Annotated in this window: 53 protein-coding genes, 3 pseudogenes and 1 riboswitch (1 of these 57 only partly in view); of the genes and pseudogenes, 26 read left to right on the top strand and 30 right to left on the bottom strand. The window is 62.7% G+C overall.

Annotated features, from left to right (window positions below):
- Positions 1–96 precede the first annotated feature (96 nt).
- Entirely contained in the window at positions 97–1,425 is a 1,329-nt protein-coding gene (locus tag AC07XM_RS16185) for an MFS transporter (protein ID WP_060517828.1), read from the bottom strand.
- A gap of 163 nt (positions 1,426–1,588) precedes the next feature.
- On the opposite strand from AC07XM_RS16185, the gene AC07XM_RS16190 reads away from it, so the two are divergent.
- Both AC07XM_RS16190 and AC07XM_RS16195 read left to right on the top strand, forming a co-directional pair.
- Positions 1,589–2,686 (top strand): sugar diacid recognition domain-containing protein, encoded by a 1,098-nt coding sequence (locus AC07XM_RS16190; RefSeq protein ID WP_016487215.1) that lies wholly within the window; start codon positions 1,589–1,591, stop codon positions 2,684–2,686.
- 224 nt (positions 2,687–2,910) lie between these two features.
- Entirely contained in the window at positions 2,911–4,050 is a 1,140-nt protein-coding gene (locus AC07XM_RS16195; protein ID WP_102689421.1) for a glycerate kinase, read from the top strand.
- Positions 4,051–4,094: 44 nt separating this feature from the next.
- On the opposite strand, the pseudogene AC07XM_RS16200 reads toward AC07XM_RS16195, so the two are convergent.
- Positions 4,095–4,991: pseudogene (locus AC07XM_RS16200) on the bottom strand (LysR family transcriptional regulator); the annotation flags it as partial.
- A gap of 204 nt (positions 4,992–5,195) precedes the next feature.
- Between AC07XM_RS16200 and AC07XM_RS16205 the strand changes: the two are divergent.
- Both AC07XM_RS16205 and AC07XM_RS16210 read left to right on the top strand, forming a co-directional pair.
- Positions 5,196–5,687 (top strand): annotated as a pseudogene (locus AC07XM_RS16205) (SDR family NAD(P)-dependent oxidoreductase); the annotation flags it as partial.
- A gap of 45 nt (positions 5,688–5,732) precedes the next feature.
- Positions 5,733–6,842 (top strand): SMP-30/gluconolactonase/LRE family protein, encoded by a 1,110-nt coding sequence (locus tag AC07XM_RS16210; protein ID WP_224372564.1) that lies wholly within the window; start codon positions 5,733–5,735, stop codon positions 6,840–6,842.
- Here the strand turns inward: AC07XM_RS16210 and AC07XM_RS16215 are convergent.
- The 4 genes from AC07XM_RS16215 to AC07XM_RS16230 all read right to left on the bottom strand — a co-directional run bounded on the left by AC07XM_RS16215 (position 6,832) and on the right by AC07XM_RS16230 (position 14,783).
- Entirely contained in the window at positions 6,832–7,839 is a 1,008-nt protein-coding gene (locus tag AC07XM_RS16215) for a site-specific integrase (protein ID WP_102689420.1), read from the bottom strand. The two genes, AC07XM_RS16210 and AC07XM_RS16215, sit on opposite strands and share 11 nt — an antisense overlap.
- 97 nt (positions 7,840–7,936) lie before the next feature.
- Positions 7,937–10,261, bottom strand: coding sequence for a putative bifunctional diguanylate cyclase/phosphodiesterase (locus tag AC07XM_RS16220; RefSeq protein WP_102689419.1), 2,325 nt, complete (start codon positions 10,259–10,261; stop codon positions 7,937–7,939).
- A gap of 81 nt (positions 10,262–10,342) precedes the next feature.
- Positions 10,343–11,326, bottom strand: coding sequence for an SCO family protein (locus tag AC07XM_RS16225; RefSeq protein ID WP_102689418.1), 984 nt, complete (start codon positions 11,324–11,326; stop codon positions 10,343–10,345).
- Positions 11,327–11,381: 55 nt separating this feature from the next.
- On the bottom strand, positions 11,382–14,783 hold the full coding sequence (locus AC07XM_RS16230; RefSeq protein ID WP_102689417.1) for an Ig-like domain-containing protein: 3,402 nt from the start codon (positions 14,781–14,783) through the stop codon (positions 11,382–11,384).
- A gap of 250 nt (positions 14,784–15,033) precedes the next feature.
- Positions 15,034–15,148, top strand: a riboswitch (TPP riboswitch).
- A 78-nt stretch (positions 15,149–15,226) separates the two neighbouring features.
- On the opposite strand from AC07XM_RS16230, the gene AC07XM_RS16235 reads away from it, so the two are divergent.
- From AC07XM_RS16235 to codA, 5 genes are all read left to right on the top strand, one after another.
- Positions 15,227–15,874, top strand: coding sequence for a TenA family protein (locus AC07XM_RS16235; RefSeq protein ID WP_102689416.1), 648 nt, complete (start codon positions 15,227–15,229; stop codon positions 15,872–15,874).
- Positions 15,871–16,536, top strand: a complete 666-nt coding sequence (gene tenA, locus AC07XM_RS16240; RefSeq protein WP_095115368.1) for a thiaminase II — start codon at positions 15,871–15,873, stop codon at positions 16,534–16,536. Before AC07XM_RS16235 ends, tenA begins: the two co-directional genes overlap by 4 nt.
- A 359-nt stretch (positions 16,537–16,895) precedes the next feature.
- On the top strand, positions 16,896–18,161 hold the full coding sequence (gene codB, locus AC07XM_RS16245; protein ID WP_102689415.1) for a cytosine permease: 1,266 nt from the start codon (positions 16,896–16,898) through the stop codon (positions 18,159–18,161).
- On the top strand, positions 18,158–19,375 hold the full coding sequence (locus tag AC07XM_RS16250; RefSeq protein WP_016487204.1) for a PucR family transcriptional regulator: 1,218 nt from the start codon (positions 18,158–18,160) through the stop codon (positions 19,373–19,375). Before codB ends, AC07XM_RS16250 begins: the two co-directional genes overlap by 4 nt.
- A 4-nt stretch (positions 19,376–19,379) precedes the next feature.
- Complete coding sequence (codA, locus tag AC07XM_RS16255) at positions 19,380–20,621, top strand: cytosine deaminase (RefSeq protein ID WP_016487203.1); 1,242 nt, start codon at positions 19,380–19,382, stop codon at positions 20,619–20,621.
- A 13-nt stretch (positions 20,622–20,634) separates the two neighbouring features.
- Here codA and AC07XM_RS16260 read toward each other — a convergent pair whose 3' ends face one another.
- The 6 genes and pseudogenes from AC07XM_RS16260 to AC07XM_RS16285 form a co-directional block, all read right to left on the bottom strand.
- Positions 20,635–21,582 carry an ornithine cyclodeaminase family protein gene (locus AC07XM_RS16260; RefSeq protein WP_102689414.1) on the bottom strand — a complete coding sequence of 316 codons (948 nt, stop codon included), beginning with the start codon at positions 21,580–21,582 and terminating at the stop codon, positions 20,635–20,637.
- The gene (locus AC07XM_RS16265) at positions 21,579–22,580 is read right to left on the bottom strand and encodes a threonine/serine dehydratase (protein WP_060517808.1); all 1,002 of its coding nucleotides are present in this window, start codon (positions 22,578–22,580) and stop codon (positions 21,579–21,581) included. Before AC07XM_RS16265 ends, AC07XM_RS16260 begins: the two co-directional genes overlap by 4 nt.
- Before the next feature lie 104 nt (positions 22,581–22,684).
- Positions 22,685–23,290: a helix-turn-helix transcriptional regulator gene (locus AC07XM_RS16270; RefSeq protein ID WP_016487200.1), complete on the bottom strand. Its 606-nt coding sequence runs from the start codon at positions 23,288–23,290 to the stop codon at positions 22,685–22,687.
- Positions 23,291–23,739: 449 nt separating this feature from the next.
- Complete coding sequence (locus AC07XM_RS16275) at positions 23,740–24,897, bottom strand: alpha/beta hydrolase family protein (protein WP_102689413.1); 1,158 nt, start codon at positions 24,895–24,897, stop codon at positions 23,740–23,742.
- A gap of 60 nt (positions 24,898–24,957) precedes the next feature.
- Positions 24,958–25,386, bottom strand: a pseudogene (locus AC07XM_RS16280) (type 2 periplasmic-binding domain-containing protein); the annotation flags it as partial.
- Between the two features lie 247 nt (positions 25,387–25,633).
- Positions 25,634–25,867: a 2Fe-2S iron-sulfur cluster-binding protein gene (locus AC07XM_RS16285; RefSeq protein ID WP_371262306.1), complete on the bottom strand. Its 234-nt coding sequence runs from the start codon at positions 25,865–25,867 to the stop codon at positions 25,634–25,636.
- A gap of 284 nt (positions 25,868–26,151) precedes the next feature.
- Here AC07XM_RS16285 and AC07XM_RS16290 point away from each other — a divergent pair, with 284 nt between their 5' ends.
- Both AC07XM_RS16290 and AC07XM_RS16295 read left to right on the top strand, forming a co-directional pair.
- On the top strand, positions 26,152–27,138 hold the full coding sequence (locus AC07XM_RS16290; RefSeq protein WP_102689411.1) for a DNA-binding protein: 987 nt from the start codon (positions 26,152–26,154) through the stop codon (positions 27,136–27,138).
- 55 nt (positions 27,139–27,193) lie between these two features.
- The gene (locus AC07XM_RS16295; RefSeq protein ID WP_016487193.1) at positions 27,194–27,358 is read left to right on the top strand and encodes a DUF6021 family protein; all 165 of its coding nucleotides are present in this window, start codon (positions 27,194–27,196) and stop codon (positions 27,356–27,358) included.
- 95 nt (positions 27,359–27,453) lie between these two features.
- Here AC07XM_RS16295 and AC07XM_RS16300 read toward each other — a convergent pair whose 3' ends face one another.
- The 4 genes from AC07XM_RS16300 to AC07XM_RS16315 form a co-directional block, all read right to left on the bottom strand.
- On the bottom strand, positions 27,454–27,705 hold the full coding sequence (locus AC07XM_RS16300) for a hypothetical protein (RefSeq protein ID WP_023047394.1): 252 nt from the start codon (positions 27,703–27,705) through the stop codon (positions 27,454–27,456).
- Positions 27,706–27,713: 8 nt separating this feature from the next.
- Positions 27,714–28,214 carry a DUF4142 domain-containing protein gene (locus AC07XM_RS16305; RefSeq protein WP_023047393.1) on the bottom strand — a complete coding sequence of 167 codons (501 nt, stop codon included), beginning with the start codon at positions 28,212–28,214 and terminating at the stop codon, positions 27,714–27,716.
- Positions 28,215–28,377: 163 nt separating this feature from the next.
- The gene (locus AC07XM_RS16310) at positions 28,378–28,887 is read right to left on the bottom strand and encodes a GNAT family N-acetyltransferase (RefSeq protein WP_102689410.1); all 510 of its coding nucleotides are present in this window, start codon (positions 28,885–28,887) and stop codon (positions 28,378–28,380) included.
- A gap of 17 nt (positions 28,888–28,904) precedes the next feature.
- Positions 28,905–29,618: an MgtC/SapB family protein gene (locus tag AC07XM_RS16315; RefSeq protein ID WP_016487189.1), complete on the bottom strand. Its 714-nt coding sequence runs from the start codon at positions 29,616–29,618 to the stop codon at positions 28,905–28,907.
- Positions 29,619–30,013: 395 nt separating this feature from the next.
- Here AC07XM_RS16315 and AC07XM_RS16320 point away from each other — a divergent pair, with 395 nt between their 5' ends.
- Positions 30,014–30,481, top strand: a complete 468-nt coding sequence (locus AC07XM_RS16320) for a sterol desaturase family protein (protein ID WP_102689409.1) — start codon at positions 30,014–30,016, stop codon at positions 30,479–30,481.
- 117 nt (positions 30,482–30,598) lie between these two features.
- Here the strand turns inward: AC07XM_RS16320 and AC07XM_RS16325 are convergent, their stop codons facing one another.
- Positions 30,599–31,492 (bottom strand): bile acid:sodium symporter family protein, encoded by an 894-nt coding sequence (locus tag AC07XM_RS16325; protein WP_016487187.1) that lies wholly within the window; start codon positions 31,490–31,492, stop codon positions 30,599–30,601.
- 184 nt (positions 31,493–31,676) lie between these two features.
- Here AC07XM_RS16325 and AC07XM_RS16330 point away from each other — a divergent pair, with 184 nt between their 5' ends.
- The 9 genes from AC07XM_RS16330 (at position 31,677) to AC07XM_RS16370 (ending at position 39,478) form a co-directional block, all read left to right on the top strand.
- Complete coding sequence (locus AC07XM_RS16330) at positions 31,677–32,540, top strand: Dyp-type peroxidase (RefSeq protein ID WP_016487186.1); 864 nt, start codon at positions 31,677–31,679, stop codon at positions 32,538–32,540.
- Positions 32,541–32,628: 88 nt separating this feature from the next.
- Positions 32,629–33,540 carry an aldo/keto reductase gene (locus AC07XM_RS16335; protein WP_102689408.1) on the top strand — a complete coding sequence of 304 codons (912 nt, stop codon included), beginning with the start codon at positions 32,629–32,631 and terminating at the stop codon, positions 33,538–33,540.
- A 4-nt stretch (positions 33,541–33,544) separates the two neighbouring features.
- Positions 33,545–34,828, top strand: a complete 1,284-nt coding sequence (locus tag AC07XM_RS16340) for an NTP/NDP exchange transporter (protein ID WP_102689407.1) — start codon at positions 33,545–33,547, stop codon at positions 34,826–34,828.
- A 147-nt stretch (positions 34,829–34,975) separates the two neighbouring features.
- Positions 34,976–35,158 carry a con-10 family general stress protein gene (locus AC07XM_RS16345; RefSeq protein WP_016487183.1) on the top strand — a complete coding sequence of 61 codons (183 nt, stop codon included), beginning with the start codon at positions 34,976–34,978 and terminating at the stop codon, positions 35,156–35,158.
- Positions 35,159–35,218: 60 nt separating this feature from the next.
- The gene (locus AC07XM_RS16350) at positions 35,219–35,416 is read left to right on the top strand and encodes a hypothetical protein (RefSeq protein WP_016487182.1); all 198 of its coding nucleotides are present in this window, start codon (positions 35,219–35,221) and stop codon (positions 35,414–35,416) included.
- A 20-nt stretch (positions 35,417–35,436) separates the two neighbouring features.
- Complete coding sequence (locus AC07XM_RS16355; protein ID WP_102689406.1) at positions 35,437–36,768, top strand: iron-containing redox enzyme family protein; 1,332 nt, start codon at positions 35,437–35,439, stop codon at positions 36,766–36,768.
- Complete coding sequence (locus AC07XM_RS16360; RefSeq protein ID WP_060517798.1) at positions 36,768–37,721, top strand: methyltransferase; 954 nt, start codon at positions 36,768–36,770, stop codon at positions 37,719–37,721. Before AC07XM_RS16355 ends, AC07XM_RS16360 begins: the two co-directional genes overlap by 1 nt.
- 6 nt (positions 37,722–37,727) lie before the next feature.
- Positions 37,728–38,834 carry a carboxylate-amine ligase gene (locus tag AC07XM_RS16365; RefSeq protein WP_016487179.1) on the top strand — a complete coding sequence of 369 codons (1,107 nt, stop codon included), beginning with the start codon at positions 37,728–37,730 and terminating at the stop codon, positions 38,832–38,834.
- 56 nt (positions 38,835–38,890) lie between these two features.
- Positions 38,891–39,478, top strand: coding sequence for a phosphorylase family protein (locus AC07XM_RS16370; protein ID WP_016487178.1), 588 nt, complete (start codon positions 38,891–38,893; stop codon positions 39,476–39,478).
- 10 nt (positions 39,479–39,488) lie between these two features.
- Here AC07XM_RS16370 and AC07XM_RS16375 read toward each other — a convergent pair whose 3' ends face one another.
- The 5 genes from AC07XM_RS16375 to ligD are packed head-to-tail and all read right to left on the bottom strand — an operon-like array spanning position 39,489 to position 45,093.
- On the bottom strand, positions 39,489–40,148 hold the full coding sequence (locus AC07XM_RS16375; protein ID WP_060517794.1) for a glycosyltransferase family 2 protein: 660 nt from the start codon (positions 40,146–40,148) through the stop codon (positions 39,489–39,491).
- The gene (locus AC07XM_RS16380) at positions 40,145–40,744 is read right to left on the bottom strand and encodes a class I SAM-dependent methyltransferase (protein WP_016487176.1); all 600 of its coding nucleotides are present in this window, start codon (positions 40,742–40,744) and stop codon (positions 40,145–40,147) included. The genes AC07XM_RS16375 and AC07XM_RS16380 overlap by 4 nt, the downstream gene beginning before the upstream one ends.
- 11 nt (positions 40,745–40,755) lie before the next feature.
- The gene (locus AC07XM_RS16385; RefSeq protein WP_016487175.1) at positions 40,756–41,511 is read right to left on the bottom strand and encodes a PIG-L deacetylase family protein; all 756 of its coding nucleotides are present in this window, start codon (positions 41,509–41,511) and stop codon (positions 40,756–40,758) included.
- A complete protein-coding gene (locus AC07XM_RS16390) occupies positions 41,508–42,551 on the bottom strand; it encodes an acyl-CoA dehydrogenase family protein (protein WP_102689405.1) in 1,044 nt (347 codons plus the stop codon). Before AC07XM_RS16390 ends, AC07XM_RS16385 begins: the two co-directional genes overlap by 4 nt.
- Before the next feature lie 40 nt (positions 42,552–42,591).
- Positions 42,592–45,093: a DNA ligase D gene (gene ligD, locus AC07XM_RS16395; RefSeq protein WP_102689404.1), complete on the bottom strand. Its 2,502-nt coding sequence runs from the start codon at positions 45,091–45,093 to the stop codon at positions 42,592–42,594.
- 127 nt (positions 45,094–45,220) lie between these two features.
- Between ligD and AC07XM_RS16400 the strand changes: the two genes are divergently transcribed.
- Positions 45,221–45,685 carry a hypothetical protein gene (locus tag AC07XM_RS16400; protein WP_016487172.1) on the top strand — a complete coding sequence of 155 codons (465 nt, stop codon included), beginning with the start codon at positions 45,221–45,223 and terminating at the stop codon, positions 45,683–45,685.
- Positions 45,686–45,910: 225 nt separating this feature from the next.
- Here the strand turns inward: AC07XM_RS16400 and AC07XM_RS16405 are convergent, their stop codons facing one another.
- The 5 genes from AC07XM_RS16405 to AC07XM_RS16425 are packed head-to-tail and all read right to left on the bottom strand — an operon-like array spanning position 45,911 to position 50,207.
- Positions 45,911–46,327: a hypothetical protein gene (locus AC07XM_RS16405; RefSeq protein ID WP_023048029.1), complete on the bottom strand. Its 417-nt coding sequence runs from the start codon at positions 46,325–46,327 to the stop codon at positions 45,911–45,913.
- A 28-nt stretch (positions 46,328–46,355) separates the two neighbouring features.
- Positions 46,356–47,309 carry a lysylphosphatidylglycerol synthase domain-containing protein gene (locus AC07XM_RS16410; RefSeq protein WP_023048028.1) on the bottom strand — a complete coding sequence of 318 codons (954 nt, stop codon included), beginning with the start codon at positions 47,307–47,309 and terminating at the stop codon, positions 46,356–46,358.
- Positions 47,309–48,511 carry a cardiolipin synthase ClsB gene (gene clsB / locus AC07XM_RS16415; protein ID WP_016487169.1) on the bottom strand — a complete coding sequence of 401 codons (1,203 nt, stop codon included), beginning with the start codon at positions 48,509–48,511 and terminating at the stop codon, positions 47,309–47,311. Before clsB ends, AC07XM_RS16410 begins: the two co-directional genes overlap by 1 nt.
- Positions 48,508–49,293 (bottom strand): endonuclease/exonuclease/phosphatase family protein, encoded by a 786-nt coding sequence (locus AC07XM_RS16420; RefSeq protein WP_102689403.1) that lies wholly within the window; start codon positions 49,291–49,293, stop codon positions 48,508–48,510. Before AC07XM_RS16420 ends, clsB begins: the two co-directional genes overlap by 4 nt.
- A complete protein-coding gene (locus AC07XM_RS16425; protein ID WP_016487167.1) occupies positions 49,290–50,207 on the bottom strand; it encodes a DUF72 domain-containing protein in 918 nt (305 codons plus the stop codon). Before AC07XM_RS16425 ends, AC07XM_RS16420 begins: the two co-directional genes overlap by 4 nt.
- Before the next feature lie 169 nt (positions 50,208–50,376).
- Here AC07XM_RS16425 and AC07XM_RS16430 point away from each other — a divergent pair, with 169 nt between their 5' ends.
- Positions 50,377–50,940, top strand: coding sequence for an ATP-dependent Clp protease proteolytic subunit (locus AC07XM_RS16430; RefSeq protein WP_256219675.1), 564 nt, complete (start codon positions 50,377–50,379; stop codon positions 50,938–50,940).
- Positions 50,941–50,998: 58 nt separating this feature from the next.
- Here the strand turns inward: AC07XM_RS16430 and AC07XM_RS16435 are convergent, their stop codons facing one another.
- On the bottom strand, positions 50,999–51,397 hold the full coding sequence (locus tag AC07XM_RS16435; protein ID WP_016487165.1) for an NUDIX hydrolase: 399 nt from the start codon (positions 51,395–51,397) through the stop codon (positions 50,999–51,001).
- Positions 51,398–51,652: 255 nt separating this feature from the next.
- Between AC07XM_RS16435 and AC07XM_RS16440 the strand changes: the two genes are divergently transcribed.
- The 3 genes from AC07XM_RS16440 (at position 51,653) to AC07XM_RS16450 (ending at position 53,542) form a co-directional block, all read left to right on the top strand.
- Positions 51,653–51,862 (top strand): con-10 family general stress protein, encoded by a 210-nt coding sequence (locus AC07XM_RS16440; protein ID WP_016487164.1) that lies wholly within the window; start codon positions 51,653–51,655, stop codon positions 51,860–51,862.
- 103 nt (positions 51,863–51,965) lie between these two features.
- The gene (locus AC07XM_RS16445; protein WP_102689402.1) at positions 51,966–53,174 is read left to right on the top strand and encodes a zinc-dependent alcohol dehydrogenase; all 1,209 of its coding nucleotides are present in this window, start codon (positions 51,966–51,968) and stop codon (positions 53,172–53,174) included.
- Between the two features lie 98 nt (positions 53,175–53,272).
- Complete coding sequence (locus tag AC07XM_RS16450) at positions 53,273–53,542, top strand: DUF6555 family protein (RefSeq protein WP_016487162.1); 270 nt, start codon at positions 53,273–53,275, stop codon at positions 53,540–53,542.
- Positions 53,543–53,618: 76 nt separating this feature from the next.
- On the opposite strand, the gene AC07XM_RS16455 is transcribed toward AC07XM_RS16450, so the two are convergent.
- A complete protein-coding gene (locus tag AC07XM_RS16455; RefSeq protein WP_016487161.1) occupies positions 53,619–53,789 on the bottom strand; it encodes a hypothetical protein in 171 nt (56 codons plus the stop codon).
- A 160-nt stretch (positions 53,790–53,949) separates the two neighbouring features.
- Positions 53,950–55,881 carry the 3' portion of a phenylacetic acid degradation bifunctional protein PaaZ gene (gene paaZ, locus AC07XM_RS16460; RefSeq protein ID WP_102689401.1) on the bottom strand. The gene runs 123 nt beyond the window's last position, so only the last 1,932 of its 2,055 coding nucleotides appear in the window; its start codon lies beyond the right edge, outside the window; its stop codon occupies positions 53,950–53,952.

Here is a 55,881-nt window from a genome sequence, read left to right on the forward strand (position 1 = left end):
CTACGCGCCCCATCGCCGGCAAGGCCAGCTTCCACAAGAAGACAGTTGCTCCCACAAGTTGACGCCAAATCACTACGTTGTTCTATGAGAACAGGTTCAACTGGCCCGTGCAGAACTCAGCGCACCTGCCCGTGTGACACGCAGGGCCACCAGGCTACCCAGCACGATCAGCGCTGCCAGCGAGTACAGTGCGGCGTCGGTGGAGCCGGTCTGATCCTTGATAAACCCCACCAGATACGGGCTGAGGAAGCCTGCCATCTGGCCCACGGAGTTGATGATCGCCAGGCCAGCGACTGCTGTGCCGGCGCTGAGCAGCGTGGTAGGCATGGGCCAGAACATCGGCAGGCCGGTCAGCGCGCCCATGGTGGCGATGGACAGGCCTAGAATGGCAACGGCCGGGTTGCCGGCGAAGTTCACCGCAATCAGCAGGCCAACGGCACCCATCAGCATCGGCACCACCAGGTGCCAGCGGCGCTCGTTGCGCAGGTCCGCCGAGCGGCCGCAAAGGATCATGAACACACCGGCCAACAGGTACGGGATCGCGCTGAGCCAGCCGATCAGCAGCGGGTTGTCGAAGCCCATGCTCTTGATGATCGACGGCAGCCAGAAGTTGATCGCGTAGACACCACTCTGGATACAGAAGTAGATAAAACCAAAGGTCCAGATCAGTGGGTGGGTCAGCACCGCGAGCACACCCTCGCCGGTGGTGGCGGGCTTGCTTGCTGCGTCGGCCTCCAGGTCGGTGGCGATCATCTGGCGTTCGGCCGGGCTTAGCCAGGCAGCTTTCTGGTAGCTATCGCTGAGCAGGAACACGGCCAGCACCCCGAGGGCAACAGTGGGCAGGCCCTGGATCAGGAACATCCATTGCCAGCCGGCCAAGCCATGCTGGCCGGCGGCGAAGTGCTGGAGGATCCAGCCGGAAAACGGCCCGCCGAGCAGGCCCGACACCGGGATCGCCGACATGAACAGGGCCATGATGCGTCCGCGACGGGCGGCCGGGAACCAGCGCGAAAGGTACAGCACCACGCCCGGGAAGAAGCCTGCTTCGGCAGCGCCGGTCAGTAGCCGCAGGGCGTAGAATTCGGTCGGGGTAGTGACGAACAGCAGGCAGGTGGACAGGCTGCCCCAGGCAATCATCATCAGCGCAATCCAGCGCCGCGGGCCAAAGCGGTTGAGTGCCAGGTTGCTTGGCAGGCCGCAGAGCACATAACCAATGAAGAAGATGCCGGCGCCAAGGCCGTACACTGTTTCGCTGAATTTCAGGGCGTCGAGCATTTGCAGCTTGGCAAAGCCGACGTTGACGCGGTCCAGGTAGTTGAACAGGTAGCAGATGAAAATGAACGGAATCAGCCGCAGGGTGATGCGCCGGTACAGCGCGTTGCGGGTGATGTCCGTGCCTTGGTCAGGGGCTGGGCTGTGTGCCATGATCGGGTTCTCTGTTGTTATGGTTTTTGCCGCGTCGCCTGTTCCGGCGCTCGCTCTGACGAGTCTCGGGGACTGCGGCTAGCCTGTCTTTGTGCTTTTGCACAGTGCCTGGTTCAGGCTGCTGTGCCCGAGCCCAAAAGCCTAACCCCTAAAGGACCACGCAATGTTCGAACTCGACCATGACCTGGCGCAGGATATCGTTGACCGGGCGATGGCCATCTTGCCGTGCAACGTCAATGTCATGGACAGCCAGGGCTTGATCCTGGGCAGCGGCGAACCGGAGCGCATCAACACCCGCCACGAAGGGGCGCAACTGGTTTTGGCCAACGGCCGAATTGTCGAGCTGGATACCGACGCTGCCAAATGCCTGAAGGGCGTGCAGCCCGGGGTGAACTTGCCACTGATGCTCGATGGCCGGCTGATGGGCGTACTGGGCCTGACCGGTGACCCGCAGCAGGTGCGCACCTATGGGGAGCTGGTACGCATGACCGCCGAGATGCTGTTGGCCCAGCGCCACTTACAGGCTGATCAGCAATGGCGACGGCAGCGCTGCGATGATCTGCTGGCGTTGTTGCTGGGTGGTAGCGGTGATTCACCTCGGCTGCTCGACGAAGCCCGGCAGTTGGGCCTGAAGCCTCAACTGCCACGGGTGCCGGGCCTGTTCGAGCTGGCCTCGGGGCCCCCTGCCGAGGCGTTGTCGGCGTGGTTGATGAGCCGGTACCCGGACAGCTGGTGTGTCAGCCCGGCCCGCCAGTCATTGCTATGGTGCCGGCCAGCCGGTGTGGCACTGGATGAATCGCGCCTGCTGGAGCGCCTGCAACGCCATGGCTGGGACGTGGAGCGGCTGGCCTTGGGCAGTGCCGCGCAAAGCCTGGAGCAGCTGCGCCGGGGCTACCGCCGGGTACGTGACTTGCTGGCCTATGGCCGCGAGGTATTGCCCACCGAGCGCTTGCTCAGCCTGCAGCGCTACAGGCTGCCGGCGCTGTTGTGGCGCCACCGCAATGATGACGCGCTGGATGAGCTGCTGGAGCCGCTGCAGCGCATTCGCGCCAGGGACAACAGCGGGCAGTTGCTCACCACCCTGCGTGCCTGGTGTGCCCACGACGGTCAGAGCCAGGCCTGTGCCGATGCCCTGGGTATCCACCGCAACAGCCTGCGCTACCGCCTGGAGCGGATTGCCGAGCTGGGCGAGGTCGACCCGCTACGCATGGAAGGGATGCTTAGTTTGTATCTGGGGTTGCAGCTGTTGCCAGCAGATTGACGCGATTCCCGTAGGCGCAGCCTTGTGCTGCGAAAGGGCCGCTCAGGGCGAAAAACCGCTCCGACCATGCGGGCCTCTTCGCAGCACAAGGCTGCTCCTACAAGGCCGGAAAGCAGTTACGAAGGCATCCGCCCAAACAACCCGTCCGGCGTTTTGTGCATTTGACCGAGGCCCCTTTGCCGAACAGCTGTCAGCATGCCGCTCATCAGGACAGGAGAATCCCCATGAAGATCGTCATCGCCCCCGACTCGTTCAAGGACAGCCTCGACGCTGCCGGTGTCGCCCGCGCCATCGCCGCAGGCCTGCGTGCAGCATGGCCGGGCGCTGAACTGGTTGAGTGCCCGATGGCCGACGGCGGCGAGGGCACCATGGAGGCAATCCTGGCCGCCAGCCACGGCGAACTGCGCCGCCAGGCTGTGCGCGGGCCACTGGGGCAAACCGTGGAGGCCGGCTGGGGATGGTTGCCAGAAAGCCGCACGGCAATCATTGAAATGGCCCAGGCCAGTGGCCTGCAACTGGTACCAACCGGCCAGCGCGATGCTTGCCGCAGCAGCACCTGGGGCACCGGCGAGCTGATTGCCGCAGCCCTTGCCGCCGGTGCGCAACGGGTAGTGCTGGCCATCGGCGGCAGTGCCACCAACGATGCCGGCAGCGGTATGTTGCGTGCACTCGGCCTGCGCCTGCTGGATGCGGATGGGCAAGCGCTGGAAGAGGGCGGCCTGGCCCTGGCCAAGCTGGCCCGCATCGACGCCAGCGACCTCGACCCACGGCTCGCCGAAGTGCAATTTGAAGTGGCGGCCGACGTCGACAACCCGCTGTGCGGCGTCAACGGCGCTTCGGCGATCTTCGGCCCGCAGAAGGGGGCCAACCCGCAGCAGGTGCAGGCGCTGGACCAGGCGCTGGGCCATTTTGCCGACCATTGCGCACAGCTACTGGGTGAGGACGTGCGCGATTACCCAGGGTGTGGCGCCGCCGGTGGCATGGGCTTCGCGGCGCGGGCCTTCATGGGCGCACAGTTCCGCCCTGGGGTGGAGGTAGTGGCCGAGCTGGCCGGCCTCGATGCATTGGTGCAGGGGGCAGATCTGGTGGTGACTGGTGAAGGCCGTTTCGATGCCCAGACACTGCGAGGCAAGACGCCGATGGGGGTGGCCCGGGTAGCCAAGCGTCATGGCGTGCCGGTGGTGGTGCTGGCCGGGACCTTGGGTGAGGGTTATCAGCAGTTGTATGCCCATGGGGTCGATGCTGCATTTGCGTTGGCCAGCGGGCCGATGAGCCTGGAGCAGGCTTGTGCCGATGCTGCGCAGCTGCTGCAGGCGCGGGCTTGTGACATTGGTCGGCTGTGGCACGTTGCAAAGCGAACATGAACATCGTGTAGGAGCGACACTAGGCCGCTCCTGCAAAAGCTTCTCTCCTGCGTCTCGAACATGGCAATGAAGTTGGCCAGTGCTGGCGAAGCGTTCTGGGCGTTCCATTTCATGTACAGGCCGATCCCGGGGGCGGGTTGCTCATCGATAGGGCGGATCGGGCAAAACTGCACGCGTTCGCGCGGGGTTGAGCCAACGAACGAGGCCGGTACAAGGGCCACGCCAAAACCGCATGCCACCAGGCCCAGCAGTGTATGGATCTGCGCCGCCTCCTGCACGACCTTGGGATGAAAACCCGCCGCCTCGCACAGCGCGATCAACTGCGCGTGATAGCCACCGCCCAAGGCTTGCGGGGTGAATACGAAATCCTCATCGGCAAACTCGCGCAGGTCGACTTCCCGCTGTTGCGCCTTGGCGTGGCTGGCGGGCATGGCCATGACGATCTGCTCATCAAGCAACAACCGTGCTTCAAGGGTGCCAGCCGGCAGCGGCAGCCTGCGCATGAAGCCGATATCCGCCTCACCGGCCAGCAAAGCCTTGGCCTGCGACGCGGATGGCATCTCGCGAATGGTCAACTGCACGTTCGGGTAAGTCTCGCGAAAACGGCGCAAGCTGCCAAGTAGCGAGTCGTAATAGGCGATGGAAATGGCCGTGATGGTCAGCTTGCCGCTGACCCCTGCAGATACATTACGGGCGTACTCGATCCCCTTTTCCAGCTCAGCCAGCGTGCGGTAAGACGCGTCGAGAAACGCTGCACCCGCGGCGGTCAGGCGCACCCCGCGCTTGTTACGCAGCAGCAGGCTGAAACCCAGTTTTTCTTCAAGGCGGTTGATGGCCTGGCTCAGCGGCGGTTGCGCCATGTGCAGGCGCTCGGCGGCCTTGTGAAAGTGCAATTCTTCGGCCACAGCGATGAACTGCCTGAGCAAACGTGTTTCGATCATTCAGCATTCCTGCAGCATGGCCAGTTGGCGGTGATATCCAGGAGATATCAAACGTGCATGCTTTTAATATTAAGTCATAGATTTGATTGTTGATATCGTAAAAAGGAGAATTGAAGGTGGTCTGAAATGCCCGTTACAAAGCCTTTCCATAACAAAGTTGCGGTCATCACCGGTGCCGCACAAGGCCTTGGCCTTGCCTATGCCATGGCGTTGGCCGAGCGCGGCGCGCGTGTAGTCATCAGCGATTTGGGCACCGACAGATCCGGGCAAGGCCAGGACGCCTCGGCGCTCGAACATGCACTGACGGCCATGCGAGGCAAAGGTTTTGCTGTGGTTGGACACGCCGGCCAACTGGAGAACGAGGGCACCTGCAAGCAACTGATCGCGCTGGCTATCGAGCATTTCGGTGCGCTGGATATCCTCATTCACAATGCCGGCTGGGTCGACTACCAGCGTATCGAGGATCAGGAAGCCGCCTTTCTGCAACGAGCGCTGGGCATCAATGTGCAGGCGCCCGTGTGGCTGGCCAAGCATGCCTGGCCGCACCTCAAGCGCTCCGCAGCGCCGCGGGTAGTGCTGACGACCTCGGACCGGGCCATGTACCAGCGCTATGCGCAGCCTGGCCTGGTGGCCTATGCCGCCGGCAAGATGGCCCAGGTCGGCATCATGAACGCCCTGAGCATGGAGGGCCAGGAGCACGGCATCCTGGTCAATGCCATTTCACCGGTCGCGAAAACCCGCATGTGGGGCATCAGCCAACCGCCAGAAGAACTGAAACCCGAGTGGGTCACGCCCGGCGTGCTGTACCTGGCCAGTGCGCTGTGCCATGACACCGGCTACATCTTGCGCGCCAGCAACGGCCAGTTCACCGCCACCCGCTTTAACGAAAACAGCGGCGTCAGCTACCCCCGGGACCTGGGCCGTGTGCAGGCCGCTGACCTCGCGCAAGTGGCCGAACGCTGGAACCGCATCAAGGAATGCAACTACGTGCCGGTCAAAGTCGCCAACACGTGCGCGGACCTGGGCGAAAGCCTGGTCTGGGATGAGCGCACCGGCGCGTTGTACTTCGTCGATATTTCTGGCGGGCGCATCAACTGCCTGACAGCCGATGGCGACGTCCACACCCTTTACGCGTCAGCCGCGCGCATTGGCGCGCTGGCGTTGACCGACCGGGGTAACCTGATTTTTACCGAAGACGCCAGTGTGGCTATCTTCGACGTGCCGGCGCGCAAGGTGAGCCAGCATTCGGCATCAGTCCATCCGCGTTCGACCTACCGTTTCAACGACGGTGCTTGCGACCCGCAAGGCCGCTTCGTAACTGGCCTGATGGACGAAGTACCCAGCGGCAATACCGGGGCACTGTTCCGCTTCGACGGGCAGTTGAGCGACCAGGTGATCCATGACGACATGGCGTTGCCCACCGGCCTGGCCTGGTCGCAGGACGGCCATACGGTGTACTTCGTCGATTCGGCGGCGCGTGCCATCTACCGCGCCGAGTACCTCGTCGAAGGCCGGCTTGGCGCGGTCACGCTGTTTGCCGAAACCCCGGCCGAACTGGGGCGGCCGGATGGTCTGGCCCTGGACCGCGAAGGCGGGCTGTGGGTGTGCCAGTACCATGGCAGCTGCCTGCTGCGTTATGACCGCCACGGCCACCTGACCGACCAGGTGTTGATGCCGGTGCCATGCCCCACCAGTTGCTGCTTTGGCGGGCCCGGTTTGAACACCTTGTACATCAGTACCGCGCGATTCGACATGAACCCCGAAGAACTGCACCATTATCCCGATGCGGGCGACCTGTATGCCATTCGCCCGGAAACTGGCGGCGTTGCCCGGCACAGCTTCAAGGAATAAGCCGTGGCGTCTGGCTGGCCGGTAAAACGGCCAATTCGCCAAAGCGCTGGGCCGAGTCGATATAGCGCAAGGCCGACTTGGCGTCTTTCCAACCCACATAGCTCATCAGCGACTTCAGTTCCCAGCCATTGGCGGTTGCCCAGGTGGCGAAGCCACGCCGTAACGAGTGGCCGGTATACAACGCCGCCGGAACCCCGGCACGCTCCAGCATGCGCCGCAGCAGGCCGACCAGGCTGTTGCTGTTGAGCGCGCTGTCACCGAGGTTGCCCCAGCGGTCGAGCTTGCGGAACACCGGCCCATGGGCAATACCGGCGACCTCCAGCCATTGCAGGTAGGCCGTGACCGGGCACAAGGCTTTCAGGGCAGGGGTGCGATGTTGCACGCCCAGGGCTTCTCGGTCGCCCTTGCTGCGCGGCAGGAACAACGTGATACCGACACCGGCTTCAGCCTGGATATGCTCGATGCGCAGGCGCGCCAGTTCATCACCACGAAAGCCACGCCAGAAACCCAGCAACAGCAGCGCACTGTCACGGCGGGCCCGGCGCAGGGCGGCCAGGTCGTGATGTTCACGTGCCTGGCGGGCCTCCTCTTCGAAACAGCTCACCGCAGTTTGCAGGTGCTGCAACAACAGCGGGGCTGCCTGCTTGGGCGGCGTCGGGTGCAGGGTGCGGATACCGCGGAGCACCTGGCGCACCAGCGGCGCCTTGGTCGGGTCGGGGAAGCCTTGGGCGACGTGCCACTGGCTGAGCGCAGCCAGGCGCTGGCGCAGGGTGCTGACAGCATGCTGGTCGGCGTGGTCGACCAGGTAGCGGGCAATACTCTCGGCGGTGGCCGGCAGAAAACCGCCCCAGTGGGATTCAAAGTGTTCGATGGCAGCCTGGTAGCTGCGCCGGGTGTTGTCACGGGTGGCGGCGCGAAGGTAGCGCTCGATATCGGTCATGGTGCGGGTGTCGGTGGGTGATGGGTACACGATAAACCGAATCAAGGGATATTGCATGCCAGCGCGGTTTCTGTAGGCGCAACGCGTCAGCTGGGGTCAGTGGGGCAACCATAGTCGGCCTGGCCAGCACCGCGGGTCAGCGCCGGTGTGCGCATTACACGCATGCTTTCTCCTCGACGCCATTGAAAGGCGGATATTCGTGCAACTGCGCCGGCGACAGTGGCCGACTGAAGTGGTAACCCTGGGCGATATCACAACCGGCGAGCTTGAGGCACACCACCTGTTCGCGGGTTTCCACGCCTTCGGCGACCACTTCCAGGCCCAGGCGCTTGGCCAGGATGATGGTGGAGGACACGATCGGGCTGTCATCAGGGCTGTTGGACAGTGGCGCGATCAGCGATCGATCGATCTTCAGCTTGCTCAATGGCAGCGAATGCAGATGGGCGAAGCCGGCGTAGCCGCGGCCGAAGTCATCCAGGCTGATGCCCAGGCCCGCGCCGCGCAGTCTGTGAAGGTGCGCCACGGCCGTACCTTCGGGGTCGAGAATGGTGGTTTCGGTAATTTCCAGCTCCAGCCGCTGCGGGGCAATGGCATACCGTTGCAGTTCGCTCAGCAGCCGCGAAGCGAAATCGCCTTGGCGCAGTTGCAGGGCGGATACATTGACGGCCAGTCGCGTTCCCCGGCCTTGGGCGTCCCAGCCCGCCAAAGCCTCACAGGCCAGGCGCAACACCTCCCAGCCCAGCTCGACAATAAAGCCGCTGCGCTCTGCCAGGTCGATGAAGCGGTCCGGGTACAGCAGGCCAAATTCGGGGTGGTCCCAACGCACCAGCGCTTCATAGCCCAGTACCTGTTGGGTGTCGAGGCGGATTTGCGGCTGGTAGTGCAGCACGAATCGGCGCTCGGCCAAGGCGCTGCCGAACGCCTGTTCGAGGGTGAAGGCCTGGATGTCGGCCAGGTTCAGCGAGGCGTCGAAGAAGCGGTACTGGGCCCGACCGGCCTGTTTGGCTGAATACATCGCGGCGTCGGCACTGCGGATCAAGCTGTCGATGTCCTGGCCATCGCGCGGGCAGATGCTCACGCCCACGCTTGGGCTGGTGTTGACCTCCTGGCCGTCAAGGGCATAGGTGGCCGACAACCGCTGGACCAGCTCACGGACCCAGGCATTGATCTGGTCTTCGCTGCGTTCGCCCGCCAGCAACACCACAAATTCGTCGCCGCCAAAGCGCGAAGCCTCGTCGCCGGGCTCCAGCAAACGCTGGATGCGCCCGGCCACGGCCTGTAGCAGGAGGTCGCCGATCTTGTGCCCGAGCGAATCGTTGATCGACTTGAAGCGGTCCATGTCGATGAACAGGATCGCCATCAACTGGCGCTTGCCACGCTGGCGGGTCAGCGCCTGGCCGGCCACCTCGACGAACTGGCGGCGGTTGTGCAGCCCGCTGAGGTGGTCGGTGGCGGCGGCATGGCTGCTGCGCCGGTGTTCGTCCTCAAGACGGCCGATAAGTTGCTGGTTTACCTGCTGGGCATGCTCCAGTGCGCTGAAGGCCTCCTGGCGCTTGCGCAAAAGGCGCAAGGTCCATAGCAGGCTGGCGATGATCATCAGCGTCATGCTCAGGTTCAACCAGAATTGTCGGGAATAGGCCAGGGCCGAAGCTGCGAGGATGTCCTCCTGGCGCTGGCTGACCACTACGCTGAACCCGCGCTCTGGCACATGTCGGTAGAGGCTCTGGTACGCACCGCCGGCCGCGTATTGGGTGAGCAGGCCAGTGTTGCTACCGGTATCTGGCAGTTCTGGCAGCAACACATCGCCGGCGCCCACCACGCCGCTGGTGTCTATGCGCAGCCGCTCCAGGCCGTCATCCTGCAGCAGGCGCACCAGCCCGCTGCTCCCCAGATCGATATGCTGAAACAGCACCGCCAGGTAGCCGATGTCCAGTTGTACAACCAGGATGTTTTCGATTTCGCGGCCGGGCAGGTCGGTCAACGGCAGCAGAAAGGGCACCCGCCAGTCGGGCAGGCCGGCCTGCTGGCCCGGCGGCTGCACGTTGGGTAGAAAGGGCTTGAATCCATAACGGGCTACGTGCCTTTGCAGCTGGCGTAACCAATCCTCGGGCAGCGCGGTGGCTTCGTCGGTATGGCTGGCTGACAACAGCCGGCCTTGCCGGTCGTAAAGGCTCATGCGCTTGAACACCGGGTCTTCGGCCAGTATCCGCGCCAGGCTGAAATTGCCCTGGCGCAGCACTTTCATGTCGTCCTGGGTGACCCGGCCAACGGCCTGGGCGCGGTCGACCAACTGGCGCAGGCTTTCGCCCACGATACTGGCCAGGTTCAAGTGCTCGGCGGCCTTGGCCGACAACGCGTCCTGGCGGGCAGCGGCTTTCTGCGTCATGTGCAGCCCCCACAGAAAGGCGAGGGTGGCGGCACACAGCATCAAGATCAGCAGTCGCAGGAGGCTGGCGGAGGAAAGCGAACGGCGTATCACTGCTGATAGTTCCCGACCCTGGGTGATGCTCCAAAAATACGACAAGGAGGTGACAGGTTGATGACTAATGGCTAATTGCCTTTAAGGGTTTCCTGTATGTGCCAGGGGCGCCTGCAGGCGTGCGGTTTCTTCCTCGATGTAGCTCATCAGTGCGCTGATTTCGGCATCGCCCAGGCGCATGTTGGGCATGGCCAGCCGGTTGTACTGCTCGTACAGCAGCATGGCCAAGGGGTCTTTCTCTGCGAGCATCTGGTCGGGCGCCTTCAACCAGCGGGTCAGCCAGCTGGCGTCACGCTGTCGGGTCACCCCCAGCAGGTCCGGGCCAATACCGGGCTGCCCTGGCTCGGTGTTACCCAGGGGGTGGCAGGAGGAGCAGCGGGTGCGGAAGATTTGCTCACCACTGCTGGGTGGCCGTATCTCGGGGGCCTGGGCGTAGTCATTGCTCATGGCGCTGGCCTGCTTCCAGTTGTGCAGGCTGTTGCCCAGCCGGTCCGCGAGAATGTACGGGCTTTCGAAGGGCGAGGCTTTCATCCAGCGGCCGGTGGCCTGGTTGCCGATGATAAGGCTCAGGTTGTGGTCTCTGGAACGGCCGTTTTCCAGGCCTTCGATCCACAGCCCCAGGCTACGGCGCAATTGCTCGATGTCGTCGGGCTCGCCGGTGAGCAGCGTCCAGCCAGGGCCGATGCCGAATTTTTCGGCGTAGCGCTTGAGGGTAGCTGGGGTGTCGTTGTAGGGGTCGATGCTGATGGAATAGAAGTAAACGTCCTTGCCGACCCGGTCCCCCAGAATCTTCTGCACCTGGCGCAAGCGCGCGGTTTCCACCGGGCAGGAGTCGGAGCAGCCGGTGAAGATGAAGTTGATGGCGACTACCTTGTCCTTGATCAGGTCGTCGAAGAAATGCACCTTCTCGCCGTCCTGGGTAAGCAGCGGGATATTCGGGAAGTAGCCGGCGCCCCAAGGGCTTGCGGTTTCTTCGGCCAACGGTTGTTGCGGCTGCAGTGGCCATAACGGAATGCTGGCGGCGAATACCGCGAGCACCAGCAGGAAACGCCATGAGCCGGGCATGATGCGATCCTCGTTGTTGGGTAAAAGGGGCCGCACAGCGACCCCTGCATTGCACTCACTGGTATTTGACTGGCGCTGTCACCGTTTGCCCCAGCGTCGATTTCACGGTAACTGTCGCGGGTGTGGCCGGGCCAAAGCCGGTAGTGGTCACAGACACCCGCCAGCGGGCGCCCGTAGTAGCGGCCGTCAGCGTGGCGTTGCCCAGGCTTACCGGGCCGCCGGTGGTTGCCGCAGTCACACTGATGCTGTTGCCCGTGGCGACCGTGGTCGTCCCCTGCACATCCCAGGTGAAGCGGTTGCCACTGCGCACCTGCACCGTGGCACTGCTGACCTGGATCTGGTCGACCGCCGCCGCCGCAGTCACAGCGATGCTGACTGTGGCCGGGGTCAGCGACTCGGCCCCCTTGGCATCGCGCGCCGTGTAGTTGAAGCTGGCAGTGAACGGTGTGGCGAACGTGGCAGGTGGGGTGTAATTCACCAGGGTGCCGTCGGTGCTGACGGTACCCTGACCGGAGTCCGGCTGGGTGAGACCGGTCACGGTCAGCGGTACGTTGCCGTCCGGGTCGGAGTCGTTGGCGAGCACGTTCAGGGTGATAGGTTTGCCAGCGGTAGTCGCTGCACTGTCATTGGCTGCGACGGGGGGCTTGTTGGCCGGGTCATCGGTGTCGTCATGGCCTTTGGTACGGAAGGTCGGCAGGCCGACCGAAGCCATGTATTGCACGCCATCCCAGCCTGGCAGCGGGGTTGGCATCACCTGGAACTGCCCCGGGTGCTCGATGTCCCAGCGCAGCAGCATGGACGAGTCTTCATGCTGGGTGTTGTGGCAGTGCTCCATGTAGGTGCCGGCGAACTCGCGGAAGCGGATGGCCATTTCCACCTCTCCCGAAGAATCGGCTTCTGGCCCGATCCGGTACACGTCTTTGCGCGCCCATTTTTCCCATTCCGGTGGCGCCTTGCCGTCGCGGCTAAGAATCACGCCTTCCTCGAAATGCACGTGCACCGGGTGGCTCCAGCCATTGCCGCCGTTTACGATTTTCCACACCTCCAGGGTGCCGTCGCCGCTGAACCCACCGTCGGTGGACTGGTTGGCCAGTTGCGGTGCCGCACTGATGCGTCGTGGGTCCATGCTGTAACCGAAGCCGCCATCGGTCTTGATGGTCCACGGGCTGGTGTCGGTACCGTCGGAGCGGCCAAAGATGAACGCGCGGTGGCGGGCATCCTTGAGTCTGGCCTGGTCGGTCGCGGCGTTGCGGTCAATGGGCAGTGGCAGCATTTTCAGGCCTGCGGCCTTGCCTGGCTTGGCGGGCTCGTAGGCCACCGGGTCCATGCTCAGGTCCTGGCCGGTGTAGGGCTGCACCAGCAGTTGCAGAAACTTGCCGACTGCTGGGTCGCCTTTGTCCCACTGCGGGCCTTTGTTGGTCTGCTTGATCACGGCTTTGTACTTTTCCGACAGCACGTCGGCCAGCGAAATCGTACCTTCAGGGCCCTTGCCGGTGCGATGCTCTTCCAGGTTGACGAAGTACAGCTTGTCGCCTGCCTTGATGCCATTCTTGGCAAAGTTGATGATGATGTCGTAGCGCTCGGCGATGCCTTGCAGCGGCAGGATGCCATGGTTGTCCTGCAGGTTGCCGTCGCCGTTCAGGTCCATGGTCCCGTCGAAGGGCACGGCGTGTTCCATGATGTTGCCGTCGTTGGCGATCATGTGGAACGGCACCCGGGCATACGACAGGTTGGAGCCGGAGGGGCCTTTGAACTCCCCACTGGTACCGGCAATTTCCCGCACCACGGCAAACTTGAAATAGCGCGACACCGAGCCGTTGAGGATGCGGAAGCGGTAGCTGCGCGCCCGCACCTTGAGCCTGGGCTGGTACTGCCAGTTGACCAGAATCTGGTCACCGAGGAAGCCATCGGTGTTGAACGGGTTGAACCACAGCTGGCCGTTGGCATCCCAGGCCTTGTCGGCAATCACCAGGTTGACGTCGTAGTCACGGTTACCCCATGGCATGCCGGAGCCACTGGGGAAGCGCAGGTTGACGCCATCCTGCAGCGCCTCGTTACCGCGGTCCAGGGCGCTGTAGTAGTTCATCATCACGGCGTTGCCCTTGTAGACGTTCTGTGCCGTGAAATCCATCATGTGGTCGTGGAACCAGTGGGTGCTCATGGTTTCACGCCAGTCGCCGCGAATCTTGATGCTGCCGTTCTGGCAGGCTTTCAGGCCCGGCGTGCCGTCGTTGACGAACAGGGTTTCGCCCGGTGAGCAGGGGAAGGCTGCCCGCGGATCCTGGGCACGGGTGTTGATGGTGTCGTAGCCGGCCAGTTGCACTGGCCAGCGGTAGTCGTAGTACTGCCCCGGGAAGAAGTAGGCGTTGGCGAAGCCATCGCTCTCTGCCGGGGAGTGGCCATTGTGCTCGTGCGTCGAGATGGTGTGCAGGCCAAAGCCACCGTTGGCCGAGGGGTCGATGGGCAAGGCGTTGTAATGGCGCATCAGGATCGGCTGGCCGTAACGTACCATCAGCAGTTTGGGCGGGAAGGTGCCGTCGAATGTCCACAGTGATTTGTGGTTCTGCAAGGGCATATTCGGGTGAAAGCGCGTGTCAATGCCCTTGGTGGTGCCCAGCGTAGTGGGGATGTCGGAGGTCTGGTAGTACAGGCCGCCGGGTGCAAACTCGCCAGACGCATAGTTATGCAGCTGTTTGCGATCACGCAGACCGAGGTTGATACGCGCCCCGGCCTGGGCGGTCTTGAACGCCGCCTGCGGGTAGAACTCGTTCCAACGCTGGTGCGACCAGGCTTTTCCTGGTGGCCGGCCTTCAGCAGGCGAGCCGACCGGCTGGCGGTTGAGGAACATTTCGATCTGCGCCTTCCAGGGGTTGCGGTCCAGCACATTGGCGTACTGGCTCGGGTACGGATACAGGCCGGGCTGCTTGAGGAACGCTTCCAGGGCCGTACCACTTGGCCCGCTGCGCGCGACGACGTTGGGGTCCTGCGCCGGGGCCGCGCCGAGGGTGGGGACGGGAAAGGTAAGCTCCGGCGCCGGCGCCGGCGTGGTCGGGTCGAGCTTCTCTGGCCCGAATTCTTCGAACAGCAACAATTGCTGGGTGAAGGGTTGGGCTCCGAACAGTGGGCTGGGTTTGCCGTTGGTGGGGTACCTGTCCGAGGTTTGCAGTGCAGGCGGCAGCACGTTGTCTATCCGCACTGTATCGCGGTCGCCGTGCGCGCCATCGACCAGCTCCAGCGCGCCTTCGTTGGCTTCGGGCAAGGTACTGAGGTTGAGCAAGGCCGGGGTCGGGTCAGCCGGTTGCTCGGTGTAGGCCGACGGGTCGGTCGGCGGCGGCTGACTGTTGTCGTCAAGGGGCGAGGCCATGACCGTGATCAGCCCGAGGCTGACCATCAGCGCAGTGACTGAAGAAAGCTGGAATGCGTACCTAACAGGGTGGATCACGGCATGTGTTCTCATTGCCTTGTGCCTCGCTCGCGGCTGCATGGCTCTAAGCCATCAATGGCGTTTTGCCCGATAAAAGGCCCTGAGCAACGGCTGTGCCAACAACTGTTTCAGTAATGCTTTGTTAAACAAATCCTTGTGGTACCTGAGGTGCGCTAAATGACGGGGCGTCAAGAATGGGTATAAGTCCCCACTGGCGGGGACCCAATGCCCGCTGGATGGGTGGATTGGGGCGTGACACACCCGGCGCGCTGCGGTATATGTGTGGGCTACCAAGGGGAGCCCGGCAAAGGGCTGAGAAACCGCTGAACGCTGCAGCGCGGTGACCCTTCGAACCTGATCCGGATCATGCCGGCGAAGGGATGGGGCTTGTAACCTGCCTTTTTGCCGGCCTCACTGCGAGGCCCGTCCATGTCAACTGCCAAGGTCTCGCTGTCACCTTCATCAAGGACAGCATCATGACCGAACGTTTCAGCCAGTCCCTGCGCCGCCAGAGCGAGCCAACCTGGTCGGCGGCCGTTGGCCACCGTTTCGTGACCCAATTGTGCGACGGCAGCCTGCCGGACCCGATCATGGTCGACTATCTGGTGCAGGACCATCGCTTTCTCGACAGCTTCCTGACCCTGCTGGGCGCAGCCATCGCCACCGCCGATACATTCGAGGCGCGCCTGCGCTTCGGCCGCTTTGCCGGGATGATTTCCAGCGATGAAAACACCTACTTCCTGCGGGCCTTCGAGGCGCTGGATGTAAGCCCGGCGCAACGTAGTGAGCCGGCCGATACGGCGCCCACCGCAGGGTTCAAGGCCATCATGCGCGAAGCGGCAGCCACCCGCTCCTATGCAGCAGCGCTGGCGGTACTCAACGTTGCCGAAGGCCTGTACCTGGACTGGGCGCTGAAAGCGCCGAAACCCATGCCGCACAACTTCGTCCATGCCGAATGGATCACCCTGCACGATAACCCGGCATTCCAGGCCTTCGTTGCCTTCCTGCAGGCCGAACTGGACCGTGTCGGCCCGCAGCACGCCGCACTGGCCAGTGACTTCTACCAGCGCACGGTTGCGTTGGAACTGGCCTTCTTCGATGCCATCTACCCGCAGAGCAAATGAGCATGGATATCTTCGATCGCCTCAAGGCCGCAGCCACGCAACAGTGGCGCCGTTACGTAGACCATGATTTCGTGCGGCAGATGGGAGAGGGCACGCTGAGCGAGGCCGCGTTCCGGACGTACCTGGTGCAGGATTACCTGTTCCTGATCCAGTTCGCCCGCGCCTGGGCACTGGCGGCCTACAAGAGCCGCCGGCCGGACGACATCCGCGCCGCGCAGGCCGGGTTGGCGGCAATTCTGGATGAAACCGAACTGCACGTGCGCCTGTGCGCCCGCTGGGGGCTGACCCAAGCCGACATTGAGGCCGCGCCAGAACACCAGGCCACGGTGGCATACACCCGCTACGTGCTGGACTGTGGCGCTGCCGGCGACCTGCTGGAGCTGCACGTGGCACTGGCACCTTGCGTGATTGGCTATGCCGAAATAGGCCGGACCCTGGCCGAGCAGATTGGTGATTTGAGCAACCACCCGTACCGCGAGTGGATTGGCGAGTATGCCGGGGAAGGCTACCAGGGGGTGGCGGCGGCAGCGCGCAAACACCTGGATGAGCTGGCGGCGCGGAGCATGACCGAGCAGCGGTTTGCCGATTTGGTGGGAATTTTTGGCCAGGCGTCCAGCCTGGAGGCGGACTTCTGGCAGATGGGGCTGGACGGGGTGGCGTAGTCCCCGGGGCCGCTTTGCGCCCCATCGCCGGCAAGCCGGGCTCCCACAGAGACCGCGCAATGCTCGAAGGGTTGTACCGTACCTGTGGGAGCCTGGCTTGCCGGCGATGGGCTGCGCAGCAGCCCAAAAGTGCTTGGTCGACTGGGTGAATCCTACCCAGCCCAAGCCGGCTTTGGTGCATGAATGCCTCAAAATAAGTCGTCCGGCACACTTTCACAGCGCATAAAAGCGACTTTAATGTTCACAGTGCACATTGATGTCTGGGCTGCTTGCCCGATTTGATCACGGGTATCGGGGCTCGAAAAAGCGGCCCGCATATTGCTCTTCCAGCTCCCAACTACTACCCGGAGCCCCGTGCAATGAGCTCACCCAGCGAATTCCCCCTCAGCGAAGCCCCGCAGTCTGCCCGCAAAGGCCTGCTGCCGATTGCCATGGTCCTGTTCAGCTTTACCTTTTTCACCGGCACGATGTTCGCCGGCGGCAAGCTGGGCATGGCCTTCAATTTTGTCGACATGTTGTGGGTAGCCGCCCTCGGCAACAGCCTGCTGGCCTTGTATGCCGCTGCGTTGGCATTCATCGCCTCGCGCAGCGGGCTGAACACCGTGTTGATGGGGCGTTTCTGTTTTGGCGAAGCTGGCAGTCGGCTTTCGGACTTTCTGCTGGGTTTCGCTGAACTTGGCTGGTACGCCTGGGGCACAGCCACCGTGGCGATCGTGCTGGTCAAACTGTTGGGGCTGGCGGAAGGTTTCAGCGTACCGTTGATGGTGCTGTTTGGCCTGGGCTTCAGCATTACTGCCATCATCGGCTTCAAGGGGCTGGACGTGCTGTCGCGAGTATCGGTGCCATTGATGTTCGTGCTGCTGCTGGTGTCGATGTACATTGCCACCCGCGATGTTGGCGGCTTTGCCGGCCTGGCCTCAGTGGTACCGCACGAAACCATGACCTTTTCGGCAGCGGTGACCATGGTCTTCGGCACCTTCGCCAGTGGTGCCACCCAGGCCACCAACTGGACACGGCTGTCGCGCAGCGGCCGGGTGGCGGTGACCGCCAGCGTGGTGGCATTTCTCCTTGGCAACGGCCTGATGGTGGTGGCCGGTGCCTGGTGCGCGATGGTTTACCAACAGGCCGATATCGTCGAGGTAATGATGCTGCAGGGTTTGTCGTTTGCAGCGGTGGTGATGCTATGCCTGAACCTGTGGACCATCCAGGGGCCGACCATCTACAACGTGTCCGCGGCCGCCTGCCATTTGTTGCGCAGCGAGCGCCGGCGCACGGCAACGCTGGTGGCGGCGGGGGTGGGCATTGTGCTGGCGATGGGTGGCATGTACGAAATGCTGATCCCGTTCCTGGTGCTGCTGGGCTCGATCATTCCACCGGTGGGCGGGGTGATCATGGCTGATTTCTGGTATCGCCACCGCGGCAAGTACCCGGCACTGGGCATGGCAAGCCTGCCACGTTACAACCTCACCGGGCTGTTTGCCTATGCCGTGGGCGCGGTACTGGCGTACGCCTCGCCGTGGGTCGCTCCACTGGTGGGTATCGGCGCCTCGGCCCTGTGCTACATCGTCATCCTCGAACTTGGCGCACGCCGCCGGGCTCCGGGTCAGGCGGGTGTCGAGCCGTGAGCCTGGCGCTGGACGAGATTCTGCATTTGCCCGGTCTGCACGATATGCGCGTGCTGGCCGGGGCGCGCAACCTGCAACGGCGGGTACGCTGGCCCTATGTGGCGGAAAACGAAGGTATCGCCGAATGGGTAATGGGCGGTGAGCTGGTGTTCGTCACTGGCATCAACCACCCGCGCGGCGAGGCCAACCTCCTCAGCCTGGTGGAAGATGGTGCCGCAGTGGGCATCGCCGGCATGGTCATCCTCACTGGCGGCAGCTTTATCCAGTGCGTCCCTGCGGCTGTCATCGCGCGTGCCGAACAACTTGGCCTGCCGCTGATCGAGCAGCCCTATGCGCTGAAGATGGTCGTGGTCACCCACCTGATCGGCACGGCCTTGGTGCAGATGAGCCAGGTACGCCGCTCGCGTCACGATATCCTCGGCCAGTTGCTGACTGGCGACTACCCGAGCCTGGCCATTGCCCGGCAGCGGGCAACGCATCTGCAACTGGCACTGGATGAACCGCGGCGCTTGCTGGCTTTGCGCCTGGCGGGCGTGGATGGTTTGTTCGAGCGCCACGGGCTGAGCCACGGCGAGCGGACCTGGCAAGCTACCCGCCAGGCATTGGAAGATCAGCTGCAAGCCTGGTGCCGCCAACGGGCAGGGAGCGTGATGGCACAGCTGCCGGGTGATCTGTTCGTGGTACTGCTGGCCGATGCGCACGACTTGCCCGAGACCTTGGCTGGGCTTTATCGGCAGTTGCAGGCAGTGACGGGTGAACTGAGCCTGCACATGGGCTTGTCGAGCCTCGCCGACGACTGTGCGCACTACCGTCAAGCCCTCAATGAGGCGCGCCAGGCCTTGGACGTAGCGCAGCACTTGCGCCCGGCCAACGGCTATTGCAACTTCAGCGAACTGGGGGTGCTGCGCCTGCTGCAAGGCATCGTCGACCGCTCGCTGATCGACGACTTCGTCAGCCGTACGCTCGGCCCGTTGATCGCCCCTGGGCGCAAGCAGGCCAACGCCCTGGTGCACACCCTCGACGCCTTGCTCATGGAGAACGGCAACGGGCTCAAGGCCGCGCAGCGCCTGGGGCTGCACCGCAACACCATTAATCAGCGCATCCAGCGCATCGAACAACTGAGCGGGCAATCCATCGACGACCCGCTTTTTCGCATGAATGCTTCGGTCGCCATGCTGGTATGGCGCATGAGCGAAGCCCACGGCAAGGAGTAACAGCATGAACATCCTCAACGCACGCCTGCGCGGCAAGCCTGGCCTGTTCCGCATCGAACTGAATGGTGAGCGCATTGCCGCCATCACGCCCCAGGGCGGGGTGCAAGCACCTGGCGCTGGCGATGACCTGGACGCTGGGCAAAATCTGGTGGTGGCGCCTTTTGTCGAGCCGCACATCCACCTGGACGCGACCCTAACGGCCGGCGAACCCAGGTGGAACATGAGCGGCACCCTGTTCGAAGGCATCGAGTGCTGGGCCGAGCGCAAGGAGCTCACCACCCACGATGACATCAAGACCCGTGCGAAAAAAACCATCGGCATGCTGGTGGACCACGGTATCCAGCATGTGCGCACCCATGTCGATGTCACCGACCCGCAACTTACCGCACTCAAGGCCATGGTCGAGGTGCGTGACGAAGTACGCGAGCTGGTCGACTTGCAGATTGTCGCCTTCCCGCAGGAAGGCATCGAGTCCTACGCCAACGGCCGGGCGCTGATGACCGAAGCAGTGGCGATTGGCGCCGATGTGGTCGGCGGCATTCCCCATTTCGAGAACACCCGCGACCAGGGCGTGTCGTCGGTGAAGTTTTTGATGGACCTGGCCGAGCGCACCGGTTGCCTGGTGGACGTGCACTGCGATGAGACCGACGACCCGCAGTCACGCTTCCTCGAAGTGCTGGCCGAAGAGGCCCGGGTGCGCGGCATGGGGGCCCGGGTGACGGCCAGCCATACCGTGGCCATGGGCTCGTATGACAATGCCTACTGCTACAAGCTGTTCCGCCTGCTCAAGTTGTCGGGTATCAACTTCGTGTCGTGCCCGACCGAAAGCATTCACCTGCAGGGACGCTTTGACAACTACCCCAAGCGCCGGGGTGTCACCCGTGTTGCCGAACTTGACCGTGCCGGCATGAACGTGTGCTTTGGCCAGGACTCCATCGTCGACCCGTGGTACCCGCTGGGCAACGGCAACATCCTGCGCATTCTTGAGGCCGGCCTGCACATCTGCCACATGCTTGGTTACGAAGACCTTCAGCGTTGCCTTGACCTGATCACCGATAACAGCGCCCGCACCTTGAACCTGGGCGAGCGCTACGGCATCGAAGTGGGGCGGCCGGCGAACCTGTTGCTGCTGTCGGCGCCTGACGACTACGAAATGGTGCGCACCCAGGGACATGCCCTGGTGTCGGTACGCAATGGCAAGGTGCTGATGCAGCGTACGCCGGCCCAGGTGCAGCGTCTGCTCTGACTTCGCTGTCGCCTCAGGTGCCCAATGCAGCGAGGGCGCAGCTTGCGACTTGCGTGTCCTGCACTGCCACGCCGGTCAGGTCTGCCAGGGTGATCTGGCCGTCGTGCTCGCGCCCCTTGGCACGCCCGGCCAGCAGTGCCCCCAGTTCGATCAGCTGGTTCGCCTTTATCCGGCCACTGTCGAGCGCGTGGGCCACTTCGCCGTACTGGCTGCACTGGGCGACCGAGTCGACGATGATACGGTCCGCCCTGGCCACCAGTGCCGGGTCCAGTTCCTGCTTGCCAGGTGCATCGGCGCCGATGGCAGTGATATGCGTGCCCGGCTGGACCCACTCGCTGTGTAACAGCGGCTGGCGGGAAGGGGTGGTGCAGACAATCAGGTTTGCAGCGCCCGCAACTTCTGCCGCATCCTGCGTGCTGCGAACCTCGAAGCCCAGTTCACGGGCAAATGTCGCATAGGCCGCAAGCCCGCTTTCATGACGGCCCCAGACAACGACCTGGCGGCAATCGGTAACGGCGCGCAGCTGTTCAAGCTGCATCTGCGCCTGCATGCCGGTACCGAGGATGCCAATGGCCTTGACCTGGTCCGGCGCCAGCAGCCTGGCAGCAATACGCCCGGCCAGGGCGGTGCGCATGCCGGTCAGCCAGCCTTGGTCCTGCAGCAGCGCCAGCGGTTGCCCGGTGAGCGCAGACAGCACCAGCATCAGGCCATCGTTGCTCGGCAGGCCTTTGGCAGGGTTGTCATAAAAACCGGTTGAAAGCTTGACCGTGAAGGTCGGGCTGCCCTCGATATAGGCCGATTTCACACAGCAGTCACCGTTCGCCCCCTTAAATGCAAAGGCCTGCACGGGCGGCACCTGTACCGTGCCTTCGGAGTAGGCGATAAAGCCTTCCTCCAGCCTGCTTACCGCCAGCTCCGGGTTGAAGCTGGCGACGATCTGCGCCTTGCTGAAAACCTTCATCGAACGGCCTCCAGGAACTTTTCCAGCAGGATGTTACGGCCGCACAGGATCACGGCGACACGCTTGCCCTGGTAGCGCTCGGCGAGCTTTTGCATGCCGGCAACCGCGACGGCTGCAGCACCTTCGATGATCCAGCGTTCACTGCTGGCGATATCGCGCATGGCGGCGCGGATTTCGTCCTCGCTGACCAGCACGGTATCGGTGACCAGCGCCTGGCACAGCGGCAAGGTGATGGCGCCCGGCTCGACGCCGCCAGCCGTGCCGTCCGACAGCGTTTCCAGGGCGTCGACCTCGACAATTTCACCGGCCTTGATGGACTGCGCCAGGGCAGGGTCATTGGCCGGCCAGCAGCCAATGATCTCGGTGCCCGGGTTGAGCCTGCGCAGGGCGGCACCGATGCCGGCAATCATCCCGCCACCGCCTACGGCGACGAACACTGCGTCCAGGTCTGGTGCCTGCTCGAACAATTCCATGCCGATGGTGCCTTGACCGGCAATGACTTGCAGGTCGTTGTAGGGCGACACGAACGGTACACCCTGAGCCTCGGCTTGCCTGGCGGCTTCCAGCTCTGCACCCAGTGGGTCCGTAGGCAGGCAAAGCACTTCGGCGCCCAGGGTGCGCATCGCCTCGATTTTGTATGGCGAAGCCGAAGTGGCGGTGTACACAGTCACTGGCACACCTGCCGTTTTGCCGGCTAGTGCGAGCGCCTGCCCATGGTTGCCGGACGAGGCAGCGATAACCCCATGCTTGCGCACATCAACCGGCAGCAGGCGGATCTTGTTGCTGGCGCCGCGGAACTTGAACGAGCCGGTGTGTTGCAGGTGCTCGCATTTGAGCAGGACTTCGCAGCCGGTCAGCGCCGACAACCGCGCGCTGTGACTGAGGGGTGTGATGCTGACGGCGGGGCGCAGTGCGCTGTGGGCTTCCTCAATGGACGTGTACAGTGCATCGAGGTCAACGGCATTGGCGGCAGTCGGTGAAGCAGTAGAGGCTGGCATGCTGCGCTCCTTATGGAATATATGTCCACGGTAGAATAATTATCCACGATAGACAAGTCCCTGAGCGCAGCCACTTGCAGCTTCTTGCCGGTGGCAGCGCGCCGCTAGGTCTTGAGTTCTTTCAGGTACTTGTAAACGGTGGCCCGGCCCATGCTCAGCACGTTGGCCACATAGTCAGCCCCACTTCGCCCCTCGAATGCGCCTTCGGCATGCAGCGCCTGCACCAGGCTGCGCTTGTCTTTCATCTGCAGTGTCTGTAGCGAAAGGTTGCGCGCTTGTAGCCACGCATGCAGGAAGGTGTTGATACGTTCCTGCCAGTCGTTGCGGAACAACGCGTCAGGTTGCGGTACCAGCCGGCTCATCTGGAAGAACGCATCGAGCGCCACGCGGGCTTGCTCCAATACCGACACGTTCAGATTGATGCACATCAGGTGCTCGGCTTCGCCTTGTGCGTTGCGTAGCACGGTGCTGATGGAGCGGACCTTCTGGCCGTTCCAGTTCAGCTTCTCGTAGGGGCCCAGGTTGGCGCCCTCAAGCAAATCGCCCAGTTCGTGATCAATCGCCGAATCATCGCCCAGCTTGCGTTGGGAGAAGTTGTTGGCGATGTGCACGACGGTCTGGCTGCGCAGCTCATGGACGATGACTTCAGCGTGCGGATACAGCAGCAGGGCGATGCTGTCGGCGATTGCTTTGTAGTTTTCCAGGGTCATTTTTTGTCGGTGATCAGTGCTGGACGCCCATGGTGGCGGCAAAGCGTAACCGGCACAAGGTGGCGCTCCTGCAGCGTGCGTACGGTGACAAAGCCCTCGAAACTGAAAGTCTGAAAGCAGTTGGCATAAACTTTCAATAAAAACAACAGCTTGGAATTTTGGCGCTTAACGTTTCAAAGATTCAGTTTTCATCCAGAAGGGGGGTAGGCCGCCAGGAAGGTCTCAGACACTAAATTTCTGAAGTTGCGCCTTGATAGTGCATAGCGGTGATGCAATTTTTCCATATGCTCTCTGCGACTGGGAATGCGAGAAGGGAGCTTGGAGCAGTGACTGGCATAGCAACGATGCTGCGTTTGATTGGGTGGCAAGCGGGAGTAACTGAATGCTGTATTGAAAACGGCAGGCTGACGTGCCTGCCGTTGGCGTGATCGACCTCGTTACCGAGACATTCAGGCTACTCGGCCGCCGAGGGTCTCAGCGACCCAGTCTGCAATGTATTGGCCGGCATTCATGCTGTTGTCGAAGCTCGCGTGCTGCACGCCGCCTTCGCGCTCCGTGAAGATTTTCAGCTCACGCTTGGGACTGTTTACCAGTTGCTCATAAGTACGGTGCGCCCACTTGAGCGGAATCTGTGAGTCCTTCTCGCCGTGGGTGACCAGGAAAGGCACCTTGATTCGGTCCAGCACGCCATCTAGATGGACGTTCTCGGCGATGGTCATGAATTCGTCCATGTCCTTGGCGCCCCAGACCCAGCGCACATGCGCCCAATAGTGCGGTACCGGGAAGTCGCCCTCTTTTTCCAGGCGACGCTTCTGCACGTCGCGCCAGCCGTGGTTGGCGCCCCACGACACACCACAGGCGAAACGTGGCTCGAAGGCGACGGCGCGCGGGCAGTAGTACCCGCCCAACGAAACGCCTTCCATGCCGATACGATTGGCATCGACATCCGCGCGGGTTTCCAGCCAGTCCACCACGCGGCTGGCCCAGTGCTCCGAGTCATAACGGGCCGTCAGCCCCTGCAGCCGCAGCGCTTCACCGGTGCCCGGCTGGTCGATGATCAACGACGCCACACCGCGTTTGGCCAGCCAAGCCGGCAGGCCAACGCGGTATTTCATTTCCTTGGTCGAATCCAGCCCGTTGACCTGCACCAGGACCGGGGCCGGCCCTGATACGTTATCGGCAGGGATGAAAAGGCCAGCGATATGCTTGCCTTCATAGGGAATCTCGACGCGCGTGCATTTATCTTCTGTCAGCTCAAGGCTTCGAGCGAAGAGTTCGAGGCAGCGCTTGTACATGTCCAGGCGGCCGGGAGCATCATGCGCCTGCAGGCGTTCGCAGGTGATAAGGTACGAGGAGGCACGGCTGTATTTTTCACCGGCGGAAAACAGGCGCCCTTGCGCTTCGTCTTCCTGGGCCAATGAGCAGAGCTTGTCTGCCATCTTCGACCAAGTCTCCCGGAAGGCCTGTGTCCCAGCGGCATCGGGTTGCTTGGCCGCTTCCTGGAGCGGCCCGCACATTTCCTCGATTTCGCCGATGCGCGCTCCCATCTCGATGGCGAGGCCTACCGAAAGGTTCCAAACGTAGTTAGTAGGGAAATACCGGAACATTGTTGTTGTCCTTATTGGTCGCTAGACACGCACGTCGTAATGGCGTGATCGCGGCCAATGTTAGGAGCGGGTGTGCACGTTCGGCCAATCGATACTCGGGATGCGAGGTATCGCGCGGGTCGATACCTCCCGATGCTGGTCCACAGTGGTGATGAACTCTTGAACCCTTTCGCGCAGCCAGCGGTGCATGGGGTCGCCATCCATGCTGCGGTGCCAGGCTATGAACTCGCGCATCGGCGGAATCCTCACCGGTGGGGGCAGAATTCGTAGCGGCAGGTATTGCGCATACAGATCAGCCAGGCGGCGATGCATCGTGGCGACGCGCTGGGTGCCAATCACCAGTTGGGGGAGGGTGTTGAAGTCGTGAGTGACGACTTCCATGCGACGATTGAAACCATACTGGTTCATCAGCCACTCCTCGATGCTCAGGCCGCGGCTACGCCCCAGGCCGACGGCGACATGGCCCATCTCGATGTACTGCTCCAGCGAGCAAGGGGAGGCCCCAATGGCATCCCCGCCCCATCTGATTGGCACCTTCAGGGATAAACTGCGTCTGGTCAAAGGCCATTGGCTGTTCAGTGAGCGCCTCGGTCAGGTAGACCTGGAGATCGCCGGGTAGCTGTGTAAACCCATCACGTATTTCCCATTTGGAGCGCACTACCGGTTTTCCTGGCAAGCCTTCGCAAAGGCGCCCTCTGCTAAGCCGGTGTAGGCTCATGGCATAGGGCGCTATGGGTCAACGGTCGAGTACCAGGCAGGCGCTGCGCGAGCGAGAGCAGCAGGGCGTGAACTGATCGTTGCGTGCACGCTCTTGTGCAGTCAGGAAACTCTCAAGGTGTTCCGGCTCGCCATCTATCTCGCCGGTAAAACAGGTGCCGCAGATACCCTGTTCACAGGCAAGGGGCACGCACACTCCGGCGTCCTCCAGCACTTCAGAGACGCTGCGATCAGCTGGCACCTGCAGAGTCATGCCGCTGTGGGCCAAACGTACTGCGGCGTGTTGTGCATCATTTGTTCTTGCGAGCGGGCGCAATTTTCGGTTGTGCGTTCTGCCTAGAGCAGCCGGTCGATGACGCGCCGCGACTGCACGCAACATTTGGGCGCCACACCGCCCGAACTCCATATTTTGCCTATCACATGCGATAAGCCGTGATTATTCCACCTGAGGAAATGTTTGCAGGCGTGGTCTGTTATCGCCATAATTGGTACGTAATTACATGTTACATAACACAGTACAAAATCGTAGGAGCAAGCATGGCCCGGGGCGGTATCAACAAGGTGGTAGTGCAGCAGGCGCGTCAGGCGCTGATTGCCCGGGGGGAGAACCCCAGCATCGATGCCATACGTATCGAGCTGGGCAATACCGGCTCCAAAACCACAATTCACCGTTACCTGAAGGAGTTGAACGGCCAGCAGCCGGTGGCTTCTGAAGGTGGCGTGGCGCTCAGTGATGTGTTGAGCCGCCTGGTCGGGCAATTGGCAACGCAGTTACAGGACGAGGCCGACCTGAAGATCGAGCATGCCGAGAGCACGTTCACGCAACAGCGGGAAAAACTTGAGGCGCAGCTTGAAATTGCCCAGCAAGCCCTGGCTGCAGCGCATCAGCAACACAAGATCGATGCAGCGGCCTTGGCCGCCGAGACAGAAAAACTGCTGTCCACACAAAGCACGCTGCAGGCCGAACAGCTACGCAGTGCCAGCCTCAACCAGTCGCTGGGTGAATTGCAGGTGCGCCTGGCTGACAAGGACGAACAGGTCAAGTCGCTGGAAGACAAGCACCGCCATGCCCGTGATGCGCTGGAACACTATCGCAATGCCAGCCGTGAACAGCGCGAGCAGGAACAGCGCCGCCACGAAGCGCAGTTGCAGCAGATGCAGGTGGAGGTGCGGCAGCTGCAACAGGGCATGATCGTCAAACAGGACGAACTCACCCGCCTGCACCGGGACAACGAGCGGTTGCTGGGTGAGCACCGCCAGGCTGCCAGTGAGTGCCGGGCGCAGGAAGAGTTGCTGGAACAACGCGATGCGCAGATTCAGGGCTTGCGCACGATTCTGGCCCAGGCCCAGGGCGCCAGTGAGGAAATGCGCCGGCAGCTGGATGTGCAAGCGCAGAGCCTGGAGCACAGGCGCGATGTGTGCGCTGAACAGGCGCGGCAGTTACAGCGGTATGAGGAGCAGTTGAAGGAGCGTGATCAGGCGCTGGCGCAATGTCGCGCGCAACTGGCTCCCGCTGCAGATTAATCAAACTTTCTGTGGCTGGCGCGTTCTTCCTTTGACACTCACGGGAGAAAACGCCATGCAGCCATCTGAGCCAGAACGCAAAGAAGGGCCTCACTCGACGGAGCAGGCCGACAAACCGGACGATCTTGGTTTCGACCCTGATTCCCCGGATCTTGACGACCCGCAGGTGGATCCGCAAGGGCCGGCCAAGGCGCCTGGAGACATCGAAAAGAACACGTGAGGGTGTTGGCCCGCCCACTCAAACAGAGCCCCTGCTAGCTCAATGAGCTAGCAGGGGCTCCATGAGAGCGGCCTTTTGGGCCGACGGGCGGGTATTCAGGATTCGGCTTGTCGCGCGGCTTCGACACCCGCTGCCGACAGCTTGATCGGGTAGTGCACGCTGACCTGCTGGTCACTGCCCACGACCACGCTGCCGTCGTGAATCAAGCCGGCCTCCTGCAGCGTCTTCAGTACGTCAGCCACCGCCTTCTCACCGCGGTAGTTGTCCAGCACTTCCTTGCCCAGCCCTTGCGGATGCGAATGCAGCAGGCGGGTAAGGACTTCTGTTTTCAGTGCATCGTTGCTCATGGAGGGCCTCACTTGGCGTGCTTGGCCTGAAGCGCCTTGGCATGCTCCAGGTGCTGTTCGAGTTTTGGCAGGGTTTCGCTGGCGAAGGCCTTCAGCTCGGCCTTGTCGGACGATGCAGCCTCTTTCTTGAACAGTTCGACCGCTTTTTCGTGAGCATCAACCTGGTTGTTGATGTACGACTTGTCGAATGATTCATCACGCCATTCCAGGATCATCTTCTTGACCTTGTCGGTCATGGCCGCGTCATCCGGAACGGAAATATCCAGCTTGCGGGCGATGTCGCCGAGCTTCTGGTTCGCCTGGGTGTGGTCAGTGACCATTTGCTGGGCGAATGTCTTTATCTCGTCATTCTGGCTTTTTTCCTTAGCCAGGTTGCCGGTGACCACTTCGGCGATGCCGGCCTCGGTGGCCGCATCGACGAAGTCATCGGAGCTCGCCGCCAGTGCGTGCGCCGATGCCAGGCCCAACACCATGGAGAAACCAACGCGCTTGATGAAGAGATTGCTCATGCTTCACTCCTTAAACCGTGGGGCGACCTCAGTGTCGCGTACGGTGGAGGGTGAGAGTGAGGCAAAGGTTTAATTTTTTTCGCCACCGGTTTCGACCGCACCACGCGCCAACGCAGTGAAAACCGGCGAACACGGTATGGCCGTGCGCTCTGCACCCCAACGGTCAATGCGCCATGCAAAGACGCATGGCACAGCGCCCCTTCAGGCCCTGAGCGTGCTCACTGGCCAGCATACGCAGGAGTCGTTCGCCCAGCCGCTCCTCATCGATCACCTCAAACCCGAACCGTGCATAAAACGGCGCATTCCAGGGCACATCGACAAAGGTGGTCAACGTCAGCTCGCGGACATCTGCGCAACGCGCTACATCGATGATCTGCTGCAGCAATCGGCTACCGACGCCTTGCCCTTGGGCATCCTGACGCACCGATATCTCATGAAGGTGCAATGCCTGGCCCGCACGCCGCACGCACGCAAACCCTACAATCTGCCCGATCGGGTTTTCAGCAACCCAGCTACCACCGCCCGCGGCGAAAGCCCTGTGCGCGGCGCAATCCATCACATCAGCTTGGGCGAGCCAGGCCAGCGCTGGCCAGCCAGCAAAAGCCTGGGCTGCCGAACGCTCCACGTCCGGCAGGTATTGAATATCGTGCTCAAGGGTAGGGCGGATAAGCATGAAGCACTCCTGTCGTCCTAGTCGGCCGCCAACACGTGCGGCTGTAATTGCCAGCGCACCGAGCTGACGCCTTTTTCCAGGCTGACCCGGCTGACCAGCCGCTCCAGTTGAGCCGGTGCCTGTGCGGTACCCAGCAGCTCGGCACGTACTTCCAGGCGTGCAGGGCTGTCCAGGTCTGCGCTTTGCAGCGACTGTAACCGCAGCTGCGGATCGCCCAGGCTATGCAGCATCAGGCTGCGCACCTGGATTTCGTCCTCGGCGCGGCAGACGATGCGCACCTCGAAGTGTTGCTCCACCTCGCTGGCAGGCACTACGTCTTGACGGTCCAGGCGCTGGGCGATGTCCCGCAAGAGGATATTGGCGCACAGCACCACCAGGCTGCCCAGTGCCGCCTCCAGCAGCAGCCCAAGGCTGCACAGCACACCGACCGCAGCCGTGCACCACAAGGTAGCCGCCGTGTTCAGGCCGCGCACGTTAAAGCCATCGCGCATGATCACGCCACCACCGAGAAAGCCGATGCCCGACACTACATAGGCGGCAACGCGCGAGGCATCGGCAGGCGCCATGCCTGGCACTGCCTGGGTCATCAGCACGAACAGACAGGCACCGGTACTCACCAGCGCATTGGTGCGCAGCCCGGTCAGGCGTTGACGCAATTGCCGTTCGGCACCGATCAGTGCCCCCAGCAGCAGGGCAATGCTGACGCGCAGCAAAAATACTTTCCAATCCATAGCAAACCTCTTCCGCGGGCACACACCCGCATGAACGCCATCTGTTGGCGTGGTTGAAAAACCAGAAAAATGCGCAGGACCACGAGGAGAGGAGGAGAAGCGGGGTTAAAGGAAACCACCGTCTTGCCAGGGCGGCCAGACAGCGCAGGACACTGCCGGGCTAGCGCACCACGTGGGCCTGTCGCAAGCGACTGGGGCTACTGTCCAAGGCAGGTCTCCTGTTGAGCAAAGCAAAATTGCGCTGCGGACCATACGCCGCGTGGCAGAGCAGGTCAAGGGCGAAAACATGACAATGGCTTCATGGGTGAATGGTTTGCAACGGTCATCCCTGCATGGAAAAAAACCTGGGTTGACGGTACCCTTGCGCCTCCCGTTGCCATCACCCGGACTGTTTCATGCTGTTCAATCTCGCCGTATTGTTCGGCACCTTGGTGGCCATGGAGGGCGTTGGCACGCTGGCTCACAAGTACATCATGCATGGCTGGGGCTGGTGGCTGCACCGCTCGCACCATGAGCCACACTTGGGCATGCTCGAGACCAACGACCTGTACCTGCTGGCGTTGGGGCTCATCGCCACGGGGTTGGTCGCCTTGGGCAAGGCTGGTTATGCACCCTTGCAATGGGTTGGCGGCGGCGTGGCAGGGTACGGCATGTTGTATGTCCTGGCCCATGACGGGTTCTTTCACCGGCATTGGCCGCGCAAACCACGGTCGGTCAACCGCTACCTCAAGCGACTGTATCGTGCGCACCGTTTGCACCATGCAGTGAAAGGGCGCACCGGGAGTGTGTCGTTCGGTTTTTTTTATGCGCCGCCTTTGAAAGTGCTGAAGCAGCAATTGCGCAGCAAGCGCAGCCAGCAGTGACAACCTGGATTTGCCTCTTGTGGGAGCGGGCGTGTCTTGCGAACACCGGCAAAGCCGGTGCCATACACCGCGTTGCCTGCTTCGCGGGACAAGCCCGCTCCCATACCAGTCACTGCTTCAATTCACTGTTTCCCCTTTGGGCGCTGCCGCCACGTGCCCGCGGCTGACCCACCAGCCAAAACCTGCCGCCGTGAAGAACATGATCAGGCTGTACAGCGCCGCGGGCACCGCCATGGTTGCGTTGTTCAGCAATGAAGGGCTGAGCGCCAAGGCAATCGCCAGCGTGCCGTTGTGAATGCCGATTTCCATGCCAATGGCAATTGCCTGCCGCTTGGGAATATTCAACAGGCGCGGCACCCAGTAGCCCACGGCCAGGCTAAGCAGGTTGAACAGCAGGGCAGCCAGGCCCACCACCGGCGCGTACTCGACCACGGTCTGCCAGTCCTTGGCCAGCGCCAGGACAATGGTAAAGGCCAGGAACAGCGCCGCCACCAGTTTCATCGGTTTCTGCATGCGTGCGGCAAAACCAGGGGCGTAACGGCGGATCAGCATACCCAGTGCGACCGGCAACAGGACAATGGCAAATACCTGCAAGACCTTGGCAAATTGCAGTGGAATGGCCTGGTCCGAGGCCATGAACCAGCTCAGCGACAGGTTCACCAGCAACGGCATGGTCAGAATCGCGATTAGCGAGTTCACCGCCGTGAGCGTGATGTTCAGCGCCACATCGCCATGGGCCAGGTGGCTGAACAGGTTGGCCGTGGTGCCGCCCGGCGAAGCTGCCAGCAGCATCAGCCCCACCGCCAGGGCCGACTCCAGGCCAAAGCCATTGGCGATCAGGAAGCACACCAGTGGCAACAGCAAGATCTGGCAGGCCAGGCCTACCACCACCGGTTTGGGGTATTTCACCACGCGCGCGAAATCGGCCAGGGTCAGCGACAGCCCAAGGCCGAGCATGATGATGCCCAACGCGAGCGGCAGGAAGGCGGTTAACAGGGGCGAGGCGGTCATGAGCGGTCTCTCGGGCGAAGGGCCTCGAGGAGTGTAGGCTGGCGTTGATTGATAGCTAATTGCAAAGGGCCAGCTCTTGGTAACCGTTTGTTACCAACCGCAGCGATCAGCGAGGCTCCATGCCGCATTGCAGCGGGCCTGCAGGCGCAGTAGCATTCCGCTTTTGTCCGAGGATTAGCCTGTCATGCCGTTCCAGAAAGGGCTGCTTGCCACCCCGGTGCCGGCCCATGCCCGTCACCTGTTTTTCACCCTGCAGTCGCCCGAGGCGTTGCCTGCCGCTCTGGATGCCTTGCTGCAACAGGTCGATGGCGACCAACTGATCCTGGGGGTCGGCGCCCCGCTGGCCAAGGCCCTGGGCCGTGCAGTGCCAGGCCTGCGTGCTTTTCCGGTGCTGGACGCTGCTGTGGAGAACCCGAGCACCCAACATGCCCTGTGGCTGTGGCTGCGTGGTAACGAGCGCGGCGACCTGCTGCTGCGGGCCCAGGCCCTGGAACATCTATTGGCCCCGGCCCTGCGCCTGGCCGACAGTGTCGATGGCTTCCTGCACCGCGGCGGCCATGACCTGACAGGCTACGAAGACGGCACCGAGAACCCGGTGGACGAAGACGCCGTACAGGCGGCCATTGCTGCCGATGGTTCCAGCTTTGCCGCGTTCCAGCTGTGGAAACACGACCTGGAGTACTTCAAGTCGCTGCCCCAGGCTGACCAGGACAACATCATGGGCCGCCGCCTGAGCGATAACGAAGAGCTGGACGATGCCCCCGAGTCCGCACACGTCAAGCGCACCGCCCAGGAAAGCTTTGCGCCGGAGGCGTTCATGGTCCGTCGCTCGGTAGCCTGGGCTGACCCGCGTGGCGCCGGCTTGGCCTTCGTTGCCCTGGGCCACAGCTTCGATGCGTTCGAAGTGCAGTTGCGGCGCATGAGCGGCCTGGAGGACGGTATCATCGACGGTCTGTACCGCTTCAGCCGGCCACTGACGGGCGGCTATTACTGGTGCCCGCCCATGGGCGAGACGGGTGTGGACCTGAGCCAGCTGCTACGAGCCTGATCACTTAACATCCAGATACAGAAACACCTGCCGGCCCGGTATGGAGCGGCTAGCCTTGAAAGTTTCCGCTTCATGACGGGAGCTTTCCATGTACGCACGTCGTGACGTCCTACGCGCAGGTGCCACGCTGGGGTTGCTGGCCGCCGCCAGCCCCTGGCTGCACGCCGCCGCCCCGGCGGGCTTGCTGACGCGCAAAATACCGTCCACCGGTGAAGCGTTGCCGGTGATTGGTGCCGGTACCTCCGGCAGTTTCGAAGTAGAAACCGGCTCGGCCCAGTATCAGCAATTGAAAGCGGTACTCAAGGCGTTTTTCGAAGGGGGCGGCCGTGTAATCGACACCTCGCCCAACTATGGCGGTGCCGACAGCATTCTTGGCCAGTTGCTGGAAGAGGGCGGCTGGCACCGGCAGTGCTTTATTGCCACCAAGATCGCCGCCGACAGCCGGGCCGACGCCGAAGCGCAATGGGCCGGCAGCCTGAGGAGCCTGCGTACCGACAAAGTCGATCTGCTGCAAATCCACAACCTGCGTGACTGGCAGACCCAACTGCCCTATGCGCGCGAACTGAAGCAGCAAGGCCTGACCCGTTATGTCGGCATCACTCATTATCTGAATAGTGGCCAGGACGACGTTGCCCGAATCGTGCGCAGCGAGCCGCTGGACTTCATCCAGATCAACTACTCCGTCAATGCCCCCGACGCCGCCCGCGAACTGCTGCCGCTGTGCCAGGACAGGGGCGTTGCGGTGCTGATCAACCGTGCCTTCGACGATGGCCGCCTGTTTGCCAAGGTCAAGGACAAGGCCTTGCCGGGCTGGGCCAGCGAAGCGGGCATCGGCAGTTGGGCGCAGTTGTTTCTCAAATTCGCCATCAGCCACCCGGCAGTGACCACGGTCATCCCCGCCACCGGCCGGCCTGATCGCCAGCTCGACCAGCTCAAGGCCGGGCATGAACCCATGCTCACCCAGGCGCAGCAACAGGCGCTGATCCAGCAGTTTGCCTGACATCATGCAAGCCTGGCGGCGGCGCCTTGTCCAAGGGCTGAACATGCAGCCCGGCGAGGGGCCGGCGGTAATCGCCGGCTTGCTGCTGTTCTACCTGCTGTTCACCGGTTACTTCATGCTGCGCCCGGTGCGCGAAACCATGGGTGTTGCGGGCGGCGTGGACAACCTGCAATGGCTGTTCACCGGCACCTTCATCGCCACCTTGGCGTGCCTGCCGCTGTTCGGCTGGCTGGCATCAAGGGTGCAACGCCGGCATATCCTGCCTTGGACCTACGGTTTCTTTGCCAGCAACCTGTTGATGTTCGCGGCACTGTTTGCCGGTAATTCGGACAATCTTTGGACAGCCAGGGCCTTTTACGTCTGGTTATCGGTGTTCAATTTGCTGACCATCTCGCTGGCCTGGAGCGTGCTCGCTGACCTGTTTTCCACCGCACAAGGCAAGCGGCTGTTCGGCCTGCTGGCAGCCGGGGCCAGCTTGGGCGGGCTAAGCGGCCCCATTCTCGGCACCTTGCTTGTCGCACCGTTGGGCCATTGCGGGCTGCTGATACTGGCGGCAGCGCTTTTGCTAGGCAGTATGGGTGCGGCCCTGTTCCTGCAACGCTGGCGAGTGCGCCACCCACTACCGCAACAGGTCGAGTCCCCGGGCTCGCGCCCCTTGGGTGGCAACCCGTTTACCGGCGCTACCGCCGTGCTGCGTTCGCCCTATCTGCTAGGCATTGCTCTGTTCGTGGTGTTGCTGGCCAGCGTCAGCACCTTCCTGTACTTCGAGCAGGCGCGCATCGTCAGCGAAACCTTCACCGACCGCACCCGGCAAACCCAGGTATTCGGCCTGATCGACACCGTGGTGCAGGCCCTGGCAATCCTCACCCAGGTATTGCTGACCGGGCGCCTGGCCCGGCGCTTGGGCGTCGGGGTGTTGCTGGTAGCTGTACCGCTGGTGATGGCAGCAGGGTTCCTGTGGCTGGCACTGGCACCGGTGTTCGCGGTATTCGTGGTGGTAATGGTAGTGCGCCGCGCCGGCGAATACGCGTTGGTGCGGCCAGGGCGGGAGATGCTGTTCACCGTGCTGTCCGCCGAGGACAAGTACAAAGCCAAGAATTTTATCGATACCGTGATCTACCGTGGCGGCGATGCCCTGAGCGGCTGGCTCAAGCGCGCGCTGGACGTGATGGGCGAGCACCCACAGCTGGCGATGCTGATCGGCGCAATCATTGCCGTGGGCTGGGCCGTGACGGGGGGCTGGCTGGGTCGGCAGCAGGCCCGCATGGATAACCCGCCGCACGACTGACAGGGGCGCCAAATATGGCATTGCCGCTTATTTAACGCCACCGGTCCGAACCCTTCGCAATAAAACGAATCCCCGCATATCGCCGAACTCCGAACTTGTGTACGGCAGCCTGCCGTGCATTTCGAAGTCATACGAGGTTTGAAGACCATGGCCACTAAAGACAACAGCCGTACCGGCAATCAAACAGGCAGCCAGGGCGGTAACAAAAACCCAGGCAACTTCGCCAACGACCGCGAAAAAGCGTCTGAAGCCGGGCGCAAAGGCGGGCAGTCCTCGGGCAGCCACACGCCCAGCGATCGCGAGTCGGGCCGCAAGGGCGGCCGTTCGTAAATGACCGACTTGCAGTGCCGGGACTGCCTGGCACTGCAATCAACCAGAGGGGGAGGCCCCATGCGACTGACTCCACTCATCATCCTGATGGGCTCGCTGACGATGCTCGGCGGCTGTTTCGACCGCGACAACGATCACCCTGGCAAGGATGGCGACCTCAGCAAGCCATCGCTGCAGATGCAACAACCCGACAGTAAACCGGCCCCGCAGCCCGCGCCCGACCCTGAGCCGATGCCTGGTCAGAAACCGAGCCAGTAAGGCGCAATAAGGAGCACGGCATGAGGGTGATGAACCGCGACAACGCTTTAGCTTCGTCAATGATCGCTGGGCGGTCCAGCCTGCAACAGCGCTATGAGGCAATGCTGGCCGGCGAAGATGACGCCAGCGCCCTGTGGCTCGACGAGCAACTTGCACGTGCTGAACGCTTGCCGGATGACCTGCCAGACTCACCTTCGGATTTGCCTGCCTGGAGCGCCAGGTGTGCTGCCGATGTCGCCGCCGGCTACGCCGACTACCTGGAACAACGCCGGCAAGGCGCTCCACGCCGTTTCTTTGTCAATCGCGCTCACGCGCTGTGGTTTCTGCAGCAGGTCGCCCCGACCAAAGCGGTGGACGGTGCCTGGCTGCACGGCACGCTGTGCCACTGGCGCGACCCACGTTTTCACGGGTTGATCCGAACTTATCTGGAAGAGCTCGGCAACGGCGACCCGCGTAGCAACCATGTGTTGATCTATCAGCGCCTGCTGGGCCGCCTCGGGTGTGTCGAGGCAATGCCGCTTGACGAAGCACGCTACTTACAGGGTTGCCTGCAACTGGCCTTGGGGCACTGTTGCGACACCCACCTGCCCGAGGTCATTGGTTACAACCTCGGCTATGAACAACCGCCGCTGCACTTGCTGATTACCACCAGCGAACTGGCAGAACTGGGCATCGACGGCCACTACTTCCAGTTGCATGTGACGATTGACAATGCTGCCAGTGGCCACGCTCAACTATCGCTGCAGGCGCTGCGCCAGCTATGCCCTCAGCATGACCAGAAGTCGTTCTACGCGAGGGTTCGCAACGGTTATCGCCTGAACGAGCTAGGTACTGCTGCGGCTGACCTTATCCGCCAGTTCGACCTGCAGGATGAATTGTTCGCCGCCTTGGAGCGCAAACGGGTTTATGGCCAATTCATGCATGCCGACCGTTGCCGCCTTGAACAGCGCACCGTCAACCAATGGCTGGCCACCCCTGGCGCCATGCCCGCGTTCGTTGCCGCGCTACAGGCCCAAGGCTGGATTCAGCGAGGCCAGGACCCGGCCCAGAGCCGCTGGTGGAAGCTGATCGAAGGGCCTGCAGCGGCAATGTTCGGCGTATTCAACAGTTATGAGAAACAACTGTGGCACGACTGGATTGCCGACACCTGGCGCCCCGCGATCCGCCGTGTAGCACCCGGTAGCTGGGGCCTGCCCGAATCCCCGGACGAAGCACACAGCGAAATGTCGGGTGACCGACCCGCAACGTTGATCGAGCGCATGGCCGGCAACCGCCACGCCACACCCGAGGGCCTGGCGGCGACCCGGGCATACATTCGCACCACCGGGCTGCTTCAGGAGGAACCCCGCTGATGAGGCTGACCGCCAGACAGTTCGAAGCCGATCAGGCATTGCTGCAGCTGGGCCAGCGGCTACGCGCCGACGGCTACCGATTTACCAGTGTGACACCTGCGACCCACACCCGCGTCAACGCCCGTGAGGGTTCCGGGCAGGCCAGCAACCTGCGCGACGTGTTCGGCTGGAGTCGGCCCTTCGCCCCGGGCCTGCTATCAACGGATGAATTGCAGTTGCTCGAACGCGCCCAGGTGCTGGTCCCGAAGGGTGACTTACTCGGCAGCTCAGTGCGCTGGTCCAGCCTGGACGACCTGCTGCTGGTGCATTCGGCGTTCCCCACCGATGGCAGCGATGCGGTGTTCTTCGGCCCGGACAGCTACCGTTTTGCCCAGGTCATTCACGAGCACCTGCAGCATAACCCCATGCCGGTGGAGCACGCAGTCGATATCGGCTGTGGCAGCGGGGTGGGCGCGTTGCTGATCGCGCGTGCGGCCCAGCATGCCCAGGTCAGCGCCGTCGACATCAACCCCTTGGCGTTGCGCTACGCTACGATCAACGCGGCGCTGGCGGGGGTGAGCAATGTGTCCGTAGTGGCCAGCGACCTGCTGGACGCCCTTACCGGTACGTTCGACCTGATTGTCGCCAACCCGCCGTACATGCTCGACCGTAGCGCCCGCACCTACCGCCACGGCGGCGGCGCCCTGGGCGCCGAACTGTCGCTGCGCATCGTTGAACAAGGATGCGAACGCCTGAGCCGCCACGGTACCTTGCTGCTCTACACCGGCGTAGCCATTGTCGATGGCCGCGATGCGTTGCTCGAAGCCATCCGCCTGCGCCTCGCAGGGCCACAATGGGCCTGGGTGTACCGGGAGATCGACCCTGACGTGTTTGGCGAGCAACTGGCCGAGCCGGGCTATGAGCAAGTCGAACGGATCGCCGCCGTGGCGCTCACCGTAACCCGTCATCGCTGAAGCAATATGGCCCGGGCCTGCACATTCGGCATCGAGGAAGAATACCTGCTGGTAAGGCTGGGCTCGGGACAGGTCCCGGCAGCACCATCGTCTGCGGTAATCGGGCGTTGCCGCGAAGCGCTGGGCCAATATTTTGTGCAGGAAATGTTCCGCAGCCAGATTGAGTTGGCCTCGCCGGTGTTCACCCACCTTCATGAAGCCCATGAGTTCTTCCAACTGCGGCGGCAGCGGCTGAGTCTTGCGCTGGCAGAGGAGGGGATTGGGCTGTACGGCGCGGCGAGCCACCCAAGCACCGCCTGGCTGCGGCAGAAGGCCGCTGCCCCGGCACATTACCAGCAACTGTTCGATGACTACCGGCATGTAGCCCAGCGAAGCCTGCTCAATGGTCTGCACGTGCACGTTGGCGTTCCGCCAGGTTGTGACCGCATGCAACTGATCAACCGCTTGCTGGTCTGGCTGCCGTTATTACTGGTGCTGAGCACCTCATCGCCTATGTGGGCGGGTCAGCAGACCGGCTACATGAGCTATCGCCGAGTGATTTGCGGGGAATGGCCGCACATGGGTTTGCCCGAAGCCTTGCCGGACTGGGCTGCCTATGAACGCTACCGCGCCTTGTTGCAGCGGACCGGTGCATTGGCTGTGGATGGCGACTTCTGGTGGGCCATTCGGCCTTCGCGGCGCTTCCCGACGGTGGAGTTGCGTATCTGCGATGGTTGCCCGCGACTGGAAGATACCCTGTGTATCGCCGCGCTGTTTCGCCATTTGGTAGAGCACAAGGTTACCGGTCGCCATGACCTGTTGCCCTGCAACCGTGAGCTTCGCTGGATCGCTCAGGAGAACTACTGGCGCGCCATGCGCTATGGGCGTCATGCACGGTTCATTGGTATGCACGAACAACAGCCAGTCACGGCTGAGGGCTGGCTTGGTCAGTTGCAGGCGCTGGTGCCGGTCGACAGCGTGGATGCCGAGCGTGCTTGCCAGCATGCACGGCACCTGCTGCGCGAGGGCACTCATGCCGACCAGCAGTTGCACTGCCTGACACAGGCTATCGCGAGCGGGGTCGGCAAGGCACAGGCGCTGCAAGCGGTGGTGGCCGCCGGGACTTGCAATTAGCCGGCGTTGGCCGACAATGGCCGCGCCCCTTGCAGCCACGCGGAAACACCTGCTCCATGATGCTGATCAAGCAATTCCCCGACATTTCCCTGGATGACACGCTGTTCGTCTTTGCCCTCGAGGCCGAGGCGGGAGAAGTCTTCACCGAGGTGAACACCGTGTTCACCGGCATTGGCAAAGTCAATGCGGCGATTGCACTGACCAAGGCGATTGCAACCCGCAGGCCCAGACTTGTCGTCAACCTTGGATCGGCTGGCAGCCAGCGCCACGGCAAAGGCCAGGTGGTGTGCTGCAACCGTTTCGTACAACGTGACATGGACGTCACACCGCTGGGCTTTGCCCGATACGAGACACCCTTGTCGGATATCCCGGTAGTCCTGGAGCATGGCGCAGCAATCCCCGGGCTACCGTTGGAAACCTGTGGCAGCGGTGACAGTTTCGAGATCAACCATGGCGACGCGCCTTATGACGTGGTCGACATGGAAGCCTATGTGCTGGCGTTGATCGCACGCGGTGAAGGCATTCCGTTTGTGTGCCTGAAATACATTTCCGATGATGCCGGCAGCGATGCAGCAGGGGATTGGGCGGTGCAGGTTCACCTGGCGGCCGAGGCGTTCAAGCGGGTGCTGTTCAGTCAGGTGTGACCAAGCCTCATCACACCTGCGCCTGCAAACCCGCCAGGTAGTCACCAAACCCTTCCCGGGCGCGGCTGTCGAGGCGGCTGCTGGTGGCCACGCTGTGCCTGGCGGTCCAGACAATCTGCGCGCCGCTGGCCTGAAGGTCGCTGACCAGCTGCACATCTTCATGCGCCGCGAGGGGCTGGAAGCCACCCACGCGTTGATAGGCAGCGGCGCACACACCCAGGTTCGCGCCGTGCACATGGCGATGGCCTTCGCGCGCTTCATAGCGGCTCTGGTACAGCTTGCGCAGGGCAGCTTTCTGCCAGGGCTGCCAATACTCGACATGCACGGTACCGCACACCACCTCGGCGCTGCAGGCCAGCTGCGACACCAGCCAGTGCGACGGCACCTGGCTATCGGCATCGGTGCACGCCAGCCACTGCGCACCACGCTCGACCATGTGCGCTGCGCCCACCCGGCGCGCCATGCCGACATTACCGGCATCCACCTCCAAAACCCGCACACCGAAGCGCCGCGCCACCGCGGCACTACCGTCGCTGCAACGGTCCAGCACCACCAACACGTCTACCCGGTGCCCCGCCTGTTGCGCTTGCATGGCAGCGACCAACACTGCCCGCAGGCAGCGCCCGAGGCGGCGGGCTTCGTTGTGCGCCGGAATGACCACGGCAATCATGGGCAGGTCTCGTCCAGGTCAACCACGCTGGGCTGGCAGGACCAGTATTCCAGTACGAAGTCTGCCTCTTCATGCCGGAACTGGTGATGCAGAGGCAGGTGCTGGGCCAGCATGCGATGCACTTCCCGTCCATCCTGTGGGCAACCCACGATGGGGTGTTTCCAGTGACAGGCGAGCAGGGCGCCGTCGTAGGTCAGGCTGGCCACCGATTGCTCGATGACCTGCAGCCAGTCTGTAGGATCGAGGTAGTAACCGACTTCGCTGAGCACGATCAGGTCGAAGCGCCCGCCCGGCCAGTCCGCTGGTAGCCGGGCCATTTCCACCGAGGCGTTGGGCACATCGACGAGGCGTTCGCGGGCCAGGCCTACGGCCGTTGGATCAAGGTCCTGGCACAGCAAGTCGGCGCAGCGATCGGCCAGCAACGCACTGAGCTCACCATTGGCACAGGCTGGCTCGAATACGCGCTGATAGCACTGGCGGGGCAGGCTGGCCATTACCAGCTCGCGTTTGCGCTTCTCGTACCAGCGGGTGCGAAAAGCCCAAGGGTCTTCATTGGTGGCGTACAGCTCGGCGAAATATTGCGGATCCAGGCTCATGACAGCTCCATTCACAGGAACACCAGTTCGAAAGGTTGCAGCAGACATTCCATCAAGCGGGGTGGCAGCACCGGCGGCTGCTCGGCGTCCGGCTCCAGCTGGCTGACGTGGGCGGCCAAGGCCTTGCGCTTGCGGGCCAGGCGGCTTTCATCGAGCTGCAGGCGGTGCGCACGCGGCCATGGCAGGCGCGGGTCATCGGGCTCGGCCCAGTGCCACGCCCACACCGGCACCTCTGCCAATTGCACCCCGCGGGCGGCCGCCGCGTGTGCCGCAGCTCGGCCTACGGCCTCGTGATCGCAGTGCCCATCATTACGCCAGGTGGCCATCAACAGGTCATCTGGCCGCAGCAACTGGGTGAGGTGACTGACCAGGAATGCCTCTTCGCGCGGTAACTGGCCGTCCTTCAGGTGCAGCCTGCGCCAGTCCAGATGGGTAAGGTCCAGGTCCAGCTGCAGCAGGGCCTGGCGGCTCTCTTGCGGCCGCTGTCGACGCAAACGGTGCTCGGTCCAGTGGCTGGAGCCGGGGTGGCTGCCTTCACCGTCGGTGGCGGAAATCAGCACCAGTTCATCCTCGCGTCCCTTGAAACCCGCCAGCAGACCACCTGCCATGAGGATTTCGTCATCCGGATGCGGCGCGATCAACACCAGCCGGCGCCCAGGTGGGCACAGCTGCATTGGATCGAGCCATGTAGCGCGGGCAAGATGCGCACCTTGCTGCCAGGCTGCCCAAGGCGTTCCGTTGGCGGACTGAATAAGGTTCTGGCTCATAGCTGCCACACCCCGGCCGGTAGTTGGGTGAGCTGATGGCCCAGCACCGCCAGATCGCGCTCGGCATGGCTCTGGCGCATGAATACCGGTAGGTCAGCGCACAGCCGGGCAAAATGGCTGCTGCGGCAGAATGGCGTGGCTCCCAGCGCTCGCCCAACGTGGCTGATCACGCGTTCCACGGCGTGTTCCACCTGGGCACGCGTGCGGCGCACTTCGAAGCTGGCATCTGCGCCAGGTTGCCGGTCGATCCAGGCCGCACATTCGCGCAGCGCCGCGCGGGCACCGTACAACGCAGCATCCACTGCCCCCAGGTGCGCATCGGCATGGGGGTCGGGGCGGGGCTTGCGGCAATGTTCGCGCAGGTAGTCTGCCAGTGCCTCGGCCGCGCCGTACCAGCAGGCAGCGATGCCCGCACCGCCATGCCAAAAGCCAGGGCGTGCCAGGTATTGGCCCGGCGTGCCGATGAGCGTGCCGGGGGTGTCGTTGAATGTCACCTCGACGCTGGCAGTTGTGGCCATGCCGACTGCTTGCCAATGTTCGATGCACAGCCCCTGGTTCGGCTGTGAAAGCTCGATCGCCACCAGTTGCGGCTGGTCCGCCTCATCCCAGGCAGTGATCAGCGCCCGGTCGATCTGCAAGGCCCCTGAACACCAGGCCTTGCGGCCTTGCAGGCGCACCTGGTCACCTTCGCGCGCCGTCACCTGCGCACGTGCATCGGGCGGCTCAGCGGCCCACACGCCCCAGATGCCGTCTACGGCGTGGTGGGCGGCGCCGCATTCAGCAAGGATGGCCAGGGCGTCGGTGTGGCCTTCATAGAGCTTGGCCAGCGCCAGGTCGCAACCGGCCACACGGGCCAGGGTCTGCCAGCGGCGCAGTGTGTTGCCTTGGCCCGGCAATGGCAACAGGTCGAGATGGTCGGCTTGCAGCGCCTGGATCAGCTGCGGCAGTTGCGTATCGAGGTTAAGGGGTTGCTGGCGCTCGCCAAAGGTACGTAACAGGCGGTCGAGGGTGGTCAGGTTGAAGTCCTGAACGATGCTCATCATTGTGTCTCCAGGTTCATGTCCAATCGCCGTTGCCCCATCATTTCAGCCCCAGTTGCTTGCGCATGTGTGCGGTGATGGACTGGCGTACCTTGCCCATCTCCGCCCATGGGTCATCAACTTCTGCCAGCCGCTCGTGCAGGTTGGCAATGTTCCATTGATTGGCAGCCTTGATGTGCGCCAGTTCCTCGCGCCAGATCGGTACCGACACAGGTAACCCCTCACGGGCACGCAAGGAGTAGGCACAGGCTGTGGTGGCGCCCTTGCCGTTGCGCAGATAGTCGATGAAGATCCGCCCCACGCGGTTTTTCGGCCCCGACACTGCACTGAGGCGATCCGGGAACAGCTTGGCCAGGTAATCGACGATGGCGTGGCTAAAGTCCTTGACCTCGTCCCAGCCCGACCGCCGGGTCAAGGGCACGACAAGGTGAATACCCTTGCCGCCACTGGTTTTCAGGAACACCTTCAGGCCCAGTTCGTCGAGCAGGGTGAGGGTGAGCTGGGTGGCCTCCAGCATGGCCTTCCAGGGCAGCGCGGGGTCGGGGTCCAGGTCAAGTACGAAGCGGTCCGGTTTGTCGAAGTCCTTGTCCGTGGCGTTCCAGGTGTGCAGTTCGAGCATGTTCATCTGCACAGCACCTAGCAGGGTGTCCGGGCGGTTGATGACCATCGCCGCCTGGCCGGCCTCGGCCTTTTCATAGCTGATGACGTTAGGTATGTGCAGCTGGCCTGCGTTTTTCTGGAAGAACAGCTCCCCGGCCAGGCCGTCCGGGGCGCGCACCAGCGCCACCGGGCGTTGCTTGAGCTGGGGCAGGATCCACTGGCTAACGCTGGCGTAGTACTCGGCGACCTCGCGCTTGGTCACGCCGGTGGTGGCGTCGATCACCCGGTCGGGGTGGGTCAGGCGCAGTTCACCCAGGTTTTCAGGCGCCTTCGCCTGCTTGTTGCGTTTGGGCACGGTCTGGGTAGGCATGGCGCGCTCCAGGTCGATGGCGGTGGCCGCCTTGTCATCGCGCAGGCCATGGAACACCGAGTGGCGCACGATGCCGTCTCGGGTCATCTGGGCATAGGCGACTTCGGCCAACAATTGCGGTTGCAGCCAGTGCACACCGCGCGCTTCGGCACCGGTAGGCGGTTTGGCCAACGCTGGCTTGGCGATTTGCAGGGGTTTGAGCCGAGCATGGATGCTGGCCAGGGTCGCCGTGCTGAAGCCGGTGCCAACCTTGCCGGCGTAGCGCAACTGACCGCTGTCGTCGTCATGCAGGGCCAGCAACAGGGCCCCGAAGCCGCTGCGGCTACCTTTGGGGTCGGTATAACCGACGACCACGAACTCCTGGCGTTGCTTGCACTTGAGCTTGACCCAGTCCGGGCTGCGACGGCCGCTGTACGGGCTGTCGGCACGCTTGCCGATCAAACCCTCCAGCTCAAGCCGGCAGGCGCTGTCGAGCAAAGATTGCACGGGCTCGTCGAAGTCGGCAGAGAACTTGAGTACACCGGACTCATCGCGCTCAAGCAGTTGGCGCAAGGTGTCGCGCCGGCCCTGCAGCGCTACCTGGCGCAGGTCCTGGCCACCGAGGAACGGAAGGTCGAACAGGTAGTAGGTAATGGCGTCATCGTGCTCGGTGTCGAAGGCGTTCTGCAACGCCTGGAAATCGGCTGCGCCATTTTCGTCAGCCACCACCATTTCACCATCGAGCCAGGCTGCATCGAGGCCCAGCTCGCGCAGTGCGGCGATCTGGCGGGGCATCTTGCTACTCCAGTCATGGCCGTTGCGGGTGAACAGGCGGATGTCATCACCCTCGATACGGGCCAGAATCCGGTAACCGTCGAATTTGACCTCGTAGCGCCAGTCCCCGCTGGGGGGCGAGTCGACCAAGGTTGCCAACTGCGGACTCAGCTGTGCAGGCAGGGGCACCTTCGGGCCTTTGACGGTGCGCTTGCGGCTGACGCGCGGTGCGGCGGCTTTTTTCGCAGCGGCTTTGCGCGGTACCAGGGTGCGGTCGCTAAGCACGCTATCGGGCTGGGCCTGCACGACGCTGTAGTCGGCCTCGCTGCGAGCCTGGTCGTCGTGTGATTTCACCAGCATCCATTGCTCTTTCTTGCCATCCAGGCGGGTGCGAAACAGGTTCCACACACCGCTGAGCTTTTCGCCTTGCAGGCGGAAACGCAGCTTGCCTTTGGCGTAGGCTTCATGCGCATCGCCCTCGGGCTCCCATACACCGCGATCCCAGACAATCACATCACCTGCACCATAGTGGCCTTCGGGGATATGCCCCTCGAAGTCGGCGTAATCCAGCGGGTGGTCCTCGACGTGCACGGCCAGGCGGCGCACTTTGGGGTCGAGCGACGGGCCTTTGGGGATCGCCCAGCTTTTCAGGGTGCCATCCAGCTCCAGGCGAAAGTCGTAGTGCAGGTGGCTGGCGTCATGTTTCTGGATGCAGAACTGCAGCGCCTGCACCCGCTTGCCACGGCTGCGCTTGCCGCTGGGCTCGGGCGTGGCATTGAAGTCGCGCTTGCGCGCATATTCCTGCAGGGGCTTGGCCATGGCGGTTTCCGGGCAGTTCGCAGTCTCTAAGGTGGGAGGCGCCGCGTAGGGTGGTAGTTCAAAAAACTCTGAATCTTCCACACGCAGGTGCAGTCGACTTAATGAAGCCACCTGACGGAGAACGCACATGGCACGCACAGATGAACCAAAGCCGTATACCCCTCCAGAGATCGACGACACCGAAGACCGCATGGGCAGCGTCCGTGAGCTGGACTTTGATGACCGCCTTGATGAACGTGAAGGGCGTGTGGGCGATGAGCGACCGGCCGATGAAGTCGCCCGGGAGTTTCCGCCTCGGCGCGTGGCCGAAAGCGGCATGACCGGCGGCGAGGCCCTGAGCGACAGCTTGCATGAGGACAATGTTACCTATGACGACTTGAGCCCGGACACGTTGCTGGATGAAACCGGTGCCCGTGACCCGCACGAACCGGGTGGTAGTGGCGGCCCGGCAGACCAGAGCCTGCGGCACGTGGACGCCGACGAGATCGGCGGTGGCATAGGCCTGGATGAGGCCGAACTGGCCCGATCAGCGCCGCTGGATGGTAAACCGTGGACTGATGACGTGATCGAAGACGAGGAGGGCAAGCCGTGAAAGAACCCCGCTGTACCTGCGCGCACTGTGCCTGCACCTTGGATACGCCGGTATGTGAGCTGTTCTAACTGGCGATTGCTCAGTCCTTCGGGCTTAGGCTGTGGGAGCGGGCTTGTCCCGCGAATTGGGGGCATGCGATGCCTGGCACCGGCTGTGCTGGTGTTCGCGGGACGAGCCCGCTCCCACAGAGCCCCTTTCTGTGGAAGCGGCGGTAGGCGTGGCGGGTTAGTGGGTTTGCCAGATGCCGTTGTTTCGTTCGCAATCGGTGCGGGCCTGGCCGAGGCTGGGGGTGTCGTAATAATAGGTGATCACCCGCGCATCTTTGGGCAACGCTGGTTTGTCCCCTCCTACGGATTTGGGGTTGGCCAGCGCTTCCTGAGTCAAAGGCGCGATGCAGCTGCCCACGCTGCCATCCGCACAGCGCGCTACCTTGCTCTTTTCGCTGTTGAGCATGTCCTTGCTCTCGTTGCTACACGACCAGTTGATCGCTTCGGCGGGCAGGTTGCTGTAGCTGTAGCAGGTGTGCCGCTCCACGGGTGTTACGGCATCGCTGGATGAGCGGGTCAGTACGTTGCAGCCCTCGGCCACGGCCTGGCCGCAGACCAGGCTGACGACCATCAGCGTCAAGATCCGTACACGCATTTGCCACCTCCAGGGCCAGCGGCCCTCGTCAGGTCTGGGCGGGCTTGTCGCCTTGGCGCATGGCCTTGGCGCGTTTTTCCAGGACCAGGTAGGTAACCACTGCCAGTAGCAGTGGAATCAGGTAGTACAGTGTGCGATACCCGAGCAAGGCAGCCACAAGCGTGCCTTGGGCCATCTGCCCGTGCAGCAAGGCCAGAAACACTGCCTCAAGTACGCCCAGCCCCGCAGGGATATGCGCAACCACGCCAGCCACGCAACTGATCAGCAGGATGCCGAGAATGGACGGGTAAAAAGCCTCGCCCGGCAGCAACCAGAAGATCAGCAGCGCCATCAGCGCCCAGTTGCTGGCACCCAGCGCAACCTGGCACAGTGCCAAACGCAGCGACGGTAGCGTCACTTCGTGGTTGCGCCAGGACCACGTGCGCTTGGTTGCAAAACCACAGGCCAGCAGGTACCCACCCGCGATCGCCAACAGCAGCAAGCCGATCAGGCGCAGACCTGTAGCGCCCACCGCCCAGCTGCTGGGCAGCTCCACGAAGCCGAGGGCGAATACGGTGCCGGCCAGCAGCATGTAGCCCATCCAGTTGGTCAACAGGCCCAAGGTGAGGATGCGCGTAATGGTCGGGGTATCCAGGCCCAGGCGGCCATATAACCGGTAGCGCAATGCAACGCCGCCTACCCAGGTCGTGAAGTTGAGATTGAAGGCGTAGCACACGAAGGCGACTGGCAGCACTTGCCGGGCGGGCAACTGGTGGCCGGTGTAGGCCCGTGCCAGCAGGTCGTAACTGGCAAATGTCAGGTAGCTGCACAGCGCCAGCGCAAGGCCGATGGCCAGGGTGCCGGGCTTGTAGGCCAGCAACGACTGGCGCACTTCGTTCCAGTCCAGATTGCGTGCCAGCATAAACAGCAGAACAGGTATGAGAATGAGGAACGCCAGCGTGAACAGGCGTTTCACCCAGGTTTGCCAGCCTTTGCGCGCCATCAGGTATTGCCCTCGTGCAGGTTACCCTGAGCCTCGACTTCCGGCTGCACCGAGCGCAAACGCTGGCGGTGTGCCGGGAACCAGCCAGCAATGCGCGGAAAATGGCGGATCACGTGGAAGCACACGAAGATCAGCGGTGCCCGCCACCAGTAACCGCGAATCATGCGCTCCAGGGTGACCGGCTTGCATTGCTCGCTGGCCAGGGCCTGTAGATGCTGGTTCAGTTGCTGGTTGAAGGCTCGATCACGGATGAAAAGATTGGCCTCCAGGTTGAATGACAGGCTCAACGGATCAAGGTTGCTGGAGCCAACGGTGGACCACTCATCGTCAACCAGTGCAACCTTGCCGTGCAGAGGCCGCTGGCAGTATTCATGGATGGCCACACCGTCGCGCAGCAGATAGTTGTACAGCAGCCTCGAAAGTGCACGGACCCAGCGCATGTCAGGCTGGCCCTGCAGAATCAAGCGCACATCCACGCCACGCCGGGCGGCGTTGCGCAGCTCCCGCATCAATCGATAACCCGGGAAGAAATACGCGTTGGCAACCACGATGCGCTGCTTTGCACCACGAAAAGCCTGCAGGTAGTGGGTTTCGATATCGGTACTGCGCAGCCCGTTGTCGCGTTCGACCAGCACGGCGCTGCTGGCCCCGGCCGGCTCGGTTACCGGGCGTACCGCGCTGGGTGGCTGCAGCACCGGCGACATCAGGCGCTTGCTGGCAGCATGCACCTGCGCTACCACCGGGCCGGTGACCTCCACCGCATAATCCTGCTTGGCCATGGCACCAAAGTCGCCAAGATGATCGGCGCTGTAGTTGATACCGCCGATAAATGCCCGCTCACCGTCGACTACCACGATCTTGCGGTGCAGGCGCCGGAACAGGTTGGTGCGCATGCCCACCAGCCGGGGCTGTGGGTCGAAAGCGTGAAAGCTCACGCCGGCATCGGTCATGGCCGAAATGAATTCGGTGGGCAGGTCGGCAGTGCCGTAGCCATCCACCGCTACCTCCACGCGCACACCGCGCTGGGCAGCGTCGATCAGCACCTGTTGTAACTGCTGGCCGACCTTGTCGTCGAAGATGATGAAGGTTTCCAGCAGAATTTCTTCCCGCGCCTGGGCCATGGCCTCGAAGACGCGGGGGTAGTATTGCTCGCCATTGATCAGCAACTGCACGCTGTTGCCGTCCACCCAAGGTCGATTCACAGGTTGATCTCCGCAGCCAATGGGGCGTGGTCGGACAGGTGCGACCACGGGTATGTCGAGAGCACTTGGGCAGTGCCGGGCATGGCGTTGCGCAAATAGATGCGGTCCAGCCGCAACAACGGCAGGCGCGCGGGGAAACTGCGCGCCGGGGTGCCGAAGTGCTCGCCGAAAGCCTCTATCAGGTGTTCGCACAGCACGGCATCTGCTTTCAGGCGCCAGTCGTTGAAATCGCCGGCGATAATGACCGGCGCTTCAGGCGGCAGACTGGCCAGCAGGTCGAGCATCAGCTTCACCTGGCGCTGCCGGTGGGCTTCGCGCAGGCCCAGGTGCACGCACACCGCATGCACCTGGTCGTGGCCTGGCACGTCCAGCTGGCAGTGCAGCAGGCCGCGCTGCTCATTGCCCTGTACTGACACATCGAGGTTGTTGAAGTGAGTAATGGGGAATTTCGACAGCAGCGCGTTACCGTGATCGCCATGCGGGTATACGGCATTGCGCCCGTAGGCGAACTGCGGCCACATGCTGTCGGCAAGAAACTCGTACTGCGGCATTTCTGGCCAGGCCGCATGGCGCAGGGCATGCTGCTGATGGCTGCCGTGCACCTCCTGGAGAAACACCAGGTCGGCGCCCGTGGCACGCACGGCCTCGCGCAATTCCGGCAGGATGAAGCGCCGATTGAAGAAGGTGAAGCCCTTGTGCACGTTCAGTGTCAGCACATTGAGCCGGCGTACCGCAGTGACCTTGTCGATGATGCTGCATGGGGCGGGCAGGGTCTTGTTCACAAGGCCACCTCCGGCAGGACGCCAGGCTCGGTCATGAGCTCATGGTCCAGCGACAGCTTCTGCAGCAGGCGTCGCGCATCGTAGGGGGCGTGAACCTTCTGGTCGTTGTCGAAATAGCAGTAGACATCGCGGGTCGCCCGACGCGGCGGCGAGCCCTGGACGACCAATTGCGCATCCTCAGCCTGGCTACCCTGGCTCCAGCGCTGGATGCGCTGCTTCCAGCGCCTCAGTGCGTTGGCCGTATACCCACTGCTGTAGAGCTCGACATCGCCATGCAGGCGCATGTACACAAAGTCGGCGGTAACGTCTTCCACATACGGCCATTTGCCGGCGCTGTCGGCAACTACCAAAGCGACCCGGTGCTTGCGCAACAGCTTGATGAAGGTCTCACAGAGGAAACTCTCGTTACGGATCTCCACGGCATGACGCAACCGTGCATTGCCGTGTATGCCCAAGCTGCCGTTGCCCTGCAAGCGTGCCGCGCAGTGTTTGGCACATTCACGAGCCGCTTTATGGTTACGCGGCAGCAGTTCGAGAAACCGGGCAAAACGCTCTTCATCGAACTTCATGTTCGGTGGAAATTGCCACAGGATCGGGCCAAGCTTCTTGCCCAGCAACAGTGGGCCTGAGGCGAAAAAGTTCGCCACCGGTTCTTCGATATCCCTAAGCCGCCGTACGTGCGTGATATACCGCGGCCCCTTCACCGCGAACACGAAGTCGTCCGGCGTCTCGTCACGCCAGCCCTGGTAACGTTCAGGCGTTTGCAGGCTGTAGAACGAGCCATTGATTTCGATGCTGTTCACCGCCCGCGAAGCGAAGGCCAGTTCGTCGTCCTGCCTCAGCCCCTTGGGGTAAAAGTCCTTGCGCCAGGGGCCATAGCGCCACCCGGAGATACCGATGCGGATATCGCTCACGCTGCCGTCCTCATTGCCGGTTCTATTTCGGTCGCTCCAAAGTGCGACCGATAAAGACAGGCCAGGGTTCAGCACGTTTGACCAACGGGAAAGGCTGATACCAGGTTGAACTTTGCGGCGCTTGGCGTTTCCACCGGATACCCGCTTCGTGGAAGGGTGTCAGGATAAAATCGAGGCAAGCATGGCCAGACATATCATCCATTTCACCGGGCCGATCAACTCGTCGACCTGTGGCAACCTGATCAACACCTGTTCGCGGGCGCTGCAACAGGGCGCCGGTATCCTGCAACTGAACATCGCTACCATGGGCGGCGAGTGCAGTTATGGCTTCACCCTGTACAACTTCCTGCGGGCGTTACCGGTCGAGGTGCATACCCACAACCTGGGCACGGTGGAGTCCATGGGCAATATCCTGTTCCTGGCAGGGGAACGGCGCACGGCGTGCAGTTTCAGCAAGTTCCTGTTCCACCCGTTTCACTGGACCTTGCACGGTTCGGTGGATCATTCGCGCATGGCTGAGTACGCCATGAGCCTGGATTATGATTTGAAGTTGTATGCGCAGATTGTCGCCGAACGAACCCAGGGGGCAACGGAGGTACTGGACGTGCCGCGGTACCTGATGGCCTATCCGCGGATTCTGGGGCCACGTGAGGCGCTGGATAACGGGATGATTCATGCCATCGACGAAATGCCAATCGAGGCGCAGTCGGTTCAGTGGAGTGTGCATGCCTAGGGTGTGGCTGTGCGTGCCTCTTCACAGTTGCGCGAAGGCACGCACCGAGTAACCGGGCTTACCGAACTGACGCGGCGGTGGCTCTGTCACAGGCCAGCAGCGAGCGGATCAGCAACTTGATCTCACCCTTGAGCCCAGGCGCCTGGTCCAGATGGGCAAAGCGGCAGTCGGTAATTTCATGCTGCGCCTTGGGCTGCGGCGCGTCGGCAAACTCTGCTTCGAACACGTAATGCATACGCGCGGGGGCCTCGTGACGCATCAGCAAGGTCAGTGACGCTGCCTGCAGCCCGGTTTCTTCCAGCAACTCACGCTCTGCAGCTTGCGCTGGCGTCTCGCCAGGCTCGATCTTGCCGCCGGGGAGGGTCCAGGCACCGTTGGATTTTCGCACCCATAACCATTTTTGTGTTTGCTTGCCGTGCCGGCAGATGATGGTGGCGCGATCCTTGTTCAGCTTCATTCATGCTCCTTGGTTATTGCATGAAGATATGGCCGTTGGCGGCAATAAACGTTGCGTTTAACCCGACGAACGGTCAAAGCACGTAACGTGCCACCCACGGCTTTCGCCCGCCACGCAAACATTTTGCTGGCGTAAGATTTGTGCCACTGGTCAGTTGCCAGCAAAAGCATTGAGCAGAGCCGGGCAACAGTGGCTCGGAAACTAGGCATGGCACAGATTCGTGTCACCAGCCTATCCATCGCAAGGAGAACCCACATGGCGCAGGATCAAGAGCGGACAAGCCAGCGCGGCGGCACCAAGGAAACCAACCCGGGCAATTTTGCCAATGACCGGGAGCGTGCTTCGCGCGCGGGCCACAAGGGGGGGCAGGCATCTGGCGGCAATTTCGCCAACGACCGACAGCGTGCATCGGAAGCTGGCCGCAAGGGTGGCCAGAACAGCCACGGCGGGGGGCGCAACCCGTGAGGGCAACCGCTCGCTGAATGCCCAGGAACACATGTGGTGCCCGGCAGCGATTTCGGGTTTGCGAATCCGGAATCGCGCCATGACTTCGTCAGGAGAAACGAGCATGCGCGCATTGACCTATCACGGCGCAGGGGATGTCCGCGTCGACACCGTTGCAGAGCCCGGTCTGCAGGAAGACGACGATCTCTTGCTGCGGGTAACGGCCACAGCCATTTGCGGCTCCGACCTGCACCTGTACCGGGGCAAGATACCCATGGTCGAGCAAGGCGATATTCTTGGCCACGAATTCATGGGCATCGTCGAAGAGGTGGGCAGCGCGGTAACCGCGGTGCGCCCGGGTGACCGGGTAGTGATCCCGTTTGTCATCGCCTGCGGTGACTGCTTTTTTTGCCAACACGACTTGTTTGCCGCCTGCGAAACGACCAACACGGGGCGAGGCGCACTGCTGAACAAGAAGACCATACCGTCTGGCGCGGCGCTGTTCGGCTACAGCCACCTGTATGGCGGCATACCTGGCGGGCAGGCCGATTATGTGCGGGTGCCCAAGGGCAATGTAGGGCCGTTCAAGGTACCGGGGCACCTGGCTGACGATCAGGTATTGTTTCTCTCGGACATTCTCCCTACAGCCTGGCAGGCAGTGCTCAATGCCGAAGTTGGCCAGGGTTCGTCACTGGCAATCTATGGCGCCGGCCCGGTCGGGCTGCTGTCTGCTGCTTGCGCACGCATGCTGGGGGTGGAGCAGATCTTCATGGTCGATGAATGTGCCTACCGGCTGGATTATGCTCATCAGGCCTACGGAGTGATTCCTGTCAATTTTGCCCACGATGATGACCCAGCCGATAGCATCGTGCGCCATACCGCCGGCATGCGTGGTGTGGATGCGGTAATCGATGCGGTGGGTTTCGAAGCCAAGGGCAGCACGACGGAAACGGTGCTCACCGCGCTTAAGCTCGAAGGCAGTAGCGGCAAGGCCCTGCGCCAGAGTATCGCGGCCGTGCGCAGGGGTGGGGTGGTCAGTGTGCCGGGGGTATATGCGGGGTTTATCCATGGTTTTCTGTTTGGCGACGCCTTCGACAAGGGCCTGACCTTTCGCATGGGGCAGACCCATGTGCAACGCTACCTGCCTGAGTTGCTGGCGCATATCGAAGCAGGCCGGCTGGACCCGCAGGCCATCGTCACCCACCGCATGGCGCTGGAAGATGCCCCGCGTGCCTACGAACTGTTCAATGGACAGCAGGATCAGTGTCGCAAGGTGATTCTGGTGCCCGGTGCGGCCCCGGACCCACGCGGTCAGGGTGCCGCAGTGCGCTGAAACGGCCGCTTGTGCCGAATGTTCGACAAAATTTTGAATCTTCTGGCCATGGCCCGATCAATCAGGGTGTCATCCATGGAGAAGAGGAGGCCCCTGCGATGCCTAGCCCACAGCTGTACATCATCGATTACCAACTGCATGGCCAACCGCGCAGTTTCATCATTCGCCTGGAACGCCTGGACAATGCCGAGGCCTGGCATTGGGCAAGTTGCGATGCGGGTATCGGCATTATTCCCAAGTTCGGGCGTGAGAAGATCAAGAAGATCAGCCGGCCGATGGCCGAGCGTTACGGGATTACCGGCGTAAGCTGGCGGATTTCGGGGAGCAAGCCGAGCCAGTCGGTGGGAGACCCGGCGGCGATGGTGTAATACCACCTCAGCCTGACACATAACCATGCTGCAACGGGGTCCCCGGCTGCAGCATGGTGCCTGGATAAACCCTTTGTCAGGCGCCGGACTCGGGGTCACTGGCCGGGACGCCGGGGCGATTTTCCTCGTCGTCAGTCACATTGGGGTCGGCATCCGGGTCATCCACTTGGTCGTTGCGGCGATCCGGCTCAAGCTCCGGCCAGTCATCCTGCACATTGCCACCACCCATCCGCAGTAAGTAATCCATCGCGCAATCCTCGTCTGTGATCCTCATGGTTAGGAGCGAAAGACCTGTCTTAAAAGTCATCTGGACAGCGGCAGTCGCTGACCAACGGTGGCACCGTGTCGGGACACTTGTGCGGGCCCTTTCGAGGTTTACCCGCGAAGGGGCCCGCAAGGTGAACACATCACGCCGGCTGTTTCAACACCAGGGTCAGAATGTCATAGCTGGCCACCAGCTCACCCAGCTGGTTGGTTACCTCCACATCCCACGCCACCACCCCTTGCGGCTGGCCCAGCGGGCTGGTTTTGCCCTGGTCGATCTTGCGCTTGCAGGTCAGCCGTGCCTGGATGGTATCGCCAATGCCCACCGGGTTGATGAAGCGCAGCGTATCCAGGCCATAGTTGGCCAACACCGGCCCGGCACCGGGCGACACGAACAGCCCGGCCGCCGCCGAGAGGACGAAGTAGCCGTGGGCGATACGTTTACCGAACTGCGATTCTTTGGCCGCGATTTCGTCGAAGTGCATGTAGAAATGGTCCCCCGACAGGCAGCCGAAGTTGACCAGGTCGGCTTCGGTCACGGTGCGGCGGTGGGTGAGCAACGACTCGCCGATGCGCAACTGCTCGAAGTATCGGCGGAACGGGTGCACTTCGGTCTCGATCACTTCGCCATTGCGCACGTATTCGCCGGTGACCGCCGTGAGCATGCTCGGCGAACCTTGTACTGCGGCGCGTTGCAGGTAGTGCTTGACCGCGCGCAAGCCACCCAGTTCTTCACCGCCGCCGGCCCGGCCCGGCCCGCCGTGCTTGAGTTGTGGCAACGGCGAGCCGTGGCCGGTGGATTCCTTGGCGGCCTCGCTGTCGAGCACCAGCAGGCGGCCATGCCAGGCAGCCGCCACCGGTATGGCCTTGGCCGCAATACTGCGGTCGGCGGTGACCAAGGTCGCCACCAGGCTGCCTTTGCCTCGGGCGGCCAGTATCAAGGCTTCGTCAAGGTCGTGGTAGGCCATCAGTGTGCTGACCGGGCCGAACGCTTCGATATCGTGGGCGCCGCCGTCGGCGTGCGGGTCGCGGGCCTGTAGCAGGGTCGGGGCAAAGAATGCGCCCTCGGCCACGCCATCGCCACGCGGGGCGAAGCCGTCGCTGGCGCCGAACAGCTGGTCACAGCTTTGCAGCAGGCTGCGCACCCGCTCGGTCACGTCGTGCTGCTGGTCGTGGGAAGCCAGAGCCCCCATGCGTACGCCCTCCAGCGACGGGTCACCCACAACCACCTTGCTCAGCCGCTCGCGCAAGCGCGTGGCAACCGCATCAATGTGCTTGGCCGGCACGATGGCGCGGCGGATGGCGGTGCACTTCTGCCCGGCCTTGGTGGTCATTTCACGCACCACCTCCTTGATGTACAGGTCAAACTCTTCGCTGTCCGGGGTCACATCCGGGCCAAGAATGGCGCAGTTCAGCGAGTCGGCTTCGGCGGTGAACGGTACCGAATTGCGCACCAGGTTCGGCGTGACGCGCAATTTTGCGGCGGTATCGGCTGACCCGGTGAAGGTCACCACGTCCTGGCCTTGAAGGCGGTCGAGCAGGTCGCCGGTGCTGCCAATCACCAGTTGCAAGCTGCCCTCCGGCAGCAGGCCGGAGGCGTTCATCAGGCGGACGACGGCTTCGGTCAGGTAGCTGGTGGAAGTCGCCGGTTTGACGATGCACGGCATGCCCGCCAGGAACGTCGGGGCGAACTTCTCCAGCATGCCCCAGATAGGGAAGTTGAAGGCGTTGATGTGCACCCCCACGCCTGCGCGCGGCACCAGGATGTGGCTGCCGGCGAAATGACCTTGCTTGCCCAGCGCGATGGCCGGGCCCTCGTGCACCAGGTTGCCCGACGGCAGCTCGCGGCTGCCGATGCCGGCATAGGAGAACAATGTGGCGTTGCCGCCTTCGATGTCGATCCAGCTGTCGGCACGGGTGGCGCCGCTATGGTGCGACAGGGCGTAAAGCTGTTCCTTGCGCTCGACCAGGTACAGGGCCAGCGCTTTCAGGCGTGCAGCACGCTGCTGGAAGTCCATGGCCATGAGGCTGGCCAGGCCACGCGCACGGGCGAAGTCCACGGCTTCGGCGAAGTC

The sequence above is a fragment of the Pseudomonas sp. GW460-LB5 genome, from assembly GCF_059423245.1.

Coding starts and splice junctions, on each gene's coding strand:
- AC07XM_RS16335 (WP_102689408.1), top strand. CDS start 32,629: ATGTACGCACGTCGTGACGTCCTACGCGCAGGTGCCACGCTGGGGTTG.
- AC07XM_RS16190 (WP_016487215.1), top strand. CDS start 1,589: ATGTTCGAACTCGACCATGACCTGGCGCAGGATATCGTTGACCGGGCG.
- AC07XM_RS16375 (WP_060517794.1), bottom strand. CDS start 40,148: ATGATTGCCGTGGTCATTCCGGCGCACAACGAAGCCCGCCGCCTCGGG.
- AC07XM_RS16450 (WP_016487162.1), top strand. CDS start 53,273: ATGCCTAGCCCACAGCTGTACATCATCGATTACCAACTGCATGGCCAA.
- AC07XM_RS16195 (WP_102689421.1), top strand. CDS start 2,911: ATGAAGATCGTCATCGCCCCCGACTCGTTCAAGGACAGCCTCGACGCT.
- AC07XM_RS16210 (WP_224372564.1), top strand. CDS start 5,733: ATGTGGGGCATCAGCCAACCGCCAGAAGAACTGAAACCCGAGTGGGTC.
- AC07XM_RS16440 (WP_016487164.1), top strand. CDS start 51,653: ATGGCGCAGGATCAAGAGCGGACAAGCCAGCGCGGCGGCACCAAGGAA.
- AC07XM_RS16435 (WP_016487165.1), bottom strand. CDS start 51,397: ATGAAGCTGAACAAGGATCGCGCCACCATCATCTGCCGGCACGGCAAG.
- AC07XM_RS16295 (WP_016487193.1), top strand. CDS start 27,194: ATGCAGCCATCTGAGCCAGAACGCAAAGAAGGGCCTCACTCGACGGAG.
- AC07XM_RS16315 (WP_016487189.1), bottom strand. CDS start 29,618: ATGGATTGGAAAGTATTTTTGCTGCGCGTCAGCATTGCCCTGCTGCTG.
- AC07XM_RS16340 (WP_102689407.1), top strand. CDS start 33,545: ATGCAAGCCTGGCGGCGGCGCCTTGTCCAAGGGCTGAACATGCAGCCC.
- AC07XM_RS16390 (WP_102689405.1), bottom strand. CDS start 42,551: ATGAGCATCGTTCAGGACTTCAACCTGACCACCCTCGACCGCCTGTTA.
- AC07XM_RS16290 (WP_102689411.1), top strand. CDS start 26,152: ATGGCCCGGGGCGGTATCAACAAGGTGGTAGTGCAGCAGGCGCGTCAG.
- AC07XM_RS16265 (WP_060517808.1), bottom strand. CDS start 22,580: ATGCCAGCCTCTACTGCTTCACCGACTGCCGCCAATGCCGTTGACCTC.
- AC07XM_RS16345 (WP_016487183.1), top strand. CDS start 34,976: ATGGCCACTAAAGACAACAGCCGTACCGGCAATCAAACAGGCAGCCAG.
- codB (WP_102689415.1), top strand. CDS start 16,896: ATGAGCTCACCCAGCGAATTCCCCCTCAGCGAAGCCCCGCAGTCTGCC.
- AC07XM_RS16405 (WP_023048029.1), bottom strand. CDS start 46,327: ATGCGTGTACGGATCTTGACGCTGATGGTCGTCAGCCTGGTCTGCGGC.
- AC07XM_RS16365 (WP_016487179.1), top strand. CDS start 37,728: ATGGCCCGGGCCTGCACATTCGGCATCGAGGAAGAATACCTGCTGGTA.
- AC07XM_RS16235 (WP_102689416.1), top strand. CDS start 15,227: ATGACCGAACGTTTCAGCCAGTCCCTGCGCCGCCAGAGCGAGCCAACC.
- AC07XM_RS16355 (WP_102689406.1), top strand. CDS start 35,437: ATGAGGGTGATGAACCGCGACAACGCTTTAGCTTCGTCAATGATCGCT.
- AC07XM_RS16260 (WP_102689414.1), bottom strand. CDS start 21,582: ATGAAGGTTTTCAGCAAGGCGCAGATCGTCGCCAGCTTCAACCCGGAG.
- AC07XM_RS16320 (WP_102689409.1), top strand. CDS start 30,014: ATGCTGTTCAATCTCGCCGTATTGTTCGGCACCTTGGTGGCCATGGAG.
- AC07XM_RS16410 (WP_023048028.1), bottom strand. CDS start 47,309: ATGGCGCGCAAAGGCTGGCAAACCTGGGTGAAACGCCTGTTCACGCTG.
- AC07XM_RS16285 (WP_371262306.1), bottom strand. CDS start 25,867: ATGACTCTGCAGGTGCCAGCTGATCGCAGCGTCTCTGAAGTGCTGGAG.
- ligD (WP_102689404.1), bottom strand. CDS start 45,093: ATGGCCAAGCCCCTGCAGGAATATGCGCGCAAGCGCGACTTCAATGCC.
- AC07XM_RS16310 (WP_102689410.1), bottom strand. CDS start 28,887: ATGCTTATCCGCCCTACCCTTGAGCACGATATTCAATACCTGCCGGAC.
- AC07XM_RS16185 (WP_060517828.1), bottom strand. CDS start 1,425: ATGGCACACAGCCCAGCCCCTGACCAAGGCACGGACATCACCCGCAAC.
- AC07XM_RS16325 (WP_016487187.1), bottom strand. CDS start 31,492: ATGACCGCCTCGCCCCTGTTAACCGCCTTCCTGCCGCTCGCGTTGGGC.
- AC07XM_RS16215 (WP_102689420.1), bottom strand. CDS start 7,839: ATGCAATATCCCTTGATTCGGTTTATCGTGTACCCATCACCCACCGAC.
- codA (WP_016487203.1), top strand. CDS start 19,380: ATGAACATCCTCAACGCACGCCTGCGCGGCAAGCCTGGCCTGTTCCGC.
- AC07XM_RS16230 (WP_102689417.1), bottom strand. CDS start 14,783: ATGAGAACACATGCCGTGATCCACCCTGTTAGGTACGCATTCCAGCTT.
- tenA (WP_095115368.1), top strand. CDS start 15,871: ATGAGCATGGATATCTTCGATCGCCTCAAGGCCGCAGCCACGCAACAG.
- AC07XM_RS16400 (WP_016487172.1), top strand. CDS start 45,221: ATGGCACGCACAGATGAACCAAAGCCGTATACCCCTCCAGAGATCGAC.
- AC07XM_RS16300 (WP_023047394.1), bottom strand. CDS start 27,705: ATGAGCAACGATGCACTGAAAACAGAAGTCCTTACCCGCCTGCTGCAT.
- AC07XM_RS16380 (WP_016487176.1), bottom strand. CDS start 40,744: ATGAGCCTGGATCCGCAATATTTCGCCGAGCTGTACGCCACCAATGAA.
- AC07XM_RS16270 (WP_016487200.1), bottom strand. CDS start 23,290: ATGACCCTGGAAAACTACAAAGCAATCGCCGACAGCATCGCCCTGCTG.
- AC07XM_RS16330 (WP_016487186.1), top strand. CDS start 31,677: ATGCCGTTCCAGAAAGGGCTGCTTGCCACCCCGGTGCCGGCCCATGCC.
- AC07XM_RS16385 (WP_016487175.1), bottom strand. CDS start 41,511: ATGAGCCAGAACCTTATTCAGTCCGCCAACGGAACGCCTTGGGCAGCC.
- AC07XM_RS16445 (WP_102689402.1), top strand. CDS start 51,966: ATGCGCGCATTGACCTATCACGGCGCAGGGGATGTCCGCGTCGACACC.
- AC07XM_RS16350 (WP_016487182.1), top strand. CDS start 35,219: ATGCGACTGACTCCACTCATCATCCTGATGGGCTCGCTGACGATGCTC.
- AC07XM_RS16370 (WP_016487178.1), top strand. CDS start 38,891: ATGATGCTGATCAAGCAATTCCCCGACATTTCCCTGGATGACACGCTG.
- AC07XM_RS16275 (WP_102689413.1), bottom strand. CDS start 24,897: ATGTTCCGGTATTTCCCTACTAACTACGTTTGGAACCTTTCGGTAGGC.
- AC07XM_RS16360 (WP_060517798.1), top strand. CDS start 36,768: ATGAGGCTGACCGCCAGACAGTTCGAAGCCGATCAGGCATTGCTGCAG.
- AC07XM_RS16305 (WP_023047393.1), bottom strand. CDS start 28,214: ATGAGCAATCTCTTCATCAAGCGCGTTGGTTTCTCCATGGTGTTGGGC.
- AC07XM_RS16455 (WP_016487161.1), bottom strand. CDS start 53,789: ATGGATTACTTACTGCGGATGGGTGGTGGCAATGTGCAGGATGACTGG.
- AC07XM_RS16225 (WP_102689418.1), bottom strand. CDS start 11,326: ATGCCCGGCTCATGGCGTTTCCTGCTGGTGCTCGCGGTATTCGCCGCC.